Below are 55,499 nucleotides of genomic sequence, written 5' to 3' on the forward strand. Positions count from 1 at the left end.
CTGGTTAGCAGTCGGGAAGATGATATCCATGACCATGTGAAATTTCCGGCTCGTATTAAGTTAAAAGTAGGTGTAACGAAGGACGCTAAAATAGTAGCAGCAGATATGCGGGTTCTTGTCGATATCGGTGCCCATCAAATCAATTCTTATCCTCTCCTGGGCTGTATGTCCGGCTGGTACGCTTCCTTATACAAGTGGCAGGATTTTCGATTTGACGGTACGGCAGTCTATACAAATAAGGTACCGGGCTGTGCTATGCAAGGGTACGGCAATCCTGAGGTTAACTTCGCTGTGGAGTCCCATATGGATGTTATAGCCAATGAGTGTGGTTTTGACCCGATTGAGTTTCGGCTGAAAAACTATGTGGGTATTGGCGATGAATTTTGGGGTCAAGGCCCCACGGTAAAATCCATTATTAAAAGTTGCGGTGTCGAAGAAATGCTGACGGTGGGCGCTGAGAAAATAGGGTGGAGTGAGCGTCGATCCAGCCAAGCCAAAACTGGACGTTACCGCAAAGGGGTGGGTATCGCTCGTGGTTTTCATACTTCAGGCACAGGTGGTCCTAAACCAGGAGAAGTTATTGATTATTCCAGTGCTACGATTAAAATCAATGAAGATGGAACGGTAGATGTATTGTCTCCGGTGATGGATTTAGGCGGTGGCACAGGGGAGGCCACGGTTAAAGTAGTTGCTGAGCTGCTCAAAGTCCCCTATGACAAAGTAGAACTGGCAATTGTGGACACTAGAACAACAGGCTATGATGTGAATACCCATGCTACCCGGGGTGTCTACTGTGGCTGCGGTGCTGCATTGCACGTGGCAAAACAAGTCAAGATTAAGCTCTTAGAGTTTGCCTCCCGAATTTTGGAGGAAAATCCTGACGATTTGGACTTGAGTTATGAGCCGGAAGATAACAAAACCATAATTCATGTTAAGAGATTTAAACAAAAACAAATAAGTATTGGTGAAGTTGCCAAGCTGGCCCAAATTTATAGTTGGGGTACCATAGCAGTTTCAGACAGTTATCGGCAGAGAAACTGCCCACCCTGTTTCGTCGCTCATTTTATTGAGGTAGAAGTTGATACCTGGACAGGAATCGTTAAGGTTCCGAGAGCTATACTGCTCGCGGATTCCGGAACCCCTATTAATCCGGATATGCTGGAAGGCCAGTTAATTGGCTCTTTATCCAGAGGGCTAGGGTATGCTGCCTATGAAAGTACGGAAAATGATTTGGAAACAGGTAAGCTGTTATGTGGGGGCTTCATCACGGATAATAAGATTCCCACCAGCTGCGAGATGCCTTTAATGGATAATATTCAAGTATATTTTGCCCATACCTATGAGCCTACCGGGCCTTTCGGGGCTAAAGGAATTGGTGAGGCAGCGCTGAATTCCGTGGCTGCAGCTTATGCTAATGCTATTTACAATGCAATAGGTATTAGATTTTACCAGACTCCTATTACACCGGAAAGAATCCTGCAGGCCCTGGAAGGAGGTGCCTCCGTTGAAAACTAATACAAAAATCTTGACGTCAGAATTTGAATATCTGGAATGTCCAACCCTAGCGGAAGCTTTAAACTGTCTGTCGAAGTACAATGGCAAGGCTAAAATTCTTGCAGGGGGGACTGACTTATTGATAAAAATGAAAAGTGGTCTGCTCCAATGCCAATACCTTATTTTTGTGAAGAAGATTGAAGCCCTGAATTATCTTATCTCAGACAAGAAAACCTTGAGGATCGGGCCAATGATCAACTTAAGGAGCATTGAAAAGAATGAACAGGTCAAGGCCTATTACAGTGCTTTGTTTGAAGCGGTTCGTTCAATGGCAGCTACCTCAGTGAAAAATATGGCGACCATTGGTGGAAACCTCTGTAATGGTTCACCGGCTGCAGATACCGCGCCTCCACTGCTGGTCTATGGCGCAACTCTGAAATTATCCAGTATGCGGGGAGATAGAATTGTTCCGGTCGAAGAATTTTTCCTGGGGCCTAGTCAAACTGTTTTAGAGAGTGATGAACTGCTAACAGAAATATGTCTGCCTGATTTAGGAGACCAAGTTGGCAGCAGCTTTCTCAAGTTGGGGAGGGTATCAGCTGATATCGCCAAAATTAATGTTGCTGTCTGTTTAAATCGCAACGGCAAGACTGTCGGCAATTGTAGGATTGCCTTCGGCTCTGTAGCGCCGACACCGATTAGAATACCTGAGGCAGAAGAAATCCTTAAGGGTCAAGAAATGAGCGACGAGTTAATAGTCAAAGCTGCCAAGGCTGCGGCTGGCCTAATCAAACCGATTACCGACAAACGGTCAACGAATAGCTATCGTCAACAAGTAAGTAAAGTGATCTTGGAAGAGGGTATACGGTCAGCATGGCAGCGGGCTGGAGGTGAGCTGTAATGGAGAAAAGGTTAATTAAAGTCACCATTAACGGTAAGTTACGAGAATTGTTCGTTAAGTCGAATGATCTCCTTCTCAATGTTTTGCGCAATGATTTAAACCTCATGGGTACCAAGTACGGTTGTGGTATCGGAGAGTGCGGAGCTTGTACAGTGCTCTTAGATGGCCAAACCGTCTTAGCTTGCCTTATTTTAGCTGTAACGGTTGACGGTCAAGAAATTACTACTATAGAAGGAATGGGTGATCCTGTTCAGCTGCATCCTCTTCAGGAGTCCTTCATTGAGCATGGCGCTGTGCAATGCGGCTTTTGTACCCCGGGGATGTTGTTGGCAGGTGAGGCCTTACTTAAGGAAAATCCTAATCCTAGTGAAGAAGAAATTCGCGAGTATCTGAGGGGTAATCTTTGTCGATGCACCGGTTATGCAGCAATCGTTAAGGCAATTAAGTCGGAAGCAAAATCTCAGAGTGCTGACCCGGGTACCCTCAGTGAATAAGACTAAACAAAAAGGAGGTTGGGGCTTTTGTCACTTCTCTTATCTCAGATTATCAATGCAATAATGCTGGGTTCTACCTATTCGTTGATTGCCATTGGTTTCTCCCTATTCTTTGGAGTTATGGATATAGTTGTGTTTTCAGCAGGAGACGTAGCGATTGTTGCCGCATTTAGCATTTTGGTGCTCATGGGAACTCAAATGCTTCCTGTTCTGGACTCTATACTCCCTCACGCTGTTTCTTCAGTAGTAATGGTTTTCGTGGGGGCAATGATCACTGCCTTACTCATGCTCCTGATGTATCGTCTAGTGATTAAACCCTTTGAAGGCAAAAGTCCGCTGATGCCCCTTCTCAGCACCATAGCTTCCGGGATTGTACTCCGAGAACTGATTGGTATTTTCTATCCTCAAGGAAGAAATCCCCAGGCGTTTCCTCAGATGCTCCCTAGTGGAACAATTTCTTCCAGCCTTATGATATCCTGGCGAAATGTTATTATTATTCTGGCCACAGTATTCCTGGTGGCACTGCTTTATTGGTTTGTTAATAAAACTAAAATTGGTTTATCCATTCAAGCTGTGTCTCAGAATAGAGAAGCGGCCATGATGGTAGGGCTTAACTGGCGACTAAGTATTTTGGTGACTTTCTTAATTGGGGGATTTTTACTGGGGGTCAGTGGTTTCCTGGTAGCATCTTATTCTGAAGTTGTACGTTTTGACATGGGCTCAATGTATGGATTGAAGGGATTCAGCGCTGCTGTGGTAGGTGGCCTGGGCAGTATGTTCGGCGGAATAGCCGGTGGAATGCTCATTGCCTTTATCGAAGTTTTTGTTACCGCTTATATCCCCGGAGGCTCAGCCTATTCCGGTGTTGCCGGATTTTTGATGGTCATCGTTTTTATATTATTTAAGCCTGAAGGAATCCTGGGAGAAAAAACAGTCGAAAAGGTTTAGTATGCACCAGAGGAGGAGGTTAACAAGTGCAAAGAGCTGCTTTTGCATCGAAAAATAGTCTGGTTACACTGCTCGTTAGTGTTTTAGCTTGTGTATTTTTATATTTTGCCTTAGTGGGATCCTTATTTGTTGCCTTGGCTGTCATTGGCATTGGTTTAGCTTTAATTGTATTAGGTGAATACAGGGGCAAGGCTGAAGCAATTCATACAGCCTTTGGAGAACATAGAAGTTTGGGTATAACTGTGTTGATCATCTTTGTGCTGACCCTCCCGTTCTTACTAAAGGGCAACAATTATTTGCTCCATATTGTTGTTATGGGGGGAATCTATAGTGTGGTGGCTCTGGGGCTTAACTTCCAAATGGGCAGTACCGGAATGGTAAACTTTGCGACTGCAGCGTTTTTTGGTACGGGTGCCTATACGTCAGCTCTATTAGTTACGAAGTTTAATATTTCACCCTGGCTGGGTACAGTGAGCGGGTTAGTATTGGCTGCTGTGCTGGGGCTGCTCTTTGGTATCCCGGCCTTAAAAACCCGTGGTTATTACCTTTCCCTTGTTACCATGGCTTTGCAGGTTATTTTTACCCTGATGATTATTAATACAAGTTGGCTTGGCGGCCCCAATGGTGTTCCTGGCATACCTGCCTATAGTCTCGCTGGATTTTCTCTAAAGACATCGGTTGTGCTATTTGGCATTAAATTACCTTATCAAGCAAATTACTACTACTTGGTTTTCGGTATTCTTGGTTTGGCTGTTTTGGTAGCGGCTCGTTTATATAATTCCCACGTAGGTTTGGCCTGGAATGCCATCGAACAGGATGAAATTGTGGCCGTGACTCAAGGGATTAATCAAACCAAGATTAAATTATTGGCTTTTGCTTTGGGGGCAGCATTCGCTGGCCTGGCAGGCGCATTATATGGTCATTATACGAGTTTTATTGGGGTTGAGAATTTTGACTTTTCCATATCCCTCATCTTCATCTGCATGGTTTTATTGGGAGGAATGGACAATGTCCTTGGGGTTGTCCTAGGAGCAATGTTGTTGACCATAGTTGATGAGAAGCTTCGCGATTTCGCTGACTATCGTATGTTAATGTATAGTTTAATTTTAATCATAATTTTGTTGGCGCGTTCCCAAGGTTTGCTGCCTAAGCGAATTAGAAAGTACGGTAAACTAAGAGACAGCAAGATAGAACCTATTTCTAACGGATGAATGGGGGGCACTTAAGGCAATGAAAGTTATGCAGACAGAGTCTCTAACAATTAATTTCGGAGGGTTAAAGGCAGTCGATGAAGTTGATTTTGCAATAGCTGATGAGGTAGTAGGGTTGCTGGGTCCCAATGGTTCGGGTAAAACCACCTTTCTGAATCTGGTAAGTGGAATTTATCAACCAACCAGTGGCAAAATCATCTTTCAACAGGAAGATATTACTGGCTCGGGAGCCCACGTTATTCGGGGCAAAGGCATAGCGCGCACTTTCCAGACTAATCGGCTTTGCCTGAACCTGAGCGTTATTGATAACATGCTCCTCGGTCTTTACAGTCAGAAGGAATCTACTTGGTGGCAAGCTATCCTGCAACCGAAGCGCTGCCGGAAAGAACTTAGGCAGAATATTGAAAAGTGTTTGCTGTTGCTAGAACATTTTAATCCAGATCTAGTTGAGAAAGCCTATGATCCGATTACAAGTATTGCGCTTATAGATCGGCGCAGAATTGAAATTGCCAGGGCAATCGTCGGTGATCCCAAATTATTATTGCTTGACGAGCCAACAGCTGGGCTAAACTCTGAAGAAACAACCCAAATCATCAATGATATCGGAAAGATTCGCCAGGGCGACCAGCAGATATGTATGATCATTATCGAACACGATATGAACGTTATCTCGAGCATTTGTAATAGAGTTGTTGTTTTGAATGCCGGCAAGAAAATCGCCGACGATACCTATCAAGAAATTTGTAAGAACGAGCAGGTGCAAACTGCTTACCTAGGAGGATAAGATCATGCTAGAACTTTGCAATATCAGTACAAAATATGGTCAGATTCCTATGTTAATGGAGGTAAGTATTAAGGTTGACAAAGGTGAAGCGGTCTGTTTATTAGGGGCTAACGGAGCGGGAAAAACAACTGTGTTAAAAACCATTATAAGTATGGTTAAGCCTATTAAGGGAGAGGTCTTTTTTAATGGTCAAAGGCTTGATCTTCTGCCTTCACATAAAGTAATTCAGGCAGGAATTGCTATTGTACCGGAGCGGGAAGGATTATTCCCCAAACTCACTGTAGAAAACAATCTGCTAATGGGGGCTTATTACGAAAAAGATAAGCAAAAAATCAACCACAGAATGGAAGAAGTCTTAACAATCTTTCCTAAACTAAAAGAGAGGTTCCGGCGCAATGCAGGTACTCTGAGTGGTGGTGAACGGAAGATGCTGGGAATTGGGAGAGCCCTTTTAGCGGATCCGCAGGTATTATTGTTAGATGAACCCTCCCTAGGTCTTGCTCCTGCTTTGGTTCACGAAGTTTATGCCGTTATTGAACGAATTAAGAAAGAAAAGAATCTGGCCATTCTTTTAGTTGAACAAAATGCCTTAAAAGCTTTATCCGTTGTAGAGCGGGGATATGCCTTGCAAAAGGGCGGGATCTTTCTGGAAGGTTCCAGCGCAGAGCTTCGAGAAAATAAGATTGTGGTAGAATCTTATCTTTCTAGCTGTAGTGTATAGCTTTTAGATTTGGACAGTTAGGCCAGCAAAGAAATCGTTTACAATCTTACTAGGCTTAGAATATAATCTTAAATATCATTATGGGCTAGTTTCTACTATGCCTATTCATTGAAATATGTGGTTATATCGACTTCTCATAAGGAAATAATGGATATTATGTAAGATTATTTTCTGAGTTAAAAAAGAAGGATATTTCAGATCCATATCGAATTTGTATATTATAGAATGAATTTACTTTATTGTGATACAAATTCGCTGTGGTTTTGTATCCGCAGAGTCCGAACTGATTTAAGAGTCCTAGTATAATTGAATACTTTTTCTTTTACTCATATATCCCTGATAATTGGATCGGGGGTTTCTACGAGGCAACCGTAATTGCTTCTCTATGAGCCAGAGATGGTTCATAGAATCCAGCAATAGAGGTTGTTTTTTTGTGTGCCCAAAAGTTGACAGAAGATTTAAACATCAAAAGAAGGGGACTCTTAAAATGATAATAGGGGTGAGAAAATGAAGTATTTCCAACCGCAGAGCGTAGAAGAGGCATTAGAACTTGCTTACACATCGGAGGCAACTTTCTTAGCCGGAGGAACAGATCTTGTACTTCATATGCGTACGGGAAAGGTTCAGCCCTTAGGTCTGATAGACCTGGGCAAGATTTCAGTACTGCGAGAAATAAAGGAAATTGAAGGATCCTTGGAGATCGGGAGTATGGCAACCTTTGCTGAATTAGGAAAAAGTGAGCTTGTTTTTCGGAAGGCCCATGCCCTTTGGCAAGCTTGTCAAACAATGGGTTCTCCGCAAATACGCAATCAAGCAACAATAGGCGGAAATTTGGGTAATTGTTCCCCGGCAGCGGATGGTTTGCCGGCCCTATTGGCCTTAGGAGCGGAGGTTTGTCTAAGTACAAAGGCCGGAAATGAGATTTTACCCTTAGAGTCTCTTCTGAGCCGGACACCTCTGCTGGAGCAGGGAACGCTTATCAGAGGATTTCGCATTCCCATAAATGGTCAGAAAAGTGGGTTCGCTAAGTTAGGCAGACGGAAGGCCCTGGCGATTGCTCGCCTCAGTGTTGCTGTCTCGGTAGAAATGAATGGAAGTCGAATAGATAATGTTCGCGTTGCTTTAGGGGCAGTTGGCAGACGGGCTTTTTTAAGTGAAGCTCTGGGTCAAGAATTAAGTGGACAAGAATTGAATAATGAATTGCTGGAAAAGGGTGTTTTAGAAGTTCAGCGGATTGTTCGAGAGGCATTAGGAACTCGAGCCTCCGCGCCCTATAAACGAGTAGCAGTAGCCGGAGTCTTTCGTGAGGCTTTGGCAACCATTATTCCTGAGGGGGGAAAATAAGTATGATAGAGATTAAACTTGTCGTCAATGAAAAACCTTATAACTTGAATGTAGAACCAAGTGAACGTCTCATTGATGCTTTACGCAACCGTCTAGGGCTCCTGGGAACAAAGGAAGGTTGCGGCGAAGGAGAATGTGGGGCCTGCACCATCATCATGGACGGAAAAACTGTAAACTCCTGTCTTGTCTTGGCTGCTCAAGCCAATGGGAGTGTGCTTACAACCATTGAAGGAGTAGGGAATCGTCGTTCTCCCCATCCGGTGCAAAAGGCTTTTGTAGAAGTTGGAGCTGTTCAATGTGGCTTTTGTACCCCGGGAATGGTTTTATCAGCTAAGAATTTATTGGATAAGAACTCTCACCCCAGTGAAAGTGAGATAGGAGTTGCAATGTCTGGGAATCTTTGTCGCTGTACTGGGTATGATAAAATTTTACGCGCTGTAAAAATTGCCGCTGAGGAGGGTAAACAATGAAAACTTCAGTGGTTGGATCACGAGTTACCAGAGAAGATGCTTGGGGAAAAGTATTTGGACAAACAAAGTTCCCTGCCGACGTAAATCTGCCGGGCCAGCTCTATGCTGTGGTTATCCGCAGTCCTCATCCTCATGCCAAAGTTTTAAGTATTAACTGTGACTATGCACTGGAAATGGCCGGAGTGGTGGCTGTTCTATCTGCAAAAGATGTTCCGCACAATGCCCACGGGGTACTCTTCCGTGACCAACCTGTCTTGGCTGAGTATGTCCGAATGGTAGGGGACCCGGTAGCTGTTGTAGGAGCTGAGACAGAGGAAATTGCTCGGGAAGCCGCTAAGCGTGTACAAGTAGAGTACCAAGTTCTGCCTACTGTCTTTGACCCGGAGGAGGCAATGAAGCCGGATGTCCTGCCTCTTCATCCATCCCTGCGTCCCACGAATGTTCTTTATCATATGCCCATAAGAAGGGGATCAATGGAAGAAGGCTGGGCTAAAGCAGATGTTGTGATAGAAAAGGAATACAATACCCAACATGTGGATCATGCTTTTTTGCAGCCAGAAGCGGTATTAGCCCATTTAGACGAACGAGGACACCTGGTGGTTCAAACAGCTACTCAATATGCCCATTATGATCGGGGCGAGATTGCTCATGCTTTAGGGCTGCGCTTTAGTCAGGTTCAAGTGAAAACCCTGGCGGTGGGAGGAGCTTTCGGAGGACGTGAAGATATTTCACTCCAGGTCATTGCCGCCTTAATGGCTTGGAAAACCCTTCGCCCAGTGAAAATGGAAAATACTCGGGAAGAGTCATTTTATTCCCATTCCAAACGTCACCCCATGCGGATGCAATATAAGACAGGCGCAACAAAAGATGGCAAATTAGTGGCCATGGAAGCCAAGATCGTTGGGGATTCAGGTGCCTATGCTTCATGGAGCATCAACGTCTTGCGTAAAGCTGCAGTCCATGCCACTGGTCCTTATGTCATTCCTAATGTCTCGATTGATAGTTATGCTGTGTTTACCAATAATCCATTTACAGGAGCTATGCGGGGTTTTGGGGCAGCTCAAACTGTCTTAGCCTATGAAAGCCAAATGGATCTCCTGGCTAAGGAGATCGGAATTTCTCCTTTGGAGATTCGCTTGCGTAATATCTTTAAAGTCGGAAGTACAACAGCAACCGGACAAGTGTTGACCAGTAGTGTTCCGCTGGATCAGTGCCTGGCAAAAATCACACCTTATCTCCAAAGAGGGGGGGAGTCCGAGTGAAAAAGAGAGGAATCGGTTTAGGGTGTTCCTGGTATGGCACAGGTTATGGGAATGGGTTCCCGGATGTTTCCAGTGCCTTTGTAGAAATTCATGATGACGGTTCGGCCACAGTATTGACAGGGGCCGTTGATGTAGGTCAAGGGAGTAATTCTATCTTTGCTCAAATCGTGGCGGAAGAACTTGGGCTGGAGGCTCAGGATATCTGTGTCTACTCCGGGGATACGGATGCTACCCCGGATTCAGGGACAACGGCAGCGACAAGGCAAACTTACAATACGGGAAACGCTGTTTTAAAGGCCGTTCGCCAGGCAAAATCCTCGTTGCTGGTCTATGCTGCACGAGAGTTTTCTTGCCCAACCTCGGAAGGAATTGAACTTAAAGAGGGATATATCGGAGTTAAAGGGGATCCTTCACGCAGGGTGCCTTTGGCGGACCTGGTTTTTCAAGCTCGTTTACGGGGAGAACGGTTTATTAGTGCCGAAAGTTCCACTGCTCGTTCAACCCCTGTAGACCCGGAGACCGGCCAAGGTGCTCCTTACTGGCCCTATTCCTTTGGGTGTCAGTCTGCCGAAGTTGAAGTTGATACGGAAACTGGGGTGGTTCAAGTCCTAAAAGTTGTCGCAGTTCATGATGTAGGGAAGGCTCTAAATCCTACTCAAGTAGAGGGTCAAATCGCAGGTGGAGTTACTCAAGGAATTGGGTATGCTTTACTTGAGGAATTAGAATTGAACGAGGGGAAAATTAAGAATCCTGCCTTTTCCAGCTATTTGATTCCCACGGCCTTAGATGTGCCTAATATAGAAGCATTTTTTGTAGAAGATGCAGAGTCCACTGGTCCTTTTGGCGCTAAGGGACTTGGTGAACCTGCAATGCTTCCGACAGTTGCGGCCATCATTAATGCTATTGATGATGCTGTGGGAGTAAGGATTACGTCTATACCAGCGACGCCGGAAAAGATTTTAAAAGCGCTAGCTGAAAAAAACGGGGAGGTGAAAAAACATTAGTCTGGAAGCTGTTCAAGTGAGATGAAATCAAAAACTAAATAATAATCGTTGATAATTAGTGTTAAACTTATAACGGACTTATCCTATGTGATGTTTAACGTAGCATCCCACAACAAACTTTAATAAGATCAATGAATTTAGCTTAAACTAATAGATGAATTGCATGAGGAATTTATTTTAATGGGAGGGCTGTCCATGTCAACCGTTACAAATAAGCAAAATCCACCTTCAGGTAAGTCAGAAGGATTTTTAGAAAAGTTTTTTCATTTAAACGAATTAGGTTCTAATGTTCGAACGGAAGTATTAGCGGGGATAACTACGTTTATTACAATGGCCTATATTTTGTTTGTAAACCCTATTATTTTGAAAGACGCTGGAATGCCTATTAGTGCAACTTTTGCGGCAACCGCTATTGCTGCAGCATTTGGCACCCTAATTATGGGCTTGTATGCCAACTATCCAATCGCTTTAGCACCGGGAATGGGGCTTAACGCATTCTTTACCTACACTGTTGTTCTTGGAATGGGACTTAGTTGGCAGACAGCACTCGGGGCAGTCTTCATTTCAGGTGTGGTCTTTTTCCTCATGACGGTCACGAAAGTTCGAGAGTGGATTATCGAGGGTGTACCTCCGGTCTTAAGGCTCTCAATTGGGGTTGGTATAGGCTTATTCATTGCTTTTATTGGACTTAAAAACGGCGGACTGATTGTAGCTGACCAAGCCACATTTGTTAAACTTGGCAATATGAAGTCCCCTGGCGTTCTCGTTACTGTCTTCGGTCTAATCGTTACGGGCGCATTGATAGCCAGGAAAGTAAAAGGCGGTTTGTTGATCGGGATCATTGCTACGACAATCTTAAGTATGATAATGGGCGTTTCCCCTTATCCCACAGGAATATCCAGTTTTGTTTCAATGACTAATCCATTGTCAGCTGTTGCACCAGTGGCATTTGAACTGGACGTTTGGGGAGCAATAAGTTATGGCTTTATTTCAATTCTCTTTGCCTTTACACTAGTAGACTTGTTTGATAATATCGGTACCTTGCTCGGAGTATCACGTAAAGCCGGCCTTTTAGATAAGAACGGGAATCTACCTCGTGCCGGAAAAGCCTTGATGGCAGACTCAGTGGGAACTATGTTCGGAGCTGCAGTGGGAACTCCTACTGTAACCTCTTATATTGAAAGTGCCTCAGGCGTAGCTGAGGGTGGTAAAAGCGGACTAACTGCAGTTACCGTTGCAGGTCTCTTCTTAGTGTCACTTATTTTTGCTCCACTGGTCGGACTAATTCCTGGACAGGCAACTGCACCGATTCTTATCTTAGTTGGTGTCTTAATGATGAGTGAAGTTGTTGAAATTAAATTTGATGACTTTACCGAAGCTTTACCTGCATTTATGACAATCGTCATGATGCCTTTAACCTTCTCGATTGCTCAAGGTATTGCTTTTGGGTTTATGTCTTACACTCTCATTAAATTAGTGAGCGGCAGACATAAGGAAAATAACTTAGTTATGTACGTCTTTACAACTCTCTTTATAATTCACTTTATTATTGGTGGGCATTAATCTAAGTAAGATTTTATGGAGAGATGCGTCAGATCACATCTCTCCATACTTAAAAAACATTGATCATTCTTGCTTAATATAATGTATAGTCAGAACAAGGATACTTGGCCATCCATGGCCAGCGCATGGCGCCAGCTTCAGAGTGGAGGGGCCTTTCGCAAGAAGGGAAAGGATGGGAATTGGATGCGCATTCTCTTTAAAAATGCGAATATTGTTACAATGAACGCCAGTCGGGAAATCATCCATGGAGATCTGCTTGTAGATGGATCTCAGATTGTAGCAGTTGGGGGAGATATCGAACAACCTGCAGATCAAGTAATTGATCTTAATGGAGATTTACTAATACCAGGCTTAATTCAGACGCATATTCATTTATGTCAGACTCTGTTTCGAGGACAGGCTGACGATTTAGAACTTTTAGATTGGCTTAAACAAAGAATTTGGCCTCTGGAAGGCGGCCATGATCCGGAATCCTTATATGACTCTGCCTTATTAGGGATTGGAGAATTGTTCCTGGGTGGGACAACGACGATTGTCGACATGGAAACGGTGCATCATACTGAACATGCCTTCGAAGCCATCCTGACAAGTGGCTTAAGAGCTTTGAGCGGGAAGGTAATGATGGATGATTGCAATGGAGATATACCACTTTCTTTGCAAGAAAAGACTGAGGATTCGCTGCAGGAAAGCGTAGATTTGTTTGAAAAATATCACGGTAAGGGAAATGGGCGCCTAGAAGTTGCCTTTACTCCGCGCTTCGTTATTTCCTGCACCGATTCATTATTAAAAGAGGTTTCGCAACTTGCCCGCCAAAAGAATGCTTTTGTCCATACACATGCCTCAGAAAACCGTTCGGAAATTGAACTAGTGGAACGTACTCGGGGAATGCGGAATATTATCTATCTGGACAAGGTGGGATTAACGGGGCCAAAGCTAATCTTAGCTCATTGTATCTGGCTGGATGAGGCAGAAAAGGAGATTCTTGTCCGTACCAAAACAAGAGTTTCACATTGCCCGTCTTCAAATCTTAAGCTGGCCTCCGGAATTGCGCCGATTCCGGAACTTATGAGACGTGGGGCAGAGGTTTCCCTAAGCGCCGATGGGGCACCCTGCAACAACAATTTAGACGGATTCCGGGAAATGAGACATGCCGCTTTGATTCAAAAGCCCTTACATGGACCGACAGTTATGCCGGCGCGAGAAGTTTTTGAACTGGCTACCTTGGGTGGAGCACGAGCTATCGGCCACGAACATGATTTAGGAAGTCTGGAAGTCGGCAAAAAAGCTGATTTGGCAGTCGTAAGCTTGCAGGGTTTACACACCTGGCCCAATGACCATGTAGATGTTTATTCTCAGTTGGTTTATCAGGCGGTTTCCTCTGATGTTCGCCTGACAATGGTAGACGGCAGAATTGTTATGAAAGATCGCCAACTGTTAACAATTGATGTTCCTAAGCTTAAGTTAAGCTCAACCCGCAGTCTGAATCGAGTCTTGCAACGGGTCGGACTTGTTTAAACTATCTCTTATTGCAATGGAATGACTGAAAAGTGTCCCCACAGCCATAAATGGCCAGAGGGGACACTTCCTATTAAAAATACAGATCAAGCATGCAAGTAGGAATCTATAATATAAGTTGATTTGCACATGTTAAAAATTAAAGCCTTATCATACGTGAATGGAGCATGAGCATATGTCGAGCTTTAAACAAAGAATGGATGAAGCCCGGGGCCTGGTGAAGATTGACATGGTTCTGAGACGAGCAAGGTTAGTTAATGTCTTTTCGGGAGAAATCCATGAAACAGAGATTGGAGTCCATCAAGGAGCTTTTGTCGGCATTGGCACCTTTGCAGAAGCAGAAAAAGAGCTGGATTTGTGCGGTAAGTATGTTGTTCCGGGATTGATAGACGGACATGTCCATATTGAAAGCTCGCATCTCTGTCCGGAGGAGTTCTGTTCAGTTCTACTTTCCCATGGTGTAACTACAGCGGTTGTCGATCCTCATGAAATTGCCAATGTTTTAGGAAGTCGAGGGATTCAATATATCCTGGATAGTGTTAATGGGTTACCCTTTAATACCTTTGTGGCACTTCCCTCATGTGTACCGGCAACAGATTTAGAAACTTCCGGGGCCCACCTCAGAGCTAAGGATCTCTTACAATTCGTCGGACACCCTAAAGTTATAGGTTTAGGAGAAGTTATGGATTACCTGGGAGTGATCGAAGCTAAGCAGGATATGGTGGAAAAGCTAAGTCTTCCTGTATCCTTCTTTGACGGACATGCTCCGGGAATATCTCCCCAGGATCTTAATGCTTATTTCCTAGCCGGAATACATACTGAACATGAATGTTCAACGGTCGAAGAAGCTAAAGAACGGCTGCGACGCGGTTTTTATGTTATGCTGCGAGAGGGCAGTGCAGCCAAGAACCTTTTAGATCTTTTGCCTGCAGTCACGAGCCAAAATTCCGGACAATGTCTTCTTGTCACAGATGACCGACATCCCAGGGATCTTCTAAATGAAGGAAGCATCGATCATCTTGTTCGTCTGGCGATTAAGGCAGGAGTAGATCCAATTCAAGTAATCCAGATGGCTACGATCAATGCTGCCCGAGCGATCGGGCTCTCTCGCCTAGGTGCGGTAGCGCCGGGTTATCAAGCGGATTTCGTTGTATTGAATGATTTAAAGAGTTTTGCAATAGAGGATGTATACTGGCAAGGAACAAAGGTAAGCCCAAAGGGCGAGCGGCCAAAATTTCCACGCTCTGATGCCTCTGGACTTACTGAAAGTGTACATTTAACTGATTGGATACCGGAAAAGCTTAGAGTATTTGCCAATAGGGAATCCAAATCCTTGAGTCATGCTAAAGTTCAGGTCATTGGAGTCCAAGATCATTCCCTAGTTACAAGGGCCCTAATACGGGAACTGCCTGTCAAAGATGGACTGATTATGACTGATTTAACTCAAAAGATTGCCAAATTAGCGGTGCTGGAACGTCATCATGGAACTGGCAATATCGGGGTAGGGTTTGTCGAGGGTTTAGGCCTAGCCAAAGGAGCCATTGCTTCAACAGTCGCTCATGATTCCCATAATCTAGTTGTCGTTGGAATGAGTGATGAGGAAATGAACTTAGCCATTAGGACCTGTGTCGAGATGGGTGGCGGTCTATGTCTAGTCGATAACCATCAGATAATCGGAAAACTCCCTTTGCCAATTGCCGGATTAATGACGGACCAGGATGCCGAGACTGTAGCTCAGAATTTAGCTGAGTTACATAGGTTAGCAGTCGGTCTTGGAATTAATCAAATGGTTGATCCTTTTATGACCCTGGCATTTCTTTCTTTACCTGTCATCCCGGAATTAAAACTTACAGATTTAGGCTTGGTTGACGTAGAACACTTTCGGTTAACTGATGTAGTATTAGAAAGTTAGTCCTAGCTTTTGATCTGTATTTAAACCATCTTTAGAATGGGGATGCTCCTCCTTTAAGTAACAGATTAAATAATAAAAATCTGTTACTCAAAGGGGGAGCAGTTCCTTTTATATTTAGGAACAAGGGGATTAATATCTGGATCTGAAAAAAAATAATTGTAGCTATTGCCTTGCCTGAAGAAGAAAAGTTGCCAGTGATCCGTTTCGTAGATTATAATGGTTCGAAAGACCTATAATATTCTAAATTGTCAAGGGTAGTGTAAAACTTTATAGGACTAAAGGGAAAAGTTTTAAAAAAACATAAATTCATAAAGGTTTTTAGTGATATTTGACGAACTTAGTCTATTAGGCCAAAATATATAGGACAAAGACTTACACTAATCTTGGATAGGGTGAATTTTCATGCGGTTGGTAAGTACTCGTTATGTCAAGGAAGGATCGATTTTAGCACGTCCTGTAATTAATTCTTCAGGTAGAATTTTATTGCAGACGGGGATTCGCCTGACTGCTTCGTATATTGAACGTTTAATAACCATGGGTTACGATGTTCTTTTTATTCAGGATAATCGATTAGAAGACGTTGAATTTCATATGTCGATTACCGGCCAAACTCGGGAAGTTGCCTATAAAACGATTAAGCATGTCAGCAATTATATAGAGAGTGGTCAAGAGGGGACTTTAGTCGTGGCTGACGTCCGATCAACTATTCAGCAAATGATTAACGACCTGCTTTTTAGTGCAGATATTTTGGGGAATTTGACCGACATGCAAGGGTATGATGATTATACTTTTCACCATTCTATTAATTCAACGATTGTTGGCCTTGTCTTAGGGATTGCTTCAGGATATTCTGAACAAAAATTAATCGAGTTTGGTATGGGTATTCTCATGCATGACATTGGAAAAATATTAATACCAGAACATATCCTGAATAAAAAAGCCCCTCTAACTGAGGAGGAATTTGAGGAGATTAAGAAGCACGCAGGTGATGGGTTTAATATTTTACGGAAAAATAACGACTTCAGTTTGCTTTCGGCTCATGTGGCCTTTCAACATCAGGAAAAGTGGGATGGATCGGGTTACCCTAGAGGACTAAAAGGAAGCGAAATTCATGAATATGGCAGATTGGCTGCAGTAGCTGATGTTTATGAAGCTTTGACCAGTAAACGGATTTATCGCAAAGCAATTGAGCCTAATGAGGCTTATGAATACATTGTTTCTCAATCCAATACCCATTTTTGTCCTCGAACTTTAGAAGTATTTAAGAAACATATTGCAGTATACCCGTCAGGTTCCGGGATTCTCTTGAGTAATGGTCAAAGAGGAAATGTTGTAAAACAAAACCCAGCCTTCCCAAACAGGCCCTTTGTCAGGATGTTCTATGAGAACGAAGAGGAACTTGCTTCGCCAATCGATTATAACCTGGCAGAATGCCCCTCTCTGATGATTATTGCCGTGGACAACCGTTAAATATTTATAAACGTTTAATATTAAAAAAGTAGAGCCTTTTTCTTAGACTGATATAATTGCTTGCTTTAGGTAGATTAGGTTAATTTCTATTGCCTATCTTCAGAAGAGGTAGAACAGGTTGAGTAAAAGGCTCTTTTTGTATGCGTATCTGTAGTTAATATTAGATTTACATGATAATGCAAACCTAGACATAAAAAAACATGGCTGGGCGCTTTCGATTTTGCGCCGGCCATGTTTTTGATGTTTTATTATGAGTTGCTCAGAAGTACTTGGAAGTCTGCCAGCTCGTGAACAGGTCTTTGACAGGTGAAATTTTCGCATAAATATGCTGTCGTTTGATCCGGCTCAACAGGGTAATCATGAAGCCAAGGGACAATATCACTAATACTTCCTTCTTGGTACAAAACTGACGAATAGGGACGAAACTCAGAGAAGAAGAGTTTACGCATTTCCGGAAGTTCAGAGGAGTTAAGGGAGCCTGCCAGTACCAATTCCTGAGAAGGATGAAGTGCATACTGGATAGCTTGGATGAAGGCTGTGTAACCTGAAGGATGCTCTTCAAGAACTGTTCGGAAATTCAGCAACTGCTGCTGGGCCTTTTGTTCCCAACGTTCATCTCCGGTTAGGCGGGCGAGACGAAGTAAATTGAGGGCAGTAATGGAATTACCCGAAGGAAGGGCACCATCATAACTCTCTTTCGGACGAAAGAGAAGTTCTTCCGCGTCTGAACCCGTCAGGTAATATCCGCCAGCTTCTTCGTCAAAAAACAGAAAATCCTGTTGTTCTTGAAGTTCTAGGATGGTTTGGAGGACTTTGGGTTTGCCGCTTGCAGAATATAGTTCCAGAAGACCCCAAATTAGAAAGGCATAATCATCTAAGTATCCCAGGTAGGCAGTATCACCTTCACGGTAACGGGCCATTAAACGACCGTCACTTCGCCGGAGCTGAGTAAGCACAAAGTCTGTTGCTCTTTCAGCTGCTTTCAAATAGGAGGTATCTCCCAAAACTTGAGCCCCTTTTGCTAAGGCAGCAATCATCAAACCATTCCAGGCGGTTAATATTTTATCATCTTTATGAGGGTGGACTCGCTTCTCCCGTGCATCAAAGAGTGCTCGCCTTGCGGATTCTAGAGATTGCAAAACTTCTTCTTCAGATAAAGAGTTCTCGTGAGCAACCTGCTTGATTTTCCCTAATAAAAGGTTCGGTATATTTTTTCCTTCAAAGTTTCCTTTAGAAGTAATGTCATATACAGCACAATACTTAGCCGCTAACTCCTTATCTAGAACGGCTTCAACCTCCTGGGGAGTCCAGACATGGAATTTTCCTTCTTCCCCCTCAGCGTCGGCATCTTCTGCTGAATAGAAACCTCCTTCGGGCGAGGTCATATCTCGCAGCACATAGGTGAAAATTTCTTGGGCGATTTGAGCATCTTTAGAAAAGTTGGTTGCTTGATAGCTTTCTAAATACGCTAAGGCTAGTAAGGCGTTATCATAAAGCATCTTTTCAAAGTGAGGGACCAACCATTTATCGTCAGTACTATACCGTGCAAATCCAAATCCCACATGATCATAAATTCCACCGAGAGCCATACCATCGAGAGTCTTACGGACGATTTCCCCGGCTCTGTCTTGAGGATGATCCTCCCCATAGCGCAGGAGGAAGGTTAGTGTATGTGGAGTCGGAAATTTAGGGGCACTTCCAAAACCTCCGTAACGTGAGTCAAAGCTCTGGTCAAGGATGGAATAAGCCTGAGAGATAACTTCATTTCCCCAAGATCGGATGGACTCTGGGGTCTCCTTGAGATTACTTGAGACTGGGGATGTTTTATTAGGTACGGAGCGTCCGGTACGGACAGCTGCCACAATCTGATCCGCAGACTCACGTAATTTTAGTTCATTCGTTGTCCAGAGAGTCCCTACTTGTTCCAGAAGCTCCAGCATTCCCTTATAGCCATAGCGCTCTTTTTTGGGAAAATAAGTTCCTGCAAAAAACGGCTTGTTCTCGGGGGTCATCATAATTGTCAGCGGCCAACCACCTGATCCGGTGAGAGCTTGGCAGAAGGCCATGTACAGATGATCTACGTCCGGACGTTCTTCCCGGTCGACTTTGATGGAGATGAAGTAGCGATTTAGTAAGGCGGCAACCTCGTCGTCTTCGAAGGATTCACGTTCCATTACGTGGCACCAATGGCAAGTCGCTTGTAGTAGACAACATTCACGAATACCCAATAGATAAGAAAATGGGTTTGTTCTCAGCATTCGCTTTTTCAAACGCATCTTTTCCCCAAGGAAACCAATCAACAGGGTTATTTGCATGTTGAAGTAAATAAGGTGATTTTTCCTTGGCTAGTCTATTGGGTTGATTCGTAATCGTCATATGGGCAACACCTCCCTTTTTCTATTTATGCAGTTAATATACCCAAACAATACTTAAGTAACGCATTAGTAGGATAGTGGAAAGAAATGGATTATAATAAAATATGTGGTGGTGGGTCTTAAACAGTAACGCATTCGTAAGATATTGTTAAGCACTTAAGCTGTTCATCAGGATTGAAGTTGTTTGGAGGGGGAAAGAAATGTTTATTTTCCCAGCGTTTATTGACCCTACAACAGCTGTAATTAGTGTGTTTATACCTATAATTGGAATTCCTATCATCATAGTTGCCTTTGTGGTATGGCATATTAGAAAACTCAATAGAATCGAGAAAATGCTTAAAGAAATTCAAGAAAAGTTAAAATAGACCAAAAGGTGTTAAGCATTTTTCTTAAACGCTAAAGTAAAATACCGTCTAACCCACATTACTTGTGAGAGATATCCGACGCAGGAGGAAATTTATGTAATATGGCGAAGACATATAAAGTAAGATAATTTATTTCTTAAATGGAGTTATTTAAATATATTTTTTGAAAGAGAGGATGGAGTGGTTTGAAGAAGTTCGCCAATCTTATTATTATTCTCTTTACCTCCTTATTAGCTACTTGCGAAGTTTTGTTTTTAGGACTAATTTACTTGAGTAATGCTATTAGTTCATTCTCAATTGGATTCGTTGGAATTATGTCTAGTATGCAAATATTTCTTAATTTCCTTTTTGTTGCAATATATGTGGTTGTCATATTCTATTTCATTAAGACTAATCAAAAAGCAATGATAATAACTTCTTTAATTGGTCTGGTTTCTCATGTAGCTTTATGGATGTTTATTTCTAAAAGCGTTTCATAAGGGAGGCCACATCGTATAACAAAAGGCATTCACGATGATAATTAACAGTCCCCCCGTTCACAAATGTACGAGGGGACCTAACGTAACAATCATTATCGGACTTTATGTGTTCAATAAGAACGTCTGGCAACACAACTTTGATAAAGACCAATTTGCGAACCTGCATTCGAACATCTTATACTTCGCATTGTTCTTAAACTGGTTACTAGAGTAGATAGTGTGTATAAGGGTTTTTTAATGGTAAACAGAGATATTGGTTCAGAATATTTATACGCCAATAGACAACCTAAATTCATAGAGATAATTAGGACCTTCTTTTTATGGAGGTGGTTAGAGCATGGACCCAGAAACTTTGGGAATTTTGGAAGGGTTCTCGAATTTGGCGTTGGTTTGCATTGCCGTGACTATAATTACTAAGGCTACGGGTGGTATTGAGGGAGCGAAGATATGAATAAAGATCTTTTTTTAAACAAACAAATATGGATTATCCTAACACTAACTACAACAATTACTTATTTAATATTATTGAATAATATTAAATATTGGTTAATAGTAATGTTCATTTCTTTGCTAAGCGTTTTTGGAATAGGAATACTTTTTGAAAAATCATATACTTGGAAGATTCCGGTTTCAACAATTCCACTAATTTTTATGTGGCATAGTTTTGTTGCATTTTCAACTGATCAATCCCCAATTTACACTATGATATATGAAATTCCGTTTATTATTATAACAACAATATTTACGATGGGATTCCATATTTTTAGTATGTCGGATTCTGAGAAGAGTGATTAATTAATTCAATAAAATTTAAATTACAGTTTTTTTAATGTAAAACGAGAAAATGAAAAGTACTCACTCAGGCATCATCCACTACATCACCTACAACACTGTGAAGTTTGCAATAGACAACACATTACCATACGCCCAAAGCGGTGCAGCAGGAATGATTTACAAAATTATGATGCGACAACTGGTAATAAAATTTAGTCAATACGGTATATACTCTTATTAATAAATCAATAGGAATCTTTTCATTCTTGATTATATTTAATTAAATAAGCAGGATTTTAGTGATATGGCAAATCTTATGTATATCAAACATAAGAACGAAATCATTCGTCAGTTCAAATTTGGTGTGTCAATTAAGGCAATTTTAGTATAACAAGTTAACATTTCATGTAGATGGGCAATTCTTATTGATACCCTTTGTCACAGCAAGCTTTAAACGGAGGAGAACTATTCGCCGATGCAATTGGACACCCCATGGGCACCACGGACGTTGGGATGTATCCAAACTTCCGGATTGAGCGCGTTCGCATGACTGGAGCGGGAGCGGTTTAGGGTTATCAAATTGTAAGTCTATTGTAAAGAATCACGAAGGGACTATAGATATCAAAGCGAGTGAGGAAGAGGGACATTTGTTACCATTGGTTGCCTTACGAATTTTTATAAAAAATATGCGGTTTCTCGATATAATTAAACATTATTATGTCTTGCTGAAAATAAAGACAGATGCTATCATATGCTATATGGAACATATAACATATGAGTCGTTAAAAAAAGCAGAAGTGATTTTTCGTGCCTTGGCGGATCAGACTCGTCTCCGGATAGTGAGGATTCTATTTTTAGGTGGAGAGTCAACCGTTTGTGAGCTCGTGGACGCACTTCAAGTACCTCAATATTCAGTGTCACGCCATCTCTCTATACTTAGGCATGCAAATATTGTTAACGAAAGACGGGAAGGAGCTTGGAGGTATTATTCAGCCCTAGTAAAGTCGGAAAGTTTTGCCGGTAAACTACTCACCATTATTGGGGCTAATCTTAGTGAAGAACAATTGGAATTAGACTTGGAAATGTATAAGAAGCGATTGTCTTTAAGAGTAGATGGAAAATGTGTAATTGGAACAGATACCTAAAGTTTTAGGATTATTTGTAAGGAGGACGGGGGTAATTGTCAGAACTTGAGCAAAAAACTAAAGAATTAATTGCTATAGGGGCAAGTATTGCTGCAAATTGCCAGCCATGAGTGGAGGTGCATTACGAAGCTGCCCGTGCGGCAGGTGCAACAGTTCTAGAAATAAGAGATGCAATTGATATTGCAGAAATGGTAAAAGAAACTGTAATGATGAATTCAAGGGTATTAATTGATATGCTTATAAATGAATCAACGGATAAGAAAGAGCAGTTGGATACTATCCCTGCTAGTTGCCAGCGAGTGTGTCGTAACTAATAAAGATTGGGCGAAAAGCTGCTACCTAGTTCAGTTAGCATATTTTTTTAATTTTTCATATGCTGATATGCGCATGTATGCAATTAATAATTTTCTTGATTTTATTTAAAAGGAGGAACCGGAATGCCTAAATGTGAAAAATGTGGGTTAGATGTCTCGCAAGATGAGCTATACGAAGATAATGGATTAAAGGTATGCGAGGACTGTAAGATAAGTGGCATAAAGCGTCCAGAAACAAAAATTAAATTCTGAAGTAATAACTAATTAAAACTGATTGGGATTGTACAGCATATTACCGTATTTTAGACATTTTCTTTCGCTAAGCGCTCAAGGTCAGAGTAAATATACCTAATTTATTAAGGAGGTTGTTTATCGTGACTATTTGTAATTGTGGTGAAAAATCGATATTGAGGAATGTTTATGCATGTAGTGGTTGTGCTGATGTAGGGGAAATAGCGGATCAGGTAAGCCGACAATTGCGAAAAGAGGGTTTTGCCCAATCCTCAATGAGTTGCATAGCCGGTATTGCAGCACATATGAAACCATTTATAGATGCAGCCAAAAAAGTTGAGGAAGTAATAGTAATTGACGGTTGCCAGGTGATTTGTGGTAAGAAGGTTATGGAGCATGCGGAAATAAATGCTGTGTCTTATATTTTAACGGATATGGGATTGAAAAAGGGGAAAACAGAAGTCACTTCAGAAGTTATTAACGATATTTGCAATAAAATTAAGGAAAAACAAAATCGATTATGATTCTTAATCTTACGGCAATAGATCAATTTTGAGTTAGTATATTCGGCTGTAATCAGCATTACGGAACGAATCTTTTGGGGGACTTAAAGTAAGTTGCTGGGAAATTTATCTCAAACCCTTTGGTTAAGCAGTTTTAAGTTGGGTCTTCAAACATCTATGACACCAGTGGCATGTCGATAAACGACACTACGAATATCCAATGATAAGAAAAGGCAATCACTACATTCAATTAAATTATTATTAGGGGAACCAATAGGCCTCTATATATTTGAGTTATAGACTATCCGCTCTTCTAAGGAAAAACTATATAAAGATTATTTGAACTAAAATTAGTAGATAGGGTAGTTCTCGGTTCTTAAATGAAGGCAAAGAAAGTATGCGGTGATTATAAACTGCCAGAACGTGTTGCGTTGCCGCTATTATCTTCTGTACGTATTTGTACATCTTACTTAATATCCAACAATCAAAAAGGAATTCAATAAAATGTGTTCCTTTTTGATTGTTCCAAAGTACATTATGTTCCTATCCTGTGCTTTTCTTTCTTTATTTGATACATTCTAAAGTCTGCCAAATGCAACAATTTGCTTATGTCGTTACCGTCTACAGGAAAGGAAGAGCACCCCAAACTTGCTCCTCTAAAAGACACACCATCAGGAATATTTTTGAATTCCAATTTCTCAAATTCTCGGCAAAAGGTCTCAATATCAAGCCTATCAACAAGTAAAGCAAATTCATCTCCGTGCAATCGGTAAAAGCCGTCATTAATATTTAGGATTTCTTTGACTGTTTTAGTAAACTCAATGAGATAAGCATCACCAATAGCATGACCGAAGCTATCATTAACCGACTTGAAATTATCTAAATCCACAAAGATAATCGTAAAACATTTGCTGTTGTTTATTTTTTGAAGTGCATCATCATATAAACTTTCGCGATTTTTCAATTGAGTAAGCGCATCAATTCGGGTTATTTCCTGTAATTCTCTTGCTTTGTTATTAACAGATACCAAACTGTAAACCATTTTATAGGACAACATAGCATTACCTATTATAACAAAGAGCATTATAAATTCCGTTAGGACGGAGCTGCCTTCAACAAAAATATAGTTTGTTAAAAAAATAATAAAAAACCATGACAAGCTTATTAATAGAAGAGAGTTTATTATATTATTTTCTATATTCTTAAGAATATAAATAAATACTTTATTTACAAACTTAATATAGTAAGGAAGTGTCATTGCAAAAGCAAGCGTTTGGATAATTAGAACTGATAACCATAAAAATTCTGATGGAAATAAGTACCCAACCCTAAAAGAAAATGCAAACATGAACATTGTATATATCCATGATGATGACATAATTACTATTAAATGTTTTATGGGTTGGTCAAAGAAATATTTCAATGGAATGATATATAAAAAGCCGAATATCATGAAAAGACCATTACCGTTACCGTTCCCGTAATTAGGTATTTTAGGTACAAAAGGAAATAATAGTGCAGAAAACACGACTGTAACGATACATAACGAAAAAAACGAAACGTATTTTGAATTTCTCTTTTTCGAGCATGTATAGGTCGTATACGTATTAATACCTAACAGTTCAAGAACGACTATTAAAGAATAAATATTCAAGACATGTCCTCTCCGTATAAGCATTTAATTTAACTGAATGAGTGCTGCTTATACTTTTTATATTTCGGCAGTTTGGGAGTTATCGTAAAATTACCTTAGACCATAACTTTTCGAATTTAGACAAAGTTTGCTAAGTTTTACTATTATACCATGTAAAAATACTAACATATAGAAATATTGTCCAATTTATTGCTTACAAAATATTTGCACAGTTCATAATCATGTTTAACAATGAACTCGTAAATATTCGCTTAATTCCAAAATCCCTAGGCTATGGCTAAAAATGATTAGTGAAGGCAGAGAACAATAAACTCAATTTACTAAAACTAGATATTGCAGTTATCCCACGAAAATTCATAGTCCAAGTACAATTCATAATTGCATTCAATAGAGAAGATTGAAGGCTGGAAGCATGAGGCTTCCAGCCTTGTTTCTGTATGGTTTATACAGCTGATTTTAGCTGTATTTTTCTATATACATCAAGCAGTTAAATTAATGATAGACACGTTCATCAGTACAAAACTAATTCTAAGTGCTCTATTTAGTTAACCTGTACCAATATAGCCCATATATTGTATTGAGAGCAATATACAAAAAGGTTTTATCATAAACAATTGATAATAAACGATGTGGAGGAAAAATTAATGGCCGAATTAACAACCGGTTTGATCGAAAACACAGCTGTGCTAGGCGTCAGACCGACCGTAACCTTTGTGGTGAGAATTACAAATGATGGGACCACAACAGAATCGGTGATGACTGAAGGCAGCTTCGTTATGGGGGCAATAAAAGTGCTCTATGTATTAGAGCAAATTAATTTGTTGCCCGGTGAAGCGGTGGAAAGAATATATTTTGCCGATTTCGATGCTTTTGAATTTCAATTTACCACCAGCTCGCAGGAAATAGCAATATCGGCTTGGGGGAAGGACGCAGCAGGAAATTTAGTGGCAGCCCATCGAGTCTTACCGGCAGAACTTGAAGAGAACACTTTACCATTAACGACAGTATTAAACTTTGCCGATTTTTTTGCCCTGATGCCTCCTGATAATGCAGCAACAGTTGCTCCCGGTACTGACGTAAGCTTTCCCCAAGACGGACCTACCAGCGCAACAACTATTACAAGAATTAGTGATACCGAATTTAACTTGTCTGCAATCGGCACTTATCAGGTTTTGTTTCAGGTAAGTGTGAGCGAGGCGGGTCAGTTGATTTTAACTCTCAATGGAGCCGACTTGGCATATACTGTAGTCGGGCGGGCAACAGGTACCTCTCAAATAGTGGGAATGGCTTATGTGACTACAACAGTCGCCGATTCAGTGCTCACTGTCCGAAACCCTGCCGGCAATGCAACAGCGCTAACCATTACCCCTATCGCCGGAGGAACAAGGCCTGTTTCGGCTCATCTAGTTATCACACAAGTCGCCTAGATAAAATCCGCAGTATAGTGAAACTTGGTTTGTGCCTCTGGCACAAACCAAGTTTTCTTTACGTTTACCTTGCTTTTACTAATGCTCGTGTCTTTTACCTTGGTAAATTCTAAAATGAACATATAGAAGGTGGTCATTGTGACTTTCGTCTCGTCTATACTAATGCTCCATACATAGGTGGTGTCTTTGTCCAGCCTTTTGCTTTTCCGTATTTTAGGAATTTATCATAGGAACTCATTTCATCTTTAAATAAATCGATGAATGTTTTGCGCAGGCTGTCATTTCTTACCGTCTCCATTACTGCCCTCATGTGTAAGTCAATAGAATTCTGGCTCTTTCCACAGTTAGTTGAATTTTGGCCTTTTTTCAAGCCGTAACAGTTTTTTCCTTAACATTTCAAAACTATTACGACCATACATTATCCTCTTTATAACCTTAAGTTTATTTACGCTACCTTCGGCAAGTCCGTTATTGTATTCGTATTTAATGGCATTTTTTACTGCTGTAATATCTCTGGTAATGCCATTTATAAATGAAGTCAATTCACGAATATTTAAGCCCAAAGCCCTATGTATCCACTGTTCAATCATGCCAACATTTTTATCCAACAACATTTTCCGGAATTCATTTACGATGTCTATGATCTCCTTGTACCTAGGATATTGACTATGTACTCTATCTAAACATTTGCTGTCCAGTCCTTTAACTTTCCCAACCTGTTTGAATAATAGCTTTATTAACAATTTACGTTCTACTAATTCGGTATTTTCTGGCACTATATTATTAGCATTGTAAGTATTCTGAATCAGCCTTTTCAAGCCTGCTGCGTAAGTTCTTAGAGTAGAGGAAGAACCTTTATAACCTACTTGACGAATTTTGGCTTCAATTGCAGTCAAGGCAATGCCTTTATCAATTAACACATTTATTTCACCTAGGTATGGGTCTAAGATACTTTTTCTCTTAACACTATAACTTCCATGAATTGCTGTTACACTTTCATTTAGATATTTTTTAACCGTCTGCCTAGATAACTGCAGCTCTTTGGAAATTAATCTTATAGAGAATTTTCCCTCATGCATATCCTTAACGGTATTTATCAGTTCCTGCTTTCTTAACACTTTTTGCTCATGTGAGAGGTCCATACTGCTTTTTAAATACTGATTACGTTCTTCCATGCTCATTCCCATCAATTTATCCAGCGTCCGAATATCCATATTCAACTCTTTGCAAATCTGTGTTTTGCTATAACCTTTCGCGAGCATAGAAAACGCTCGCTTAGACTTTTCTTCTAATGCTAGTTTTTTGTTAGTTAAAGATAGTTCCGATGTTGCCGTCACATCTACCTGAGGCTTTTTAGGCATCGTAATAATTATTTTGGCCTTAAAGTATTTCATAAGAAAATCTTTGCAATACGAAGTTAAATTCTTAAGTATATGAAATCTATCGCTTACCTGGACAGCTTTGGGATGTGCCTTAGTTATAGCATTATGGTATGAAATCGAGCCGTCTCTAGAAACGACTTTGAGGTTTGGATAGGTCTTCAACCATTCTACAACGTCTTCGCATTCCCTCGACGGAATTAAATCAATCACACGGTGAGTTTCAATATCAACCATGATTGTTCCATAAGATTCCCTTTTCCTAATTGCAAAGTCATCTATACAAACCATGGAAACTGATTCTCTATCAATTATTGGTACGTCTTTTTTTTAAAAGATTGCAAATGGTACTCTTACCTACTTTTGCAATACTAGTATTCAATATAGCGGATGCTGTGAGAGAGCTTACATTCAGAGATAAATTGATGATTGCCTCTTCGAGGCGTTTTGTCTTTTTGCCCTTAACTGGTAGGAAGTCATAAGTTTCAGCAAAAGTGGTATGTTCACAATCTGGATTATAGCAGAGCATCTTTCTGTTGCTAAGAATTATGATCACTTTCTTATTCTGCATCGGTAAGTCTTGAAAACTTCTGTCATAATGGGAATGAGCTTTTGATGAAGGTTTTCCACAAAAGGGACAGATAGGTTCTTCTCGTGTAGACACAACTTTGATATAAATAGTATCCTCAATAATCTTATGACTGACATACTCTAAATTGCTATCTAATAACTTAACAAATTCATCCATAGAATAGCCTCGTTTTCAGTGTTTCTGACCATTCTATTATACCATAATTTACCGTTAAATTCAACTAACTATGGAAAGAACCAGAATTCTGAAGGCTTGTGAGAAGAATTCTATACATAAATTGATCTTCCATTGCTTCCGGATCTATGCGCTGCACCATTTCAGCGGGTGGCCTTTCAGGTAATTGGACACTATAGTTTAGACACAGTTCCTCAAGTTTCTCGATCTGCTTTTTGACAATTATTAAGCCCATATCTAAGACAGCAATAAAGCTTGTGTCATGGGCAAAACTAATGGAGAACATGACTAATTGCAGATGATCATATCTTAAGTTTAAATGGTCCCAGAGATGGAAAGCTTCACTGATTGATAAATCCTCAGTTTTAATGGGCTTGGAGGGCTTGTAAGCCGGAGGATTGTCCTCCCAGCTCTTTAACTTACCAAATTTATAGAGTACTTGAAATTGATAGGCGTGGCCTAACAGGGCATGTTTGAAAAGTTCACGGAGTTGATCATTACTTGTAGTAGTTCTATAGCACCGACCAAGGACAACCATTTGAGTAACTAGGTCTTCATAGATTCTCCTGTAAATATATCTATCTGTAAGCTCATCAAGCTTTTTGTCAATCCGGATATCCACTGCGGGTCTCTTGGGCAAGGTTACAGAATAGTGGGTTGCTTTCTCTTCCAATAACTTTGATTCCTTTATAAAGGTACTTAAGAAGCGACTAAGCATAAGATCAAAATCACGGTCATGGATAAAGTTTCTATACATCTGAAGGGTTTCTATACTTCCATAACGTGCTCTTAAGGCGTTCCATAAATTGAAGGCTCCTATAATATCAATAACTTCTACACCCGATAGTTTTTTAAAGAAAGAAAACAAAACAATCACCTCATTATAAGATTCTTTTAGTATCCGTTGGGCAGGGTGTTTTTATGCGATCAGAGAAAGGTTTGGGGAACCAGAAGCGACAACTTATTTGGAATTTGAGTGTTTAAGATAATTAAAGAAAAATAGAGGTGAAACCCAAATAATGTCCAATATATATAGATATTAAAATACGGAACGAACAGAGGTTAATTTGTGCAAAATCACATGAGCTTGAACGATAGTTTTCCAGTTGTGGGCATCGGAGTCTCGCATGTTGGGGGAAAGGCGTTTAAAGCTTTTTTCAAAAATATGCCGGACGACTGTGGGATGGCCTTTGTTATTGTCGGCCGTCACGAAATGACGGTTCAGATTCTGCAGGAATACATATCTATGCCTGTTTTAGCTGTGAAAGACGATATGAAGATGATGCCCAACCATGTGTTCATCTGCCCGAAAGATAAAGATACCGGAATTGTACGGGGTAGTTTTTATTTACGGGAACCCCTTTCTAATCCTCGAAAACCTTTAGATTATTTTTTTAGCACCCTGGCCTATGACCAGGGTGAAAATGCCATAAGTATTATTCTTTCAGGCATAAGTCATGATGGCGCGCTGGGCTCAAAAGAAATTAAAGCACAGTTTGGTATGGTCATGGTTGAGGACGGGGGCTTAGCGTGTGCTGATTCCGCTGGCAGTTCCTCGGTCTTGGAATTGGCAGATTTCATTTTGCCTATTGAGAAAATGACTGATCAGCTCCTTGTGCATAGCAAGTGGTTGCAACGAAGAGCTTCCCGGAGTATGAACGAAAAATTGAGTAAGAACTCAGAAATACTAAAGAGAGTGCTTTTCATTATCCAAATGCACAACAGCCACGATTTTTCCCTTTACAAAAAAGGGACTATTTACCGGCGTATAGAAAGCAGGATGCGCGTCTGCCATATTCAAGATATTGAGGAGTATGTTCGCTATTTGCAGCGAAACGCTGCCGAAGTGGAACTCTTTTCAAAGCGATACTTATTAACGTAACCCGTTTTTTTCGTGACTCTGAAGCCTTCGAGGTTTTGGAGAATCAAGTGATTCCTGATTTGCTGGCGGATAAACCGGAGGGATATAACTTGCGAATATGGATCCCCGGGTGTTCCAGCGGGGAAGAAGTTTACTCCCTGGCAATCATAATACAGGAATGCATGAACAAAGCCCGGAAGAATATGACGTTACAGATATTCGCTACAGACATTGACGAAGACGCTGTTTTAACAGCAAGGACTGGCTTATATCCCTTAAGTATCGCGGAGGATATACGCCCTGAGCGCTTAAAACGCTTTTTTAAGCTAGAAGAAAATCGATATCGGATTTCGAAGGAAATCCGAGAAACCATAATTTTTGCTTCCCATGATCTTATTAAAGACCCGCCTTTTATTAAGGTGGATATGATCAGCTGCCGAAACCTTTTAATATACTTTGAAAATTCCTTGCAAAAACGGCTTTCCAATCTTTTTCATTTCAGCCTCTTACCCAATGGAATACTCTTTTTAGGTCCTTCCGAATCCTTTGGAAGCAACACGAACCTTTATACTGTGTTAAATAGCAAATGGAAGTTATATAAACGCCGGGATGTCATTTCCAAACTCTGGGCAAATTTTCTTCCCAATTCATCAATAATCACGGCAGCCAAAGCAAGGGCGGATTTTACAAGCATCGTCGGATCAGAAAAATCAGGAATGATTAATTCTATAGAGAAAATGTTGTTAGAAAACTATACTCCGCCCTGTTTTATCGTTAATGAAAAGGGGGATATCATCTATATCAATGGACGTAGTAGAAAATATTTTGAACTAGCTACAGGAGAAGTTAGCTTAAACATCGCAACCATGGTTAAGGAGGAAATGCGGTATAGTTTAAGGGCAGTACTTCGTCAGGCCGCTAAAACAAAAGAAGATATTACGATTGAAGGCGTGAGGGTGATCATCAATGACGAACAAGTCACGCTTAATTTTGGTGTTAGGCCGATTGAGGAACCCGGAACATTACAGGGTTTGATCCTGGTGATCTTTGAGGAAGTTAATGCATTACCCGTTGATACTCCGCTAAGCAACATCGGTGACAGCTCGTCCAATGCTGTAACGCGGATCGACGAACTGGAGAATGAGCTGAAGAGTACAAAAGTTCAACTATTCAGAACCATCGAAGAGATTGAATTATCCTACATGGAGACAGCGGCGGCCAACGAAGAACTACACTCCGCTAATGAGGAATTACAGAGTTCAAATGAAGAGATGGAGACTTCCCGAGAAGAAATGCAGTCTCTCTACGAGGAAGTCGTAACGGTTAACAATGAACTGCAAACTAAACTGAATGAACTGGCCCACTCCAATGACGATATGACGAATCTTTTAAACAGCACAGAAATTGCCTTTATTTTTCTGGATAGCGATCTGAACATTATGCGGTATACTCCTTTAGTCCCCAGGCTTGTTAACATCATTCCTTCAGATGTTGGTCGTCCTCTGGCCCACCTTGTAACAAAGCTCCGCAAGACGGATATTGTCTGCGAAGCTCAGAGGATTTTGGAGACATACGGCCAGATTGAGAAGGAGGTAGAAACCCTAGATGGGGTATGGTACCTGATGCGGTTAACACCCTATCGAACTTCCGAAAACACGGTGGCCGGTGTCGTAGTTTCTTTTGTTAATATCAGTAAACTTAAGGCACTAAATTTATTAAATACTGAGCTTAGGGACAGACGTGATTATGCCTTTAGTATCATTGAGGCCATTGGCTTCCCCCTTCTTGTGCTGGACGGTGATTTTAAGGTGCTAACAGCGAACTTGGATTTTTACCGGGTTTTCCAGGTGAGCCCTTTAGAAACTGAAGGCACGATGCTTTCACAACTTAGCAAAGGCCGCTGGAATACTCGCGAGTTAGAGGAAAAAATCACCACTATTATTACCGAAGGGATATCTTTTCGAAGCTTCCTCGTGGATTATGAATTCCCAGGCGTCGGCTATAAAAAAATATACCTCGATGCCCACCGGATTAACAGCAAAAAGCCATCTGCAGATTTAATCCTAGTCATCTTTAAGACGGAGAATTAAATTTAGTTATGTTTAGATAAGGGGGGTGGTGATTGCATGGATGGTGTAAAATTACGCCAAGAAGCAGAAGCAGAAGCACTGAGAAACCAAAAGAACAGAGCTATAGAGAATACTTCGGCAGATGGTTTAAGGGAGAAGATGGAGCTGGAGGTTCATCAAATCGAATTATCAATGCAAAATGAAGAATTGCAGCGTGTTGGTCTGGAGAATGAATTATCCAGGGACAAATATAGGAAGTTATATGATTTTGCCCCAGTGGGTTTCTTTACCTGTGGGATCAATGGCCTGATCCTGGAAGTAAACCGAACTGGGGTAGCTTTATTCGAAGTGGAGAAAGATCAGTTATTGGGTAAAGACTTTACCAGCTTTGTGGTAGCTGAACACCAACACATTTTTTCTCTTTACTGCAAGTCACTGTGGCAAATGCAAATTAAGACAAAGCAGGAATGTGAGCTGAACCTCAGGAAGAATGACGGGACAGTTTTTTGTGCTTTAGTTGAAGGTATAGCAGAAAAAGAGCAAGAAAACGATGAAAAAAACACTCTCTGCTTTCTTGCGGTCAAAGATATTACCGAACGGAAGAAGAATGAGGAAGATAAATTTAGTTACCAACGGATGGAATCTTTGGGGATTTTGGCTGGGGGCATAGCCCACGATTTTAACAATCTACTGACGGTAATATTAGGTAACATCTCATTATTTAAAATGAGGAGTTTGAAGCAGGAAAAAAACCTGGATCTATTGGAAGAGGCAGAAAAAGCCTGCCGGCAGTCCACGGATTTAACCTTGCAGTTGTTGACCTTTGCCAAGGGGGGGAAGCCCCTTAAAGAGGTGATATCCATTGTACCATTACTTAAGGATACCGTCATTTTTGCTATGAGGGGTTCCAATGTGCGTTATGAACTTGAATTGTCCGATGATTTATGGATGGTTGAGGTTGATGGTGGACATATCAGACAGGTGGTGAATAATCTGGTCATCAATGCCCAGCAGGCCATGCCCAATGGGGGAACGGTGTCTTTGAGGTGTGAGAATAAATACTTGACTGAGGAAGAGGGACTGCCATTAAACGTAGGCCCCTATCTAAAGATAACTGTGGAAGATCACGGCGTTGGCATCCATAAAGACCAGGTGAACAAGATTTTTGATCCTTATTTTACGACAAAGGCTCTAGGTAACGGGTTAGGACTAGCTACTTCTTATTCCATAGTCAAGCGGCACAATGGTCACATTAGGGTTGAGTCCGAACCAGGTCAAGGGACAGCTGTATCTGTCTACCTTCCAGCTATACCAGGAATGGCTCTGTCAGAGAAGAAGGCTATAGAACCGTTTCTTTCCGGGCAGGGCAAAATTTTGGTTATGGATGATCAAGCTTCCATACGAGAAGTTATCGGCGGAATGCTGACCCAGTTGGGTTGCGAACCTGCCTTTGCTGTAGATGGAGAGGAAGCCATCCTTCTTTACAGGGAAGCCAGTGAGAGGGGCGAGCCCTATGATGCGGTTATTTTCGATCTAACTGTTCCCGGTGGAGCAGGTGGCAGACAGGCCTTAGAGGAGATCATTAAAATCGATCCCCAGGTCAAAGCGATAACCTCCAGCGGCTACTGTAACGACGCCATTATGACTGATTTTAAAAAGTATGGATTTAAAGCGGCTTTACCTAAGCCTTTTTGCCTGGAGGAGCTAAGCAGAGTCCTTAGGAATGCTGTTATGGACTCCGTGTAATCCTTAGCGCTCCGGTCGGCATTTATCGATATTCCGAAGGATTCCTTTGAAGTTGTGTGAGGTGCATCATTCTTTATGTCTTGCCAGAACGTTTTTGACGCTCTGGCTTCTTATTTTTCATAAAGAATTATTAAATTATAAATTTCTCTGCAAAAGCCATCTAGTTAATTCCTGTAATATTCCATTCAACAAAAGTGAATTCTATAAAACCTAAAAATAAAAGACGTTAGTTAAACATATTATTCAGATGTAACTCAAAAGAATGTTTGACTCATTAGGGGAGGTAATAACATAACATGAAAAGAATTAAGGCTAGAAACACCTTAGCAATTGTAAAGGGCTCATTGGTTTAACAGGTATTATGTTGGTTGACGGAGTCTCTCGTGGAGCAAATATCTCTCGCCCCACCTCTAAACGATTACTTGAAGCCGTCTGAAAAAACAAGTGAGCAAACAAAAGAGTTAAATAGAATAATATCCAACCTATTTACTCATATGTAAATCGCAATCTAGAAGAAACAAAATATATAATGTAATTCATTTTCTATGGTTACAATCACGAACAAAAGTCGTTCAATATAGCTTTCGACCCTGTCAGACTTTTTTGATGCACATAATTGTGAAACTGTAAAATGTTTTCTCTTCCAACTTTATGAAATTTCTTTCTAAAATTACAACGGACAATAAACGGTCAAGTGCCTGTTGGGTGGGGTATTGGGTTAAATAAGAAACGAACGGGTTCAGCATTTCCACGCAGAACCCGTTCGTTTCTTCCGATTTTTGTTCTAGTAACGGAAGTGTCACCAGTGGCAAGTCGCTAGTAGTAGACAACTACGAATACCCAATAGAAAGGAAAATAGGTTTGGTCTCAGCTTTCGCCTTTTCAAACGCTTTTTTTCCCCAAGGAAACCAGTCAACAGGATTATTTCCATGTTGAAGTAGATATGGTGATTTTTCCTTGGATAATCTATTGGGTACATTTAGAATTGTAGTCATCGGCAATCACCTCCCTAAGTAACTAGATTTAAACATAGTTTGGCCTTATAGATATATATAATACCAGTTAATAGTGTTTTAGTTAATATTTCGTATCAGTCCACATGGGAAGTATCCTTCCTAATTTCGTATACAAACCCTGACGTATATACAGGTAAGGTTTTATTTATCGAGGTCGGTTTTTGGTATAAATCAATACCAAATAACGCTTGAAAAGAAAGAAGATTTGTTGTTAATTAAAGGATTTTGGTTGTTAGAGTAGAATAGTGTCAAGACTCTTGAAAGGAGGGGTATTTATAAAACTTGACATTCTAACTCTTGCTTTGATCCTCAGTTTTACATTAGTCACCCAGGTTATCGCTCTTTTTCTCCAATATAGAGTGAATAAAACCTACAGAGGGATTGGATGTTGGCTACTGGGCTCTAGTTTAATGGCACTGGGGTTTATCTTTATGCCCCTCTTAACTGTAAAATCCCTCGAAATGCTTGCCAGGATCGCTAACCCACTGGTGATTTTAGGGCATATCTTCTTATATATCGGCATTCTACAGTTCCTCAATAAGAAATTGAATCAATGGATACCAATTTCATTTTTTTTAGTTTCTAATCTTACCTATTATTATTACATGTATTTCAATAATGATATTTCTGCACGTACAGTTGTCGTACAAGCTTCTATAGCTATTATTTCATATATGACTGCGTACCAGCTTTTATTCAAAAAAGACAGACTTATCTCTTGTTCAGCTAACTTTACCGCCACTGTCTTTCTCGTATATGGATGTTTTTCAACATTACGTACTTTTTTGGCAATTATGTTACCTCCTATGCGCTTATATATTGACCAGGCGCCGATTCTTATAGTTGGATTTATTGTGCCAATCATCACCAGTGCTTTATGGACATTTGGGTTGATTATAATGGTAAATCAGAGGCTAAATATTGAAAATCAACTAGAAAAAGAAAAATTGCAATTGGTCTTTAACACAAGTCCAGATGCTGAATTGATAATGCGATTGGATGATGGCATATTTGTTGACGTCAATAGTGGATTTTCAGTATTAAGTGGTTACACTCGTGCCGAGGTCATAGGAACTTCTACAATAAAGAAAATCTGGCATAATATTGGCGATCAAAAGACTTTTACAACAGAGATGAATGATAAAGGTATTTGTGAAAACATGGAATTTATTTTCCAACGCAAAGATGGAAGTCAGTTTGTAGGAATGATCTCAAGCAGGATCATTACGATTCAAACAGTTCCCCATATTATTAGCGTGATTCGTGACATTACAGAACGCAAGCTGGCAGAGCAGCAAATACAAAAGCTGGTTCAACAGCTTGAAATCGAGAAGAATACCGCTCAGCACAATTCGATTACCGACAGTCTGACAGGATTGGCGAATCGTAGATACTTTGATGAGGCTCTCAGAACAGAGTTTTACAGGCTGAAGCGATCTGGATCTGGTTCTACTTTGTCTCTAATCATGCTAGATGTAGATTATTTTAAAAAATTCAATGACAGCTATGGCCATTTAGCCGGGGATGAGTGTTTGCGACTGGTTGGAACAAAATTAAGAACAATTGTTGGGCGAGCGCCTGACATCGTTGCACGATATGGTGGAGAAGAGTTTGTTGTTATACTGCCCGAGACAGATGAAAATGGGGCTAAATCTTTGGGGGAGCGTATCCGGAAAGCAGTTGAAGAGCTGGCTATTCCACACGCTGCATCCGACATTGCCGAATGTGTTACGGTTAGCCTCGGGGTTGTAACCGTTTTCACGAAAGGTTTAGCTTCTCCAGAGAAAGTTGTGGCCCTAGCTGATGAAGCGCTTTATTGTGCCAAAAAAAGAGGACGTAACCAGATGGCGGTTGCAACTGCAACCTGTTGCTAAGTAAGATTGTAATGAGAAACGTCTATCGTAAGATAACAGACGGGTTCAGCGTAAATTCGCAGAACCCGTCTGTTATGAACTGTTATTGAAAGAAGTTTGCCGCCAGTTGCATATTGACGTAATGCCCGCAACACCTCACTTTTGAGGGAGAAAAGAAGCAAAGGACTGGACTTTAACATTATATAGTTTTGATCCAATTCCGAGATTATAAGTTACTAAATATTTTGTTATAGCCAGAATCTAACAAAGCAATCGGGTTCGGGTATTTATCATTTTAAGTGTCAAATTAGTTACAACAATATACTTCCATCAAGTGGAGAGCTGAAGATTTCATTGAAAGCATATCTAATAAATAATATAATATATATGTTGCAGTTAGCTACATTGAAAATTTGGATGTGACAAATAAAATGCGGAAATGGTTAAGGAATGTTCGTAAAAGTAAGAATTTCACACAAGAGAAAGTTGCTGCACAAGCTTCTTTGAGTCGTGCTTTTTATACGCAAATCGAACAAGGTACTCGTAATCCAAGCTTTGATGCTGCTAGTAATATCGCGCGTGTTTTAGGTTTCAACCCGTCGGCTTTCTTCATTCAGGATATTAGTGAGCCCTTTGTAATAGCAATGGGCAATTCGGACATTATAATCGCCCATGTGGACAAGGAATTGAGATATACGTGGATATTTAATCCCCATCCAGACTTTAACTCAAACTTAGTACTTAGCAAAACTGATATTGAGCTTTCAGACAATCATGGAACCAGAAAGCTGATGGAACTAAAAAAATCGGTTATTGAGACGGGAAAAAAGATAAAGAAGAAAATTTCTTTCCCGTTATCGGATGGAAACCATAGCTATTTTGTGTTTGCAGAACCACTAGTCGATGTTAATGGAATTATTATTGGATGCGTTACAGCATCTATGGACATCAGTGAATTAATGCTTGAAAGTTAGACTGATTAAAACTATAAATCAAGTCTTTCCTGAAAAAAGTTGCTCTATTTACAATAGTTTTAGGTTTAACCTTGTTACATATAGATCTATTAGTGCTAGTCACAAAAAGTAGTGGTTTTTTTAGGAGAGAGAGTAGATGGTCTGCAAAGTGTTGACCTTAAAAAGTTTAACACTACCTCGAAGGTACTAATAGGGCTCAATGTCTATCCAGAATGGGAGCTTTTAGCATGGTTATTGATATTTTCCAACAGCAGCCCCTTGCAAAAAGTGAGCAAGTCTTTGCGATTGCCTTATTAATCAAAAAAGTTCTCTACTCCTAAGCGACTGTTTATTGGGGATATGTTAATTCTGACCTCATTGAAAATTCATTAGTTTTAGGAGATTATGATTTATGCTTGATAACCCTAAATTTCAGGATAATCTTTTATATGAAAATATAGAGCTTAAACGGCAGTTAGATGAAGCAAATTCTATCATCAAAGCTATACGATCGAACGAACTAAACTCATTAGTATTTGAAAAAGTAGCTTCTCCCCTAATTGTATGTGATCAAATTGGTAAGGTTGTTAAAAAGAATCTAACAGCTTCAATGCTTTTTAGAAAAGATTTGAACGATGGAATTTTTGATACAATAATTCCTTTATACAACAAAGTTACAGGTGAAAGGTTTCTTGTTCAAGAAGCAATAAAGAAAGAACCTGTCTGTAATCAGGAAGTAGTCTTTGATGGTGATGTTCACTTAATAGTTAACGCTAGCTATTTACAAGGAGAACAAACGAATAGTGGGTTTTTTTTGATTAGTATTGTCGATATAACAGAGAATTATAGATACAGAGAAGAGATACGTAGGCTAGATCGCTTGAATCTTGTTGGAGAAATGGCTGCCGGAATTGGACATGAAGTGAGAAATCCAATGACAACTGTTCGAGGTTACTTGCAAATATTTCAAGGAAAGGATCAATTCTCCGAATATAAAGAATCTATAAGTATTATGATTGAAGAGCTAGACCGGGCAAATTCAATAATTACTGAGTTTTTGTCGCTAGCAAAAACTAAGGAACTTACAAAACAGGAAATCAATTTTAATGAAATTATAAATAAAATAATTCCCTTGGTTGAAGTTGATGCTCTTCGACAAGGACTTGAGATAAGATTGGAATTGCAAGACGTGCCAAATATTTTAGGCGACGAAAAAGAGATTAGGCAATGTATATTAAATCTCGTTAAAAATGGGTTAGAGGCAATGCTCAAGGGAGGAGCAGTTACAGTTAAAACCTACTCAAACGATAGTTGGGTTATATTGGAAATTAAAGACCAAGGTTGTGGTATCCCGGTTGAAGTTCAAAACTCAATGGGTAAACCATTTCTAACAACTAAAGAGCAGGGAACGGGACTAGGGTTATCAGTATGCTTTAGTATCGCGAAGAGGCATGGAGCTGTTCTAGACTTTAAGACTGACCAGAGAGGAACTTCTTTTTATTTGAAGTGTCCCACTATTGCATGAATTTCCTTACCTACGTCCTCCAATTGGTTTAGATTGTTCATATTTCCTTTAATTCCGTTCGTACTCGCACATTACACTTAAAGTGACTTCTTAGATGAAGACCCTTCCGGGTCTTTTTTATTTTTAGCTCGAGTACAGGATTGTTCGGTGTTGGAACAGATATTAATATATCATTAATGCAGACAAAAATAATTGTATTATAGCATAATCTGACAAATTCCTGCTATTGATAGAGGTACAATGAACATAATTCTAAATGTTAAAAGGAGGTAGTTATTACGCACTATGACTTAATAACCAATGTTATAGTGGTTTTATTTTTCTGTTGCGTTTCAATATGGATAATGTTATCTTACAAGGCAAGCAATCAGAAAAGGGAACAAGAACAGCTAAGAGCAGCAAATGAAAGGTTTTCAAAGGTTTTTCATCTAGGTCCTCATATGATGGCAATTCTAAGAAAATCGGATTTTAGATATATTGACGTTAACCGCCGTTTCCTTGAGGTAAGAGGTTTTAAATATGAAGATATAATTGGCAAAACACCTATGGAAGTCGGTGTTACTCATAGTGAATTTGCAAAGATTATTGAAACGCTCGAGACAGAAGGATCTATACAGAACTTTCAACATTCAGTTATTACAAAAGACGGTTCCAATGGTACGATTATTCTTTCTGCAGAAGAAATTGAAATTGATAACCAAGAATGTATTTTGTTTGCCTATAACGACATTACCGAAATGAAACGATTGCAAACCGAGAGGGTTGAACAACTAACCAAACACCTAAAATTAGAGGAAGAACTTTCCCAGAGTAACCAACTTATTGCAGATATTATAAAAAACATGCCAGACGGATTCTATGCGCTGGATAATCAATGGCGGTTTATGTTTGTAAATAAGCAAGCAGAGGAGCTGTTTCAGAAAAATCAAGAAGAACTCATAGGACAGATTATCTGGGTAATTGACCCTAAAGCCCTAGGAACCATACTTGAACATAATTTCAGTAAAGCTAGAACGGATAGTCTACCCATAACCTTTGAATATCCCAGCTCTTTAAGTAAGGACACATGGCATCAAATTACCGTCTATCCTTCAGAGTTTGGGGTATCCGTTTATTATCGGGATATTACCGTGCAAAAATTAGCAAGCGAGAAATTAATTAAGGCTCAAGAAGAGACGATTTCAATTCTTGAAAGCATGACAGATGGTTTTTATGCCTTGGATAGAGACTTGCAATTCACTTATGTAAACCGCGCAGCTGAAGCTGCTTTTAGTAAATCTCGGGATGAGGTATTGGGCAAAAAAATAACTCAAGTCTTTAAAGCTAATGAAGCAACCCTATTGAACTATAATAAAGTAGTTTCCGAAAATTGCCCAGTAACTTTTGAAATCATCTCGGAAGCGTTAGGCAATAAATGGTTAGAAATAAGTTCTTACCCAACAGACAATGGATTAACCTGCTATTTCCGTGATATTACAAATCGTAAGTCGGCAGAAGAAACCCTTCGTCAATCAGAAGACAAATTCTCCAAAGCCTTTCATGGTGGGCCGATCATAATGGTATTAGCTACTATTAATGAGGGGCGTTTCATAGATGTCAACGAGGCATTCTGTGCAAGTACGGGTTATACCCGTGAGGAGATTATCGGTTACACTTCTGAAGAATTGAATTTCTTTGCAGAATCGGATAAGAGACAGAAGATTAGGTACAAACTTATAGAGAACCACCAGACCGAGAACGAAGAATTTGACTTCCGCACAAAATCAGGCGAGATACGCCAGGGACTTAGTTGGACTCAACAATTTAATTTGGACGGAGAGCATTGTCACATAACGGGGATTATTGACGTTACCGAGCAAAAGCGTATTCAAAAAGAGATGGCTAATCTCGAGCGTTTAAACTTGGTAGGTCAGTTGGCTGCTGGTATAGCGCATGAAATAAGGAATCCGATGACGACAGTTAGGGGTTATCTTCAACTTATATCTGCAAAACCCAATTATACAGACCAGAAGGATGCCTTCGCCCTAATGATTTCGGAACTGGATCGGGCAAACTTTATTATTTCAGAATTTCTCGCGCTCGCTCAAACTAAACCAACTGAATTTAAATCCCAAAATCTTAATGACATTGTTAATAGTTTATACCCACTTTTAGAGGCGGATACCTTTACGCAAAACAAAAAAAAATTTTTTATTCCTTGTGAAATTCCTAATTTAGCTCTTGACGGAAAAGAAATTGTTCAACTGATTCTGAATTTAACACGCAATGGACTTGAGGCAATGAGTTTAGGTGGCTCCCTAACTATTAAAACTTATGTAGAGGGCAGTACGGTAGTGCTTTCAATTACTGATGAGGGGTCTGGCATTCAACCAGAAAACCTTAAGAAATTAGGAATTCCCTTCTATACAACTAAAGACAGTGGAACTGGGTTGGGTCTCGCAACTTGCTTTAGAATTGCAGAATCCCATAAAGCCAAGATAAATATATTCGCTAGTCCCAGTGGGACAACTATCTGTACGCTTTTCCCTATTCCAAACGAATGATAGAGAAATAAAGGTGCTATCAGATCGTAATGAGAACCGTCTATCGTTATCTTAAAATCGGTGACATTGTCTTAATAAGGTATAACGGACAAGAGCAGGGAATTGAACCTTGCTCTTGTCTGTTATATACCAATACAAATGCAATTTTACTGTGTAATGTCCAACGACTGAGTAAAATTACTGTCTTGCTTAACTAGTAGATACTGATATGCAGTTAATCCGACTAGAACTCCTGTACAGCTTGTTAAACACCTCAAAATAACGTCCCAGAGGGGAATGGCAAGGAATATATTATAAAACGAGGTATACAACAACCAATTTGTTCCAAACACAGAGTAGGAAAAGAAAATAATTCCTACATACTTGTTTTTGAATTTGATCCCCGGGCTGAACAAATAATACATAAAGCCAATCCAGCCACCTGTTGTAAGAAGCCACAAGATATCAATGAAACTGTTTATTCTAAGGTTAATGGGTTCTAATGTGAAATAGTACTGAGCCCCGTGAAAAAAAGCAAACATTATTGCAACAAAGGGTACCGCCATTAAAGAGCGGGGGGTTCTTTTTATCGTAGTAATCTCGCTTTTACATAGAAGCATGCCCGAAAGTAATCCAAAAACTGTTAAACTCATAAAATCCCTTATACTGCTTTCTATATGTGAAAAGTTTCCGGAATCAAATATAACGATTAGCTCAGTAAATCCAAAAAACCATAAGATACCGAAAGAACAACCATATATCAAGCCTTTAAAATGACGGTTATTATGTATGCCATCCTTGATTAAATTGAAGTTAATTAGCAAGAAAACCATGATTAGTGAACATAAAACAATAATTGCAGGCAATTTAACACCGTTGCTGACAAAAATGCTTTCGCCGTAAGTATGGATCAGGCTTTTAGGCATGTTCCCAACACCGCCTATCAATTTACTTACCGATCCAAACGTTAAAATAGTGATAATAATTACAGTAAGATTTTTCAAAGCAAATATAATAGCTTCCTTCATTTGAATCCTCTCCTCCTTAACTACTATAGGCCACATTTGCGTTTACACAAATCTGTACAGTTTTTCCTGTCAAAGCCTTACTGAGTTACTCATAAAAGATTGAATCATTTCTTCTGATTTTCTATGGATCTCTTCCGTAAGTGACCTTTTTGAAACGTTGAGACAAGTGAAATTAGCACCGATGATTTCCAAAATTCACCCCCTAAGAAATGACAAAATACCCTATTTAATTCCCAGATAACAACTACTACGACAATAAATGTTGTATAATTAAATCTATAAATATATTGCTTACAATAATATGTAGGAGGGTTTAGGTGAAGAACGAAACCGCAAGTATAAAGAAGCAAGACACCTTGATTTGGAGTGACATAAACCAACTGAATAGCAAAAGAATGAAGTATTTTTCGATGGTACTATTAATTCTGATATTAATACTAATGCTTGTTGATAATAATAATAGAACAACAGGTTTATGGAGTAAGAATTACGCCTATATCCAACTATTCTTCATTCACATTTCATTTATATTGTTGTCTGTTTTTGGAATAGCTGTGAATTATTTAATAAAGCCACAAAAGAATATTAACATTTTACTATTTGTCTTTGTAATGCTAAATATCGGCGCACTGTGCTCGGGTTGGGTAGATCAGTACATTCATAATTCGATTTCTGTCTATATTATGTGTTCTTTCTGTATGTCGATTTTATTTTCTATAAGACCTAAATATTTGATTATATTATACACCCAACCTTTTGTGCTATTAATTATTTTGTTATTCATAAATCAACCTAATTTGGATACCCTCCAAGGTAATATAATAAACGGAACTTTTACCTTCCTTTTGTCACTTTTTATTTCAATTATTATTTTCCGATCTACTGAGAAGGAATATTTTTATAAATATAACTTAGAGTTTCTAGTTGAAGAAAAAACAAGTGAATTGATAGATGCCAATAATCTACTCAAGTTTGAGATTTGTGAAAGGGAACGTATTCAAACAGAAAAAGTAGAACAGCTTACAAAATATCTTGCCTTAGAGTCGGAACTTTCTCTCAGTAACAAACTATTAGCAGAAAAAGCAGATGCCGAGAATAAGGCAAAAAGTCAGTTTCTTGCTAATATGTCCCATGAAATTAGGACGCCTATGAATGGGGTTATGGGAATGCTGCAGCTATTGGAAATGACAGAATTGTCCGAGAAACAGGCTGATTATATAAGAGTTTCTAAGACATCATCAGAATCTCTATTAAAGGTGATTAACGATATTCTTGATTATTCAAAACTACAGTCAGGGAAAGTTAAAATAGAAAAACTAAAAATACACCTGGATAAGTTTCTTGATGAAATTAAAACTTTGTTTATGGTATCAATTCTTAATAAAGGGATTACCTTAAACGTATTTATCGATGATGACGTTCCACGTGTTCTTCTAGGGGATTCTTTTAGGTTGAGACAAGTATTGTCTAATATCATAGGTAATGCAATCAAATTTACTACTAGTGGAAGAATTGACGTTTCTATAAGAGAAATTAAGCAAGATTCAAAGAATGAAGTTTGTTTGGAGTTTGTAGTAAAGGATACAGGTATCGGAATAAGTCAAAAAAATATTAAAGATATTTTCAATAGTTTTAGTCAGGCTGACAGTACGATAACCAGACAGTATGGTGGGACAGGATTAGGACTGCCTATATGCAAAGGTTTAGTGGAACTTATGCAAGGAAAAATATGGGCAGAAAGCATAGAAGGGGTAGGCAGCAGATTTTATTTCACTTGTGTTTTAGATAGATGTGCAGAGGAGGAGGTAAACGCTAAAGCAACAGAGGTTGGATTTGAGGAAGACATTGCCAAAAAAGGTGGTCTTAAGCTGCTAATCGTCGAGGATGATACAATTAACAGGATGGTAATAGAAAAGTTTGTCAAACTTAAAAATTGGGAGTTTGTTTCCGTGGGAAATGGAAAAGAAGCTATTGATGTTTATCAAAATAATAGCTTTGATATAATTCTTATGGATATTCAGATGCCTGTTTTAGATGGTTATAATGCAACTGGAATTATCAGAATGTTTGAGAGCCAAAAAAGTATCCATACTCCTATTATTGCTTTGACTTCATACGCCTTAAAGGGTGACAGAGAAAAGTGTCTAGAATCGGGAATGGATGATTACCTGACTAAGCCGATTAATATTAGTGATTTTTATCTAACTGTAGAGAAATGGGCCAAGATAAGTAAAGATGTTATTACAGGAAATGGGGATGGTTACTAAGAGAATCTTGAGTGCATGAGGGATAGAGTAGATTAGTTGAGGTGGGGGTTAATCCCCACCTTTCGTTTTTTTAAAGGGCCAAGTAAGTTAAATCACTATTGTAATCAAATAACTCTCCAAATAAGCTGGTTATGTCCAGTGTGGAATAAATTGCATGGAGGAGAATTGAAAAATTAACAAAAACTAATTAAGTGTTGCTAAAAATAATTCAAAATACTCAAACAAATATAAAAAACAGGAGGGTTAAAATGAAAATTCCTAAAACTAAAGATCGTATGTTGTTAGGTATTTTTGCAGGAGGACTGGCTTTTATAGTTCAATCAATGTTTGATTATGCGTCTTACAAACAGGGTATTTCAAAACGTAATTACTGGTGCACCGCTGCAGGCGTATGGGTAAAGAGTAAAAGGCAGGCTAGCAAATGGAATGGACAATTGTTAGGTGCTTGGATGACCTTTGGTTTAAATTCAGTTAATGGTATATTTATGGTGTGGAGCCTTACTAAGGTCGGCTTAAATAAATGGCCTATAAAGGGTGTTGTATTAGGGTCGATTACTGGAGGACTAACAAATGCGTTATTAAGTGGCTTTGAAAATAACAAGGTTGCACCTAAAGATAGTAATAGCGCCTTATCAAATGCGCTAACTAATGCAATCACCGGATTTATTGCTGCTTGGGCTATTGTGCTTTTTGGTGATCAATCACTTTTTAACGAAAGACGGGTTGTTAATAATACTTCATTAGAAGATACCTTACAAGGGTCAATGAACATTAATGAAATTGACATGAAGGAATCCCAAACATATTTTCACTAATATCAAATTGCGAAATGACTAATCTTTTTTGAGATTAGTCATTTGCTATTTTTTAGTTTATCACTTATCACCATTCTGGCAAATTCGTCAGCTATTGTATCAACTTTAAATTCGACAGAAAAAGTTGTCCCTTTGGGCCCTGTTTCTATATTAATAGTAGCATTATGCCGAGCTGCAATACTGTAGCAAATACCTAAGCCAAGACCCGTCCCATTTTTTTTCGTAGTAAAGAAAGGTGTTCCTAATTTATCTAATACATCAGGTTTTATCCCTTCCCCCTCATCTTTAATTGTAAGTATGGTATTATTTTCTTGATGGAGGGTCTTGATTTTTAATGTACCACCGGCAGTCATAGAATCCAGACCATTTCTGCAAAGGTTAAGAATTAGTTGTCGTATCTCATTATGATTTAATGATTGATTGGGAACTTCGGACAGTGCTATATCGAGATATTTGTCTTGGGTGTAAGCATCTGCTTCAATAAGGGGCTTCAGGGACTCGATAATCTTGTTAATATTACCATTTTTAAAATCAACAAGTGTATTTCTCCCAATCGAAAGGAATTCAGTAATAATAGCATTAGCACGATCCAATTCATCTATCATCAGTTTAAAATAATCACTATAATTTAAACATCCTTCTTTGATTTGAAGCATTTGCAAGAAACCTCTAACTACAGTCATTGGGTTTCTTACCTCGTGACTGATTCCTGCTGCCATTTCACCAATAAGATTAAGTCTATCAAACTTAGCCATTTGCTCTTCGTATAGTTTTTTTTCGGTAATATCTTGAACAAAGGCAATTGCAAACTCATGGGGTTCCACAGTACGGACAATCGTCAGATTCCCCCAGAAAAAGCGACCGTCTTTTTTTATATAACGTTTTTCTAATTCATAATGTTCTCGTTTGCCGTTAAATACTTCAAGGGACAAATCTCGATCCTTTTGGATATCTTCAGGATGGGTTAATGTCATCCAGTCCATATTAGATAATTCTTCTTGCGTATAGCCTATCATTTCCTCAAAAGCACGGTTACATTTTAGGATCTTGCCCTTCATATTTGTTGTTCCAATACCTAATTTAGTATTATCGAAAATAGCCTTTAAATGTGCTTCGCTCTGTTTTCGTTGGATTATCTCTTCTTTAAGTTCTTTCTCTAAATTAATATGATTTGTAATATCGTGGAATATGGTTGAAGCGCCATAGGCCGTACCGTGTTCGTCAACCAAAGGAGCAACAGATAATAATACATTAATTAACCGGCCTTGTTTCGTTTTTCTTAAAGTTTCAAAACTGCCAAATCCTTTCTCATAGTTAGAAACATCTAAGTTTTTTTCTTCATGTTTTAATCCTTCCGGCACTAGGATTGAGATATTTTTACCGATTACTTCTTCATATTTATATCCAAACATGGTTTCAGCTGCGGAATTCCAGGTCATTATTACTCCATCTAAAGCCATACTTATAATAGCATCGTTAGAAGATTCAACAATGGCAGCAAGCTGATTTAATTTTTCTTTGTTATGCTTTTCCTCCTTAACATCTCTGAAGAATACTGTGATCCCGTTAGGATAAGGATAAGCACTAAATGAATAGCATTTATCTGTCAATAGGGCATTGGTTTCCCAGTGCATTGGGATATTTTTCAACTTTGCTTCGTGAATTTTTACGTAAACATCCGAGTCTACGGCTTGAGGATATACCTCCCAAATATTCTTTCCGATTAATTCATCTTGCATAGATGAGGCTTGTAGTGCTCCTTGATTGATATATGTAAATCTCCATTGATTATCTAGAGCATAGAAACCATCGGTTATTCCTTCAATGATTGTATTTAGCAAAGAAATTGAATGATTATATTGATTGTTTAATTCTTTTAAACTGTTTGTATATTGTTGGAGTTTGACTAATACAGGGGTAAGTTCAGGTATTTTAGAAAATAGTGCTTCATCTTGCTTTTCTTGAATTATTTGTTGGCTAAAATCATTAAGTATGTTTAAAGTTTGACCGATACTTTTTCTTATATATATTAAGACCATAAACCAAAGGATTAAACCACAAACCACTATTTTAGCCGCTTGAAATATTGAGAGTACATATAAATCATCAATTTTAAGATTGGTCCAAGTATGGCCGATGATTTTTCCTTGATAAACCACGGGGAGAGTAACGCATAGAATGGACTTACCAGACCATCCGACAGACGTATCATTTATCACGAATTCAGGTTTTCCCGATTCATAAGACTTAAAGTATGGATATGAACGAGGTACTTCCTTAAGTAACAGCGGGTCGAAGTTAGGAGCAAAAGTGATAACAGAGTTAAGCTCTATATCATAGTATCCCATTCCATCATTCTGATATTGAATAGAAATATTGCCAATTGGCCCTTGAAGTATATTATTCATTGCTAATACCTTCTGATTGTGTGTCAAATCTTCATTTTCTTTGATTTTCGTCAGATCCTTAAAATTACTGGTTACTTGATTCAGGATTAATGTTGAGACTGACAATAGTTCTTTTTCTTTGTCGGCACGTAAGTTGTTCCAAGATTCAAAAGCTACTACTATCGACCATAAAAAAATAGTAATTATAATAAAGGCTGTAATTTTATGTAATACTTTATCGGTAAAGGTTTTGGGTTCGTTCATAATAGTGCCTCCTTCAACATTCTGACATTGCAAATCTTACCACAAGCGTACAAAATTTATTGTCGAAAATAAAATAACTCAAATAATAGCAAAAAATTGCAAATGGTTGCAAGAAGATGCATTAATATCTTGCTATTTTATACCTTCGCTCAGATGAATAATAAGGTACTTAGCTTTTACTAGTAGTTTTTAATGCAAAGATGTAGTTTGAATGAAGATGTTGAATTTTTTGTTGCTATTTGCGGAATTTTCTTAGGTAATATCTTTTTAATCAATGAAAGTAGGAGCTAAAATGTCACTTGGACAATTTTAGCTCCTACTTTTTTAAATTATTATTTATCATCGTATCTGTCCATTTCTATGAGAATTATATGTATAGCATTCTAAACGAATGACTATAATGTAAAAAAGACAAAGGTATCTAATGAGGGAGTTAAACATGACAGAAAATAGTTTTATCCAAAAGGTAAAAGATAGTTACTTTGAAGAGTCAACGATTAAGCTCGATGAATTAAAGAAGATGCTGAAAGAAGTCATGCCTGTGGAAGGATATGTAGACGCTGAAATGTTCGAAGAGGATGGAGTCATGACCTTTGTTTTTAAGGACTATTACAATGAAGATAAGTGGGATGCAGCAGACTTACTTTGTAAGTTAAAAATCAATTCCGAAGGAATCATTCAAGTTGTTGAACACGATATTCCTCCTTACTTTAATGATATAAATAAGAAAATAGCTCTATTACTCTCAGGTCTTGTTGGGAAGAAGTTAAATTACAAAGTGAAAGATGACCACATAATCGAACCACTTGAGCCAGTAGTTGATTATTTGTATGACGTAACAAAGGTTTAACAGATCTGATCTGAAGCTTATTTATGTAATGGCAATAACGCAAGAACTAGATTGATTGATGTTTTACATTATCGTGAATAACCTAGGGCATAGGAGGGCAAAAAATAGGGAAGTCATTCCGGTATGGATGACTTCCCTATTTTTTTGCCCTTTGACTAGACTTGGAGATGCATTTGATATATAATAAAAAACGAACGCATTTTACTTGATTCAATATAATATTCCTTACTTATACTATACCACAAAGACTGTAGGAATGTCAAATGGTTTTCTCGAAATTCTTTTGTTTAGGAGCGTGATCCAATGGACAGTTACCAAGAAAATCATCAAGAGGAGATTGAGTATCTTAAGAAGACATTAGCCTTTATCGAAGAAGAAGTGAAAAAGGAAGAGAAAAATTTAGAAGAGAAGAAGAGTGATTTAATATCTGCCAAAAAGGATATGTATGAAAATAGCGTTCATATTTCGAGCGATTTTGAGAGTCTTGTCGATATAAACTTGCATCTTATGCAAGTCAATAATCATATTTCGGGTTACGACACAAGGCGTATCAAGAACCTCAAGAAAATGATAAACTCACCTTACTTTGGCCGCTTTGACTTTATAGAAAAGGGTTTTAATGAAAAAGAAAAGATATACATTGGACTTTACAATTTAATGGATAGAAATACAGGTGAAGTCTACGTCTATGACTGGCGCGCACCTATTTCAAGTGTATTTTATAGATATGAACTAGGTGAAGTCACGTATGACACTCCGGCAGGGATTAGTCGGGGAGATGTGTCTTTGAAAAGGCAATATCAAATTCGAGACTCACAGCTTAAATACTTTTTTGATTGTAGTGTTAGGATTACCGACGAAATACTACAGGAAGTACTAAGTCATAATACTTGCGCCAAAATGAAAAATATTATCGAAACGATTCAAAAGGAACAGGACGTAATTATTAGGGATAGGGATCATGAGCTCTTAATCGTACAAGGTGTAGCGGGTAGTGGAAAAACATCGATTGCTCTGCATAGGATTGCCTTCCTGCTTTATGAGGGGCTTAATACCAATCTGCGGTCTAAGGATGTGATCATAATATCTCCTAACTCAGTTTTTAGTCACTATATTTCCAGTGTCCTTCCTGAGCTTGGAGAAGAAAACGTAAGGCAAAGCATCTTTGACGATTTAGTTTTAGAGGTTTTGCAGGGCAGGTTTGGTAAAGAAACAAGGGAGATGCAGCTTGAAGCCTTGATCCATTCCCGTGTGAAGATTGGTGATGACTGTCGGAAGAAAAGCATTGATTTTAAGGGTTCGAGGGTATTTAAGAAAATTCTCGATAGGCTTTTATGGCACTACGCCCATCGGATTATTGAATTTGAGGATGTCTATTATAACGGAACAATTCTAGCGACCAGGCAGCAGCTAAAGAACCGTTTCCTACACAATGAAATTGGTATTCCAATGGCAAAACAGCTCAAAAAAATCGAGACGATCATTTTACAGAAGGTTCACCCATTACAGAAAAAGAGACTCAAACGTTTAGAAAAGATTGTGGAAAAAAGTGAAGGACATGAGTTTGAAATAAAGTCCTTCAGCCGCTTGTTAGCTATTAAACAAGCTGTGGCTTTTCGGGAACGTATTCAAAAATTTACGAAGGTTGATTATGGAGACTTGTATAAGCTGCTTTTCGCAACCCCCGGGCTTTTGCTCAAGTTGTCGCAAGGTCTGACCCTTCCAGACAGTTTTGAAGAAATTGTTTCAACAACTCTTCAACATCTACGAGAGGGGCAAGTGCACTATGAAGATTACGCTCCGCTTCTTTATCTGAAACTGAAAGTTGAAGGAAATGATGTGGTTTCTGGTATTAAACATGTGGTGATTGATGAAGCTCAAGATTATACTCCTCTGCAATACGAGGTTTTTAAGATGTTGTACGATAATGCAACCTACACTGTTTTGGGAGACATACGTCAAGCAATTGAAAAACCAATAGACTATTCACTATATGACGATGTTTCTGAGATACTCAATAAAGGTAAGACGATTAAGCTGTCTTTAAATAAAGGGTATAGGTCAACCTGTGAAATCAATTCCTTCACCCAGAAGCTGCTTGGTGAAGATAACCAACATGATTATTGTTCTATTGAACGGTATGGTGAGGAACCTAAGGTTATTCAGCGAGAAACATTAGAGGGAATCGATCAGTCCATCATAGCAGACATAGGGAATTATACCGAGCAAGGGTATGAATCCGTAGCCATCATATGTAAAACTCAAGAAGAGGCAGAAAGGGTGTTTAGTCGCTTGAAAAAATCTGTGCAACTAACCCTTGTTAAACCTCAAGACGGGGAAGTTATAAAAGGTGCTCTAGTCATTCCAACTTATATGGCAAAGGGATTAGAATTTGATGTTGTGATCATCTACGATGTTAATAAGGAGAACTATGTAAGTGATTTTGATAGACAATTACTGTACATTGCCTGTACACGAGCACTCCATCGACTGGTTATTTATCACCAAGGGGACAAAAGTCCCTTGATTTGATAAATAGAAACCTGAGAAGGCAAATCGCAAAGTGGCGATACAATAAGCTCGAATGACGGTATTCTCGATATTGAAAGGCTAGAAAACTAGAAAAGAACTGAAAAGAAGCGAAACGAACAACGAAAAATAGACCATCTGATTGGATTTTGAGAATCCAATTAGATGGTCTATTTTATTTGAAGCATTTTCACTGCGCCTATGGGGAGGGATGATTATGAAAAATCCTTTAAAAATAGATATTCTTTCGGGTCAAAGGCAAAGTATTATTAACCCCCTTCGTAAACAAGAATTGATGGAGATCAAGATTGCCAGAATGGAAAGACGCGGCACTGGAGTTAAGATAGAGACGCCACATGCGAATAAAAGTTTCATCCTTGATTTTCATGATTAACGGAAGGGAATTCTCGAAATTTTGGATCCAGTGTTCAAGGGTTTTAGTGTAGTGCTCACGAAGGCTTTCAACGTCTATGAGGTAGAAGCTGTTAGCGGCCATTAGTGCAACCAATTCCTGTATTGTAGGAATATATCCGCCAGGGAAAATGTATTTCTTAATCCAACTGTTCGTCGGAGATTCTTTATATGCTGTGATGCAGTGCAGGAGAGATACTCCGTCTTCATTTAATAGGGATTTTACAGTAGAGAAATAATCATTGAGATGTTCCTTTCCTACATGCTCAATCATCCCTACGCTTACCACCCGGTCAAAAGTTCTACCTTCTAATTCTTTGTAGTCTATGAGTTGGACTTCAACCAGATCTTGTAATCCTTCATTTTCAACTCTGTTAAGGGTTTTAGTGTATTGTTCCGAACTCAGGGTAATACCGAGAGCTTTAGTCCGATAAATTTTGGCTGCAGTAAGAATAAGTTCTCCCCATCCACAACCGATGTCGAGTAGAGTTTGACCGGGCGTTAAATTTAGTTTGCGCAAAATATGTGTGACTTTGTTACGTTGAGCCTGAAGCAGACTATCTTCAGGGGACATAAAATAAGCGCAGGAGTAGGTCAAAGTTTCATCTAACCATAATCTAAAAAAGTCGTTTCCAATGTCATAGTGAAATTGAATATTCTCTATATTTTCCTTGATATTGCTTGTAAATACTTTAAATAATTTAGTGTAGCCGTTTTTCTGGTGAAGAAAGCTATCCTGATTCTTATAAATAGATTCAATGACTTTTTGGACACTTCCCACAACATCAAACTTCTTTAGCATATACCCTTCGCCAAATGCCATATGAGGGTCACTAATCATTTTTAATTTTGGAATAGGCTTATTAAAATTAATACGAAACTGCGGATATCCCACACCATACTTAATAAGCTCATCATCCCAGAATTTAACTTCACAAGGATCGGAAAATAGGTTTTTCATTAGATGCTTGTAAAATAATTTGTCAATATCCATTTTCTGCCTCCCTACATATTCTCAGGCTCTCCCTCTGGATTTGAGAGATAGTCCATAATATGCATAGCTTGGCTTAATTGGGACTAATGGATAAAATCTTAAAAAAAGCTAAATTAAGTTCATTGCCTTGTATCATTGTAATTGTATTAAGAATAAAGGATTGACAATATACAGTCGAACTGTATACAATAATACTATACAGTATAAATGAATAGTCTTATTGTATACAGGAGGCGTTTTATGAACCTGGAAAAGTTTTTACCACTAACAGAAACTACTTTTTATATCTTGATGGCTTTGACAGAACCAGGGCATGGCTATGCAATCATGAATAAAGTGGAAGAACTGAGTGGCGGAAAAGTAAGAACAGCAGCCGGTACCATGTATGGAGCAATTGAAAACTTAATCAAGCAAAAATTAATTAAGGCAGTCCCTTCGGAGGATAAACGAAGAAAAGTTTATCTTATTACAGATGAGGGAAAGCAGATTTTACAACTGGAGACTGAAAGACTTAAACATCTGGTTCTTGTAGCCCAGAATCATGGTTTCTAATCTAAAAGGGAGGACTTGGAAAATGAGAAAATTTAAAGTGTTTATTGATATTGATGAAGAGGAAAAATTCTTAAGAGAAATGGCAGAAAAGGGATATATCTTTAAGAAGTACTCCTATTTTGGATTCTACCATTTTGAACCAGCAAAACCACAGACATTGAATTACCGTGTGGATTATAGAATGTTTGGCATCGGCGGAAACCCAGAGTTTTTGAATTATGTTGCAATGTTTGAAGATGCTGGTTGGAAACATGTTTATGGGACAAAGATCAGTGGCAGTCAGTATTTCCTTCCTCAGCATGACGAAGAAGTTAATGACATCTTTTCTGATTCTGAATCTAAGAGGCAAAGATATATTAGATTGTATCAGCAATGTATAGTAAGCTTAGCTTGTGCAATTATTTACTTTATAGCTGTATTGGCAATAAATAACTTCAATCTATCAAGTTATTTATTCCAGACACCTGGCTTATGGGAGATGGGAGGTACTAAGTTTTGGAGGGCATTCTGGTTTGAATTTCCCTTTATGCTACTTCGTCTAATACCAATTTTGATCTTTACAACAGGTGGACTCTGCTATGCTATCTGGGCAATAAAGGCGAAAAAGTTGTTCGAAAATAAATATTAGATTTCCTCGATAATGATTACGATAGTGAGGATTTTGTCAATGTACCTATTGATTAAGTAGTTACATCTCAGAGATACGGATGTACAAATCCGATAATTTAAGGAGCCCTCTCTTTAGAAGGCTCCTTAAATATTGGAGACTTAATTCAACACCACTTGTACAAGCATGACCAAAGTTTACGTCGTCTATTACGCCCCAAAGCATGTTAGATTCGATCCTCTTGCTAAGTGGTCTGAAAGTTTACTAACTTATTTTTTGGATTAAGATAGAGGCATCTGCGTTGCTTACTGTTCCGCCTGCAAGAGTCTGTAGGGTAGTCGCGGCTGCACTAGTATGGTTTCTCAAGGTTAAAACATCACCAGCAGCAGCAGTAATAATTACCATACCTGGGTTCGGTTGAGTGCCTGCCCCTGAGCCGTAGGTGGCACCAGCAACAGGAACGCCATTTTGGAAGAGTGTAAACTGGTTTGGTTCAACACCTGCAACGTTGAACCATACAGAATAGGTGCCTGCAGTACCGAGGATAATTGGAGCAGTGCCCGGTGCATGGGCAATGCTACCTACAATTACTCCGTTATCACTAAATAATACATCCGCTTCTAACGGTACGACTTGAAGGCCTAAATTATAAATATAAGCAAATTCTGCTAACCCTGTCCCGGCAGCGCCGGTAGCACCAGTAGTACCAGTAGCACCGGCAGCGCCAGTAGCGCCAGTAGCACCA

45 protein-coding genes, 1 pseudogene and 1 riboswitch (1 of these 47 only partly in view) are annotated in these 55,499 nt (G+C 39.2%); of the genes and pseudogenes, 35 read left to right on the plus strand and 11 right to left on the minus strand.

The features are described 5' to 3' along the window. The 15 genes from DP73_RS03340 to DP73_RS03410 form a co-directional block, all read left to right on the plus strand. Nucleotides 1-1,515: the 3' portion of a xanthine dehydrogenase family protein molybdopterin-binding subunit gene (locus DP73_RS03340; protein WP_034597391.1), read on the plus strand. It extends 831 nt beyond the left edge of the window; only the last 1,515 of its 2,346 coding nucleotides appear in the window; its start codon lies off the left edge, out of view; its stop codon occupies nucleotides 1,513-1,515. Next, nucleotides 1,505-2,395 (plus strand): xanthine dehydrogenase family protein subunit M, encoded by an 891-nt coding sequence (locus DP73_RS03345; protein WP_052090357.1) that lies wholly within the window; start codon nucleotides 1,505-1,507, stop codon nucleotides 2,393-2,395. The genes DP73_RS03340 and DP73_RS03345 overlap by 11 nt, the downstream gene beginning before the upstream one ends. After that, nucleotides 2,395-2,889, plus strand: a complete 495-nt coding sequence (locus tag DP73_RS03350; protein ID WP_034597395.1) for a (2Fe-2S)-binding protein — start codon at nucleotides 2,395-2,397, stop codon at nucleotides 2,887-2,889. Before DP73_RS03345 ends, DP73_RS03350 begins: the two co-directional genes overlap by 1 nt. A gap of 27 nt (nucleotides 2,890-2,916) precedes the next feature. Next, a complete protein-coding gene (locus DP73_RS03355) occupies nucleotides 2,917-3,837 on the plus strand; it encodes a branched-chain amino acid ABC transporter permease (RefSeq protein WP_034597396.1) in 921 nt (306 codons plus the stop codon). Between the two features lie 26 nt (nucleotides 3,838-3,863). Next, entirely contained in the window at nucleotides 3,864-5,048 is a 1,185-nt protein-coding gene (locus tag DP73_RS03360) for a branched-chain amino acid ABC transporter permease (protein ID WP_052090358.1), read from the plus strand. Between the two features lie 19 nt (nucleotides 5,049-5,067). Then, entirely contained in the window at nucleotides 5,068-5,832 is a 765-nt protein-coding gene (locus DP73_RS03365; protein WP_034597398.1) for an ABC transporter ATP-binding protein, read from the plus strand. A 4-nt stretch (nucleotides 5,833-5,836) separates the two neighbouring features. Next, the gene (locus DP73_RS03370; RefSeq protein ID WP_034597400.1) at nucleotides 5,837-6,553 is read left to right on the plus strand and encodes an ABC transporter ATP-binding protein; all 717 of its coding nucleotides are present in this window, start codon (nucleotides 5,837-5,839) and stop codon (nucleotides 6,551-6,553) included. Nucleotides 6,554-6,859: 306 nt separating this feature from the next. Continuing rightward, nucleotides 6,860-6,959: riboswitch (purine riboswitch) on the plus strand. A 101-nt stretch (nucleotides 6,960-7,060) separates the two neighbouring features. Next, nucleotides 7,061-7,897, plus strand: a complete 837-nt coding sequence (locus DP73_RS03375; protein ID WP_034597401.1) for an FAD binding domain-containing protein — start codon at nucleotides 7,061-7,063, stop codon at nucleotides 7,895-7,897. A gap of 2 nt (nucleotides 7,898-7,899) precedes the next feature. Continuing rightward, entirely contained in the window at nucleotides 7,900-8,367 is a 468-nt protein-coding gene (locus DP73_RS03380; RefSeq protein ID WP_034597404.1) for a (2Fe-2S)-binding protein, read from the plus strand. Next, entirely contained in the window at nucleotides 8,364-9,629 is a 1,266-nt protein-coding gene (locus DP73_RS24140; protein WP_034597405.1) for a molybdopterin cofactor-binding domain-containing protein, read from the plus strand. The genes DP73_RS03380 and DP73_RS24140 overlap by 4 nt, the downstream gene beginning before the upstream one ends. Further along, nucleotides 9,626-10,633, plus strand: a complete 1,008-nt coding sequence (locus DP73_RS24145; protein WP_034597406.1) for a molybdopterin cofactor-binding domain-containing protein — start codon at nucleotides 9,626-9,628, stop codon at nucleotides 10,631-10,633. The genes DP73_RS24140 and DP73_RS24145 overlap by 4 nt, the downstream gene beginning before the upstream one ends. A 195-nt stretch (nucleotides 10,634-10,828) precedes the next feature. Then, nucleotides 10,829-12,196 carry an NCS2 family permease gene (locus tag DP73_RS03395; protein ID WP_034597407.1) on the plus strand — a complete coding sequence of 456 codons (1,368 nt, stop codon included), beginning with the start codon at nucleotides 10,829-10,831 and terminating at the stop codon, nucleotides 12,194-12,196. A 183-nt stretch (nucleotides 12,197-12,379) separates the two neighbouring features. Continuing rightward, nucleotides 12,380-13,711, plus strand: coding sequence for a 5'-deoxyadenosine deaminase (locus DP73_RS03400; protein WP_034597446.1), 1,332 nt, complete (start codon nucleotides 12,380-12,382; stop codon nucleotides 13,709-13,711). Between the two features lie 175 nt (nucleotides 13,712-13,886). Then, the gene (gene ade, locus DP73_RS03405; RefSeq protein WP_034597409.1) at nucleotides 13,887-15,623 is read left to right on the plus strand and encodes an adenine deaminase; all 1,737 of its coding nucleotides are present in this window, start codon (nucleotides 13,887-13,889) and stop codon (nucleotides 15,621-15,623) included. Between the two features lie 402 nt (nucleotides 15,624-16,025). Next, complete coding sequence (locus DP73_RS03410) at nucleotides 16,026-17,093, plus strand: HD-GYP domain-containing protein (RefSeq protein ID WP_034597411.1); 1,068 nt, start codon at nucleotides 16,026-16,028, stop codon at nucleotides 17,091-17,093. A 248-nt stretch (nucleotides 17,094-17,341) separates the two neighbouring features. Here DP73_RS03410 and DP73_RS03415 read toward each other — a convergent pair. Then, a pseudogene (locus DP73_RS03415) lies at nucleotides 17,342-19,469 on the minus strand (thioredoxin domain-containing protein). 199 nt (nucleotides 19,470-19,668) lie between these two features. On the opposite strand from DP73_RS03415, the gene DP73_RS23300 reads away from it, so the two are divergent. The 6 genes from DP73_RS23300 (at nucleotide 19,669) to DP73_RS03440 (ending at nucleotide 23,300) form a co-directional block, all read left to right on the plus strand. Next, entirely contained in the window at nucleotides 19,669-19,833 is a 165-nt protein-coding gene (locus tag DP73_RS23300; protein WP_165574374.1) for a hypothetical protein, read from the plus strand. Nucleotides 19,834-20,759: 926 nt separating this feature from the next. Then, nucleotides 20,760-21,107 (plus strand): hypothetical protein, encoded by a 348-nt coding sequence (locus DP73_RS03425; protein ID WP_034597415.1) that lies wholly within the window; start codon nucleotides 20,760-20,762, stop codon nucleotides 21,105-21,107. 626 nt (nucleotides 21,108-21,733) lie between these two features. Further along, nucleotides 21,734-22,231, plus strand: a complete 498-nt coding sequence (locus DP73_RS03430) for a metalloregulator ArsR/SmtB family transcription factor (RefSeq protein ID WP_052090359.1) — start codon at nucleotides 21,734-21,736, stop codon at nucleotides 22,229-22,231. A gap of 116 nt (nucleotides 22,232-22,347) precedes the next feature. Then, nucleotides 22,348-22,545 (plus strand): hypothetical protein, encoded by a 198-nt coding sequence (locus DP73_RS03435; protein ID WP_128751375.1) that lies wholly within the window; start codon nucleotides 22,348-22,350, stop codon nucleotides 22,543-22,545. 123 nt (nucleotides 22,546-22,668) lie between these two features. Further along, the gene (locus DP73_RS24150; RefSeq protein ID WP_282432649.1) at nucleotides 22,669-22,797 is read left to right on the plus strand and encodes a hypothetical protein; all 129 of its coding nucleotides are present in this window, start codon (nucleotides 22,669-22,671) and stop codon (nucleotides 22,795-22,797) included. Between the two features lie 122 nt (nucleotides 22,798-22,919). Then, nucleotides 22,920-23,300 carry a putative zinc-binding protein gene (locus DP73_RS03440; RefSeq protein ID WP_052090360.1) on the plus strand — a complete coding sequence of 127 codons (381 nt, stop codon included), beginning with the start codon at nucleotides 22,920-22,922 and terminating at the stop codon, nucleotides 23,298-23,300. Nucleotides 23,301-23,814: 514 nt separating this feature from the next. On the opposite strand, the gene DP73_RS03445 is transcribed toward DP73_RS03440, so the two are convergent. Then, nucleotides 23,815-24,633, minus strand: coding sequence for a GGDEF domain-containing protein (locus tag DP73_RS03445; protein ID WP_165574375.1), 819 nt, complete (start codon nucleotides 24,631-24,633; stop codon nucleotides 23,815-23,817). A gap of 944 nt (nucleotides 24,634-25,577) precedes the next feature. On the opposite strand from DP73_RS03445, the gene DP73_RS23810 reads away from it, so the two are divergent. Beyond that, complete coding sequence (locus DP73_RS23810) at nucleotides 25,578-26,360, plus strand: hypothetical protein (protein WP_242865681.1); 783 nt, start codon at nucleotides 25,578-25,580, stop codon at nucleotides 26,358-26,360. A 154-nt stretch (nucleotides 26,361-26,514) separates the two neighbouring features. On the opposite strand, the gene DP73_RS23305 is transcribed toward DP73_RS23810, so the two are convergent. From DP73_RS23305 to DP73_RS03465, 4 genes are all read right to left on the minus strand, one after another. Next, entirely contained in the window at nucleotides 26,515-26,658 is a 144-nt protein-coding gene (locus DP73_RS23305; protein ID WP_165574376.1) for a hypothetical protein, read from the minus strand. Nucleotides 26,659-26,704: 46 nt separating this feature from the next. Next, nucleotides 26,705-28,030, minus strand: coding sequence for an ISL3 family transposase (locus DP73_RS03455; protein WP_052090361.1), 1,326 nt, complete (start codon nucleotides 28,028-28,030; stop codon nucleotides 26,705-26,707). A 16-nt stretch (nucleotides 28,031-28,046) separates the two neighbouring features. After that, complete coding sequence (locus tag DP73_RS03460) at nucleotides 28,047-28,487, minus strand: ISL3 family transposase (protein ID WP_034597420.1); 441 nt, start codon at nucleotides 28,485-28,487, stop codon at nucleotides 28,047-28,049. 64 nt (nucleotides 28,488-28,551) lie between these two features. After that, nucleotides 28,552-29,373, minus strand: coding sequence for a hypothetical protein (locus DP73_RS03465; RefSeq protein WP_052090362.1), 822 nt, complete (start codon nucleotides 29,371-29,373; stop codon nucleotides 28,552-28,554). A gap of 201 nt (nucleotides 29,374-29,574) precedes the next feature. Here DP73_RS03465 and DP73_RS21915 point away from each other — a divergent pair, with 201 nt between their 5' ends. From DP73_RS21915 to DP73_RS03475, 3 genes are read left to right on the plus strand one after another with little or no spacing between them, the layout of a single operon-like run. Next, nucleotides 29,575-30,387 carry a chemotaxis protein CheB gene (locus DP73_RS21915; protein WP_052090363.1) on the plus strand — a complete coding sequence of 271 codons (813 nt, stop codon included), beginning with the start codon at nucleotides 29,575-29,577 and terminating at the stop codon, nucleotides 30,385-30,387. Nucleotides 30,388-30,434: 47 nt separating this feature from the next. After that, on the plus strand, nucleotides 30,435-32,456 hold the full coding sequence (locus DP73_RS03470) for a CheR family methyltransferase (protein ID WP_052090364.1): 2,022 nt from the start codon (nucleotides 30,435-30,437) through the stop codon (nucleotides 32,454-32,456). A 36-nt stretch (nucleotides 32,457-32,492) separates the two neighbouring features. Continuing rightward, entirely contained in the window at nucleotides 32,493-34,181 is a 1,689-nt protein-coding gene (locus DP73_RS03475) for a PAS domain-containing hybrid sensor histidine kinase/response regulator (RefSeq protein ID WP_052090365.1), read from the plus strand. Nucleotides 34,182-35,011: 830 nt separating this feature from the next. Here the strand turns inward: DP73_RS03475 and DP73_RS03480 are convergent. After that, nucleotides 35,012-35,176, minus strand: a complete 165-nt coding sequence (locus DP73_RS03480) for a DUF255 domain-containing protein (RefSeq protein ID WP_034597458.1) — start codon at nucleotides 35,174-35,176, stop codon at nucleotides 35,012-35,014. Nucleotides 35,177-35,442: 266 nt separating this feature from the next. Here DP73_RS03480 and DP73_RS03485 point away from each other — a divergent pair, with 266 nt between their 5' ends. From DP73_RS03485 to DP73_RS22320, 4 genes are all read left to right on the plus strand, one after another. Then, nucleotides 35,443-37,071, plus strand: coding sequence for a sensor domain-containing diguanylate cyclase (locus tag DP73_RS03485; protein WP_034597421.1), 1,629 nt, complete (start codon nucleotides 35,443-35,445; stop codon nucleotides 37,069-37,071). A gap of 410 nt (nucleotides 37,072-37,481) precedes the next feature. Beyond that, nucleotides 37,482-38,024: a helix-turn-helix domain-containing protein gene (locus tag DP73_RS03490; RefSeq protein ID WP_034597422.1), complete on the plus strand. Its 543-nt coding sequence runs from the start codon at nucleotides 37,482-37,484 to the stop codon at nucleotides 38,022-38,024. A gap of 391 nt (nucleotides 38,025-38,415) precedes the next feature. Next, complete coding sequence (locus DP73_RS21920) at nucleotides 38,416-39,528, plus strand: ATP-binding protein (protein ID WP_052090366.1); 1,113 nt, start codon at nucleotides 38,416-38,418, stop codon at nucleotides 39,526-39,528. Nucleotides 39,529-39,872: 344 nt separating this feature from the next. After that, on the plus strand, nucleotides 39,873-42,071 hold the full coding sequence (locus DP73_RS22320) for a PAS domain-containing sensor histidine kinase (protein ID WP_081962933.1): 2,199 nt from the start codon (nucleotides 39,873-39,875) through the stop codon (nucleotides 42,069-42,071). 146 nt (nucleotides 42,072-42,217) lie between these two features. Here the strand turns inward: DP73_RS22320 and DP73_RS03505 are convergent, their stop codons facing one another. Further along, on the minus strand, nucleotides 42,218-43,078 hold the full coding sequence (locus DP73_RS03505) for a hypothetical protein (protein ID WP_034597423.1): 861 nt from the start codon (nucleotides 43,076-43,078) through the stop codon (nucleotides 42,218-42,220). Between the two features lie 317 nt (nucleotides 43,079-43,395). Between DP73_RS03505 and DP73_RS21925 the strand changes: the two genes are divergently transcribed. Together DP73_RS21925 and DP73_RS03515 are read left to right on the plus strand one after the other, a co-directional pair. Continuing rightward, the gene (locus DP73_RS21925) at nucleotides 43,396-45,345 is read left to right on the plus strand and encodes an ATP-binding protein (protein ID WP_052090367.1); all 1,950 of its coding nucleotides are present in this window, start codon (nucleotides 43,396-43,398) and stop codon (nucleotides 45,343-45,345) included. A gap of 248 nt (nucleotides 45,346-45,593) precedes the next feature. Continuing rightward, a complete protein-coding gene (locus DP73_RS03515) occupies nucleotides 45,594-46,160 on the plus strand; it encodes a hypothetical protein (protein WP_034597424.1) in 567 nt (188 codons plus the stop codon). Between the two features lie 38 nt (nucleotides 46,161-46,198). Here DP73_RS03515 and DP73_RS21930 read toward each other — a convergent pair whose 3' ends face one another. Continuing rightward, nucleotides 46,199-48,811 carry a PAS domain S-box protein gene (locus tag DP73_RS21930; RefSeq protein ID WP_052090368.1) on the minus strand — a complete coding sequence of 871 codons (2,613 nt, stop codon included), beginning with the start codon at nucleotides 48,809-48,811 and terminating at the stop codon, nucleotides 46,199-46,201. A gap of 439 nt (nucleotides 48,812-49,250) precedes the next feature. Between DP73_RS21930 and DP73_RS03525 the strand changes: the two genes are divergently transcribed. Both DP73_RS03525 and DP73_RS03530 read left to right on the plus strand, forming a co-directional pair. After that, the gene (locus tag DP73_RS03525) at nucleotides 49,251-49,661 is read left to right on the plus strand and encodes a hypothetical protein (protein ID WP_034597426.1); all 411 of its coding nucleotides are present in this window, start codon (nucleotides 49,251-49,253) and stop codon (nucleotides 49,659-49,661) included. 303 nt (nucleotides 49,662-49,964) lie between these two features. Then, a complete protein-coding gene (locus DP73_RS03530) occupies nucleotides 49,965-52,193 on the plus strand; it encodes a UvrD-helicase domain-containing protein (RefSeq protein WP_034597427.1) in 2,229 nt (742 codons plus the stop codon). Nucleotides 52,194-52,419: 226 nt separating this feature from the next. Here DP73_RS03530 and DP73_RS03535 read toward each other — a convergent pair whose 3' ends face one another. After that, on the minus strand, nucleotides 52,420-53,595 hold the full coding sequence (locus DP73_RS03535) for a cyclopropane-fatty-acyl-phospholipid synthase family protein (RefSeq protein WP_034597430.1): 1,176 nt from the start codon (nucleotides 53,593-53,595) through the stop codon (nucleotides 52,420-52,422). A 240-nt stretch (nucleotides 53,596-53,835) separates the two neighbouring features. Between DP73_RS03535 and DP73_RS03540 the strand changes: the two genes are divergently transcribed. Beyond that, nucleotides 53,836-54,147: a helix-turn-helix transcriptional regulator gene (locus tag DP73_RS03540; RefSeq protein ID WP_034597431.1), complete on the plus strand. Its 312-nt coding sequence runs from the start codon at nucleotides 53,836-53,838 to the stop codon at nucleotides 54,145-54,147. 22 nt (nucleotides 54,148-54,169) lie between these two features. Next, nucleotides 54,170-54,775 carry a DUF2812 domain-containing protein gene (locus DP73_RS03545; RefSeq protein ID WP_034597432.1) on the plus strand — a complete coding sequence of 202 codons (606 nt, stop codon included), beginning with the start codon at nucleotides 54,170-54,172 and terminating at the stop codon, nucleotides 54,773-54,775. 243 nt (nucleotides 54,776-55,018) lie between these two features. Here the strand turns inward: DP73_RS03545 and DP73_RS23310 are convergent. Further along, nucleotides 55,019-55,499: hypothetical protein (locus DP73_RS23310; RefSeq protein WP_034597433.1), on the minus strand; the 481-nt coding region annotated here is incomplete at its 5' end.

The sequence above is a fragment of the Desulfosporosinus sp. HMP52 genome (genome assembly GCF_000765145.1).
GTDB lineage: Bacteria > Bacillota > Desulfitobacteriia > Desulfitobacteriales > Desulfitobacteriaceae > Desulfosporosinus.

Excerpts from the sequence above, each read along its gene's own strand:
- DP73_RS21930 (WP_052090368.1), bottom strand. The coding sequence starts at position 48,811 with ATGAACGAACCCAAAACCTTTACCGATAAAGTATTACATAAAATTACA.
- DP73_RS03545 (WP_034597432.1), top strand. The coding sequence starts at position 54,170 with ATGAGAAAATTTAAAGTGTTTATTGATATTGATGAAGAGGAAAAATTC.
- DP73_RS03525 (WP_034597426.1), top strand. The coding sequence starts at position 49,251 with ATGACAGAAAATAGTTTTATCCAAAAGGTAAAAGATAGTTACTTTGAA.
- DP73_RS03535 (WP_034597430.1), bottom strand. The coding sequence starts at position 53,595 with ATGGATATTGACAAATTATTTTACAAGCATCTAATGAAAAACCTATTT.
- DP73_RS03370 (WP_034597400.1), top strand. The coding sequence starts at position 5,837 with ATGCTAGAACTTTGCAATATCAGTACAAAATATGGTCAGATTCCTATG.
- DP73_RS03460 (WP_034597420.1), bottom strand. The coding sequence starts at position 28,487 with ATGGATGAATTTGTTAAGTTATTAGATAGCAATTTAGAGTATGTCAGT.
- DP73_RS03425 (WP_034597415.1), top strand. The coding sequence starts at position 20,760 with ATGAATAAAGATCTTTTTTTAAACAAACAAATATGGATTATCCTAACA.
- DP73_RS03515 (WP_034597424.1), top strand. The coding sequence starts at position 45,594 with ATGAAAATTCCTAAAACTAAAGATCGTATGTTGTTAGGTATTTTTGCA.
- DP73_RS03365 (WP_034597398.1), top strand. The coding sequence starts at position 5,068 with ATGAAAGTTATGCAGACAGAGTCTCTAACAATTAATTTCGGAGGGTTA.
- DP73_RS23810 (WP_242865681.1), top strand. The coding sequence starts at position 25,578 with ATGGCCGAATTAACAACCGGTTTGATCGAAAACACAGCTGTGCTAGGC.
- DP73_RS03395 (WP_034597407.1), top strand. The coding sequence starts at position 10,829 with ATGTCAACCGTTACAAATAAGCAAAATCCACCTTCAGGTAAGTCAGAA.
- DP73_RS23300 (WP_165574374.1), top strand. The coding sequence starts at position 19,669 with ATGTTTATTTTCCCAGCGTTTATTGACCCTACAACAGCTGTAATTAGT.
- DP73_RS03480 (WP_034597458.1), bottom strand. The coding sequence starts at position 35,176 with ATGACTACAATTCTAAATGTACCCAATAGATTATCCAAGGAAAAATCA.
- DP73_RS22320 (WP_081962933.1), top strand. The coding sequence starts at position 39,873 with ATGTTATCTTACAAGGCAAGCAATCAGAAAAGGGAACAAGAACAGCTA.
- DP73_RS03445 (WP_165574375.1), bottom strand. The coding sequence starts at position 24,633 with ATGTTCATGTTTGCATTTTCTTTTAGGGTTGGGTACTTATTTCCATCA.
- DP73_RS03410 (WP_034597411.1), top strand. The coding sequence starts at position 16,026 with ATGCGGTTGGTAAGTACTCGTTATGTCAAGGAAGGATCGATTTTAGCA.
- DP73_RS03380 (WP_034597404.1), top strand. The coding sequence starts at position 7,900 with ATGATAGAGATTAAACTTGTCGTCAATGAAAAACCTTATAACTTGAAT.
- DP73_RS23305 (WP_165574376.1), bottom strand. The coding sequence starts at position 26,658 with ATGGAGACGGTAAGAAATGACAGCCTGCGCAAAACATTCATCGATTTA.
- DP73_RS03375 (WP_034597401.1), top strand. The coding sequence starts at position 7,061 with ATGAAGTATTTCCAACCGCAGAGCGTAGAAGAGGCATTAGAACTTGCT.
- DP73_RS03475 (WP_052090365.1), top strand. The coding sequence starts at position 32,493 with ATGGATGGTGTAAAATTACGCCAAGAAGCAGAAGCAGAAGCACTGAGA.
- DP73_RS03540 (WP_034597431.1), top strand. The coding sequence starts at position 53,836 with ATGAACCTGGAAAAGTTTTTACCACTAACAGAAACTACTTTTTATATC.
- DP73_RS03350 (WP_034597395.1), top strand. The coding sequence starts at position 2,395 with ATGGAGAAAAGGTTAATTAAAGTCACCATTAACGGTAAGTTACGAGAA.
- DP73_RS21920 (WP_052090366.1), top strand. The coding sequence starts at position 38,416 with ATGCTTGATAACCCTAAATTTCAGGATAATCTTTTATATGAAAATATA.
- DP73_RS03400 (WP_034597446.1), top strand. The coding sequence starts at position 12,380 with ATGCGCATTCTCTTTAAAAATGCGAATATTGTTACAATGAACGCCAGT.
- DP73_RS03490 (WP_034597422.1), top strand. The coding sequence starts at position 37,482 with ATGCGGAAATGGTTAAGGAATGTTCGTAAAAGTAAGAATTTCACACAA.
- DP73_RS03455 (WP_052090361.1), bottom strand. The coding sequence starts at position 28,030 with ATGGTTTGTATAGATGACTTTGCAATTAGGAAAAGGGAATCTTATGGA.
- DP73_RS24150 (WP_282432649.1), top strand. The coding sequence starts at position 22,669 with ATGCCTAAATGTGAAAAATGTGGGTTAGATGTCTCGCAAGATGAGCTA.
- DP73_RS03505 (WP_034597423.1), bottom strand. The coding sequence starts at position 43,078 with ATGAAGGAAGCTATTATATTTGCTTTGAAAAATCTTACTGTAATTATT.
- DP73_RS24140 (WP_034597405.1), top strand. The coding sequence starts at position 8,364 with ATGAAAACTTCAGTGGTTGGATCACGAGTTACCAGAGAAGATGCTTGG.
- ade (WP_034597409.1), top strand. The coding sequence starts at position 13,887 with ATGTCGAGCTTTAAACAAAGAATGGATGAAGCCCGGGGCCTGGTGAAG.
- DP73_RS03530 (WP_034597427.1), top strand. The coding sequence starts at position 49,965 with ATGGACAGTTACCAAGAAAATCATCAAGAGGAGATTGAGTATCTTAAG.